47 protein-coding genes, 12 tRNA genes and 1 pseudogene (1 of these 60 running past the window's edge) are annotated in these 57,671 nt (G+C 42.0%); 50 read left to right on the plus strand and 10 right to left on the minus strand.

The window, feature by feature from the left end; genetic code table 11:
- Window positions 1–208 precede the first annotated feature (208 nt).
- The 12 genes from ABT997_RS07650 (at window position 209) to ABT997_RS07705 (ending at window position 1,249) form a co-directional block, all read left to right on the plus strand.
- A tRNA-Val gene (locus ABT997_RS07650) sits at window positions 209–281 on the plus strand.
- 8 nt (window positions 282–289) lie between these two features.
- A tRNA-Gly gene (locus tag ABT997_RS07655) sits at window positions 290–360 on the plus strand.
- Between the two features lie 33 nt (window positions 361–393).
- Window positions 394–467, plus strand: a tRNA-Ile gene (locus ABT997_RS07660).
- Between the two features lie 13 nt (window positions 468–480).
- Window positions 481–552, plus strand: a tRNA-Glu gene (locus tag ABT997_RS07665).
- 9 nt (window positions 553–561) lie between these two features.
- Window positions 562–651: transfer RNA gene (locus ABT997_RS07670), tRNA-Ser, on the plus strand.
- Between the two features lie 9 nt (window positions 652–660).
- Window positions 661–734: transfer RNA gene (locus tag ABT997_RS07675), tRNA-Met, on the plus strand.
- Between the two features lie 5 nt (window positions 735–739).
- Window positions 740–812 (plus strand) — tRNA-Phe (locus ABT997_RS07680).
- A 16-nt stretch (window positions 813–828) separates the two neighbouring features.
- Window positions 829–909, plus strand: a tRNA-Tyr gene (locus tag ABT997_RS07685).
- Between the two features lie 6 nt (window positions 910–915).
- Window positions 916–986 (plus strand) — tRNA-Trp (locus ABT997_RS07690).
- A gap of 12 nt (window positions 987–998) precedes the next feature.
- Window positions 999–1,071 (plus strand) — tRNA-His (locus ABT997_RS07695).
- A 13-nt stretch (window positions 1,072–1,084) separates the two neighbouring features.
- Window positions 1,085–1,156, plus strand: a tRNA-Gln gene (locus ABT997_RS07700).
- Window positions 1,157–1,165: 9 nt separating this feature from the next.
- Window positions 1,166–1,249, plus strand: a tRNA-Leu gene (locus ABT997_RS07705).
- Window positions 1,250–1,323: 74 nt separating this feature from the next.
- On the opposite strand, the gene ABT997_RS07710 is transcribed toward ABT997_RS07705, so the two are convergent.
- From ABT997_RS07710 to ABT997_RS07730, 5 genes are read right to left on the minus strand one after another with little or no spacing between them, the layout of a single operon-like run.
- Window positions 1,324–2,457, minus strand: coding sequence for a tyrosine-type recombinase/integrase (locus ABT997_RS07710; RefSeq protein WP_071852040.1), 1,134 nt, complete (start codon window positions 2,455–2,457; stop codon window positions 1,324–1,326).
- 3 nt (window positions 2,458–2,460) lie between these two features.
- On the minus strand, window positions 2,461–2,655 hold the full coding sequence (locus tag ABT997_RS07715) for a DUF3173 domain-containing protein (RefSeq protein ID WP_000598356.1): 195 nt from the start codon (window positions 2,653–2,655) through the stop codon (window positions 2,461–2,463).
- A 59-nt stretch (window positions 2,656–2,714) separates the two neighbouring features.
- Window positions 2,715–3,101 carry a hypothetical protein gene (locus tag ABT997_RS07720; RefSeq protein ID WP_071852043.1) on the minus strand — a complete coding sequence of 129 codons (387 nt, stop codon included), beginning with the start codon at window positions 3,099–3,101 and terminating at the stop codon, window positions 2,715–2,717.
- Between the two features lie 2 nt (window positions 3,102–3,103).
- The gene (locus ABT997_RS07725; RefSeq protein WP_071852045.1) at window positions 3,104–4,300 is read right to left on the minus strand and encodes a replication initiation factor domain-containing protein; all 1,197 of its coding nucleotides are present in this window, start codon (window positions 4,298–4,300) and stop codon (window positions 3,104–3,106) included.
- A 40-nt stretch (window positions 4,301–4,340) separates the two neighbouring features.
- A complete protein-coding gene (locus tag ABT997_RS07730) occupies window positions 4,341–4,814 on the minus strand; it encodes a hypothetical protein (RefSeq protein ID WP_350019103.1) in 474 nt (157 codons plus the stop codon).
- Window positions 4,815–5,136: 322 nt separating this feature from the next.
- Here ABT997_RS07730 and ABT997_RS07735 point away from each other — a divergent pair, with 322 nt between their 5' ends.
- The gene (locus tag ABT997_RS07735; protein WP_049518301.1) at window positions 5,137–5,583 is read left to right on the plus strand and encodes a helix-turn-helix transcriptional regulator; all 447 of its coding nucleotides are present in this window, start codon (window positions 5,137–5,139) and stop codon (window positions 5,581–5,583) included.
- A 194-nt stretch (window positions 5,584–5,777) separates the two neighbouring features.
- Window positions 5,778–6,398 carry a tetratricopeptide repeat protein gene (locus ABT997_RS07740; RefSeq protein WP_350019104.1) on the plus strand — a complete coding sequence of 207 codons (621 nt, stop codon included), beginning with the start codon at window positions 5,778–5,780 and terminating at the stop codon, window positions 6,396–6,398.
- A 640-nt stretch (window positions 6,399–7,038) separates the two neighbouring features.
- Here ABT997_RS07740 and ABT997_RS07745 read toward each other — a convergent pair.
- Together ABT997_RS07745 and ABT997_RS07750 are read right to left on the minus strand one after the other, a co-directional pair.
- On the minus strand, window positions 7,039–8,355 hold the full coding sequence (locus ABT997_RS07745; protein ID WP_350019105.1) for a beta-carotene 15,15'-monooxygenase: 1,317 nt from the start codon (window positions 8,353–8,355) through the stop codon (window positions 7,039–7,041).
- Window positions 8,356–8,372: 17 nt separating this feature from the next.
- A complete protein-coding gene (locus ABT997_RS07750) occupies window positions 8,373–9,104 on the minus strand; it encodes an ABC transporter ATP-binding protein (RefSeq protein WP_154854119.1) in 732 nt (243 codons plus the stop codon).
- 689 nt (window positions 9,105–9,793) lie between these two features.
- On the opposite strand from ABT997_RS07750, the gene ABT997_RS07755 reads away from it, so the two are divergent.
- From ABT997_RS07755 to ABT997_RS07775, 5 genes are all read left to right on the plus strand, one after another.
- Window positions 9,794–10,231, plus strand: coding sequence for a zinc-dependent MarR family transcriptional regulator (locus ABT997_RS07755; protein ID WP_006595170.1), 438 nt, complete (start codon window positions 9,794–9,796; stop codon window positions 10,229–10,231).
- The gene (locus ABT997_RS07760; RefSeq protein WP_343094230.1) at window positions 10,231–10,935 is read left to right on the plus strand and encodes a metal ABC transporter ATP-binding protein; all 705 of its coding nucleotides are present in this window, start codon (window positions 10,231–10,233) and stop codon (window positions 10,933–10,935) included. Before ABT997_RS07755 ends, ABT997_RS07760 begins: the two co-directional genes overlap by 1 nt.
- The gene (locus tag ABT997_RS07765) at window positions 10,928–11,731 is read left to right on the plus strand and encodes a metal ABC transporter permease (protein ID WP_350019106.1); all 804 of its coding nucleotides are present in this window, start codon (window positions 10,928–10,930) and stop codon (window positions 11,729–11,731) included. Before ABT997_RS07760 ends, ABT997_RS07765 begins: the two co-directional genes overlap by 8 nt.
- Before the next feature lie 8 nt (window positions 11,732–11,739).
- Window positions 11,740–13,239, plus strand: a complete 1,500-nt coding sequence (locus ABT997_RS07770; protein WP_350019107.1) for a zinc ABC transporter substrate-binding protein AdcA — start codon at window positions 11,740–11,742, stop codon at window positions 13,237–13,239.
- 113 nt (window positions 13,240–13,352) lie between these two features.
- On the plus strand, window positions 13,353–13,898 hold the full coding sequence (locus tag ABT997_RS07775; protein WP_195612400.1) for a DUF6287 domain-containing protein: 546 nt from the start codon (window positions 13,353–13,355) through the stop codon (window positions 13,896–13,898).
- A 53-nt stretch (window positions 13,899–13,951) separates the two neighbouring features.
- Here the strand turns inward: ABT997_RS07775 and ABT997_RS07780 are convergent, their stop codons facing one another.
- On the minus strand, window positions 13,952–16,030 hold the full coding sequence (locus ABT997_RS07780) for a GH92 family glycosyl hydrolase (RefSeq protein ID WP_350019108.1): 2,079 nt from the start codon (window positions 16,028–16,030) through the stop codon (window positions 13,952–13,954).
- Between the two features lie 193 nt (window positions 16,031–16,223).
- Here ABT997_RS07780 and ABT997_RS07785 point away from each other — a divergent pair, with 193 nt between their 5' ends.
- The 10 genes from ABT997_RS07785 (at window position 16,224) to ABT997_RS07830 (ending at window position 30,617) form a co-directional block, all read left to right on the plus strand.
- Window positions 16,224–17,504, plus strand: a complete 1,281-nt coding sequence (locus ABT997_RS07785; protein WP_195348394.1) for a glycoside hydrolase family 125 protein — start codon at window positions 16,224–16,226, stop codon at window positions 17,502–17,504.
- A gap of 241 nt (window positions 17,505–17,745) precedes the next feature.
- Window positions 17,746–20,391: an alpha-mannosidase gene (locus ABT997_RS07790; protein ID WP_350019109.1), complete on the plus strand. Its 2,646-nt coding sequence runs from the start codon at window positions 17,746–17,748 to the stop codon at window positions 20,389–20,391.
- Between the two features lie 84 nt (window positions 20,392–20,475).
- Window positions 20,476–21,345 (plus strand): ROK family protein, encoded by an 870-nt coding sequence (locus ABT997_RS07795; RefSeq protein ID WP_350019110.1) that lies wholly within the window; start codon window positions 20,476–20,478, stop codon window positions 21,343–21,345.
- Window positions 21,339–23,219 (plus strand): beta-N-acetylhexosaminidase, encoded by a 1,881-nt coding sequence (locus ABT997_RS07800; RefSeq protein ID WP_350019111.1) that lies wholly within the window; start codon window positions 21,339–21,341, stop codon window positions 23,217–23,219. The genes ABT997_RS07795 and ABT997_RS07800 overlap by 7 nt, the downstream gene beginning before the upstream one ends.
- A gap of 211 nt (window positions 23,220–23,430) precedes the next feature.
- Window positions 23,431–24,360, plus strand: coding sequence for an ABC transporter permease (locus tag ABT997_RS07805; RefSeq protein WP_126403651.1), 930 nt, complete (start codon window positions 23,431–23,433; stop codon window positions 24,358–24,360).
- A 13-nt stretch (window positions 24,361–24,373) separates the two neighbouring features.
- Window positions 24,374–25,306 carry a carbohydrate ABC transporter permease gene (locus tag ABT997_RS07810; protein WP_006597196.1) on the plus strand — a complete coding sequence of 311 codons (933 nt, stop codon included), beginning with the start codon at window positions 24,374–24,376 and terminating at the stop codon, window positions 25,304–25,306.
- A 63-nt stretch (window positions 25,307–25,369) separates the two neighbouring features.
- Entirely contained in the window at window positions 25,370–26,851 is a 1,482-nt protein-coding gene (locus ABT997_RS07815) for an ABC transporter substrate-binding protein (RefSeq protein ID WP_350019112.1), read from the plus strand.
- A 194-nt stretch (window positions 26,852–27,045) separates the two neighbouring features.
- Complete coding sequence (locus tag ABT997_RS07820; RefSeq protein ID WP_350019113.1) at window positions 27,046–27,657, plus strand: YesL family protein; 612 nt, start codon at window positions 27,046–27,048, stop codon at window positions 27,655–27,657.
- Window positions 27,658–27,659: 2 nt separating this feature from the next.
- Window positions 27,660–29,306: a sensor histidine kinase gene (locus tag ABT997_RS07825; RefSeq protein WP_350019114.1), complete on the plus strand. Its 1,647-nt coding sequence runs from the start codon at window positions 27,660–27,662 to the stop codon at window positions 29,304–29,306.
- A 12-nt stretch (window positions 29,307–29,318) separates the two neighbouring features.
- On the plus strand, window positions 29,319–30,617 hold the full coding sequence (locus tag ABT997_RS07830; RefSeq protein WP_195348399.1) for a response regulator transcription factor: 1,299 nt from the start codon (window positions 29,319–29,321) through the stop codon (window positions 30,615–30,617).
- 50 nt (window positions 30,618–30,667) lie between these two features.
- Here ABT997_RS07830 and ABT997_RS07835 read toward each other — a convergent pair whose 3' ends face one another.
- Both ABT997_RS07835 and tyrS read right to left on the minus strand, forming a co-directional pair.
- The gene (locus ABT997_RS07835; RefSeq protein WP_195348400.1) at window positions 30,668–31,510 is read right to left on the minus strand and encodes a methyltransferase domain-containing protein; all 843 of its coding nucleotides are present in this window, start codon (window positions 31,508–31,510) and stop codon (window positions 30,668–30,670) included.
- 56 nt (window positions 31,511–31,566) lie between these two features.
- A complete protein-coding gene (gene tyrS / locus ABT997_RS07840; protein ID WP_023022070.1) occupies window positions 31,567–32,823 on the minus strand; it encodes a tyrosine--tRNA ligase in 1,257 nt (418 codons plus the stop codon).
- A gap of 208 nt (window positions 32,824–33,031) precedes the next feature.
- On the opposite strand from tyrS, the gene pbp1b reads away from it, so the two are divergent.
- From pbp1b to ABT997_RS07945, 21 genes and pseudogenes are all read left to right on the plus strand, one after another.
- The gene (gene pbp1b, locus ABT997_RS07845) at window positions 33,032–35,482 is read left to right on the plus strand and encodes a penicillin-binding protein PBP1B (RefSeq protein WP_398575119.1); all 2,451 of its coding nucleotides are present in this window, start codon (window positions 33,032–33,034) and stop codon (window positions 35,480–35,482) included.
- 421 nt (window positions 35,483–35,903) lie between these two features.
- Window positions 35,904–39,473 (plus strand): DNA-directed RNA polymerase subunit beta, encoded by a 3,570-nt coding sequence (rpoB, locus tag ABT997_RS07850; RefSeq protein ID WP_350019115.1) that lies wholly within the window; start codon window positions 35,904–35,906, stop codon window positions 39,471–39,473.
- Window positions 39,474–39,623: 150 nt separating this feature from the next.
- Window positions 39,624–43,277: a DNA-directed RNA polymerase subunit beta' gene (gene rpoC / locus ABT997_RS07855; RefSeq protein ID WP_040802798.1), complete on the plus strand. Its 3,654-nt coding sequence runs from the start codon at window positions 39,624–39,626 to the stop codon at window positions 43,275–43,277.
- Window positions 43,278–43,658: 381 nt separating this feature from the next.
- Window positions 43,659–44,810 (plus strand): non-hydrolyzing UDP-N-acetylglucosamine 2-epimerase, encoded by a 1,152-nt coding sequence (gene wecB, locus ABT997_RS07860; protein ID WP_048717463.1) that lies wholly within the window; start codon window positions 43,659–43,661, stop codon window positions 44,808–44,810.
- Between the two features lie 2 nt (window positions 44,811–44,812).
- Entirely contained in the window at window positions 44,813–45,601 is a 789-nt protein-coding gene (locus tag ABT997_RS07865; protein WP_006595143.1) for a hypothetical protein, read from the plus strand.
- Between the two features lie 9 nt (window positions 45,602–45,610).
- The gene (locus ABT997_RS07870; RefSeq protein ID WP_006595142.1) at window positions 45,611–45,751 is read left to right on the plus strand and encodes a hypothetical protein; all 141 of its coding nucleotides are present in this window, start codon (window positions 45,611–45,613) and stop codon (window positions 45,749–45,751) included.
- Window positions 45,744–47,053: pseudogene (locus ABT997_RS07875) on the plus strand (glycosyltransferase family 2 protein). The gene ABT997_RS07870 and the pseudogene ABT997_RS07875 overlap by 8 nt, the downstream one beginning before the upstream one ends.
- An 8-nt stretch (window positions 47,054–47,061) precedes the next feature.
- A complete protein-coding gene (locus ABT997_RS07880; RefSeq protein ID WP_006595140.1) occupies window positions 47,062–48,165 on the plus strand; it encodes a family 8 glycosyl hydrolase in 1,104 nt (367 codons plus the stop codon).
- A 206-nt stretch (window positions 48,166–48,371) separates the two neighbouring features.
- Window positions 48,372–48,749 carry a DUF1033 family protein gene (locus ABT997_RS07885; RefSeq protein WP_006595139.1) on the plus strand — a complete coding sequence of 126 codons (378 nt, stop codon included), beginning with the start codon at window positions 48,372–48,374 and terminating at the stop codon, window positions 48,747–48,749.
- A gap of 106 nt (window positions 48,750–48,855) precedes the next feature.
- The gene (gene comGA / locus ABT997_RS07890; protein WP_006597118.1) at window positions 48,856–49,797 is read left to right on the plus strand and encodes a competence type IV pilus ATPase ComGA; all 942 of its coding nucleotides are present in this window, start codon (window positions 48,856–48,858) and stop codon (window positions 49,795–49,797) included.
- Window positions 49,739–50,761: a competence type IV pilus assembly protein ComGB gene (gene comGB, locus ABT997_RS07895; protein ID WP_023022075.1), complete on the plus strand. Its 1,023-nt coding sequence runs from the start codon at window positions 49,739–49,741 to the stop codon at window positions 50,759–50,761. Before comGA ends, comGB begins: the two co-directional genes overlap by 59 nt.
- Complete coding sequence (comGC, locus tag ABT997_RS07900) at window positions 50,758–51,075, plus strand: competence type IV pilus major pilin ComGC (RefSeq protein WP_023022076.1); 318 nt, start codon at window positions 50,758–50,760, stop codon at window positions 51,073–51,075. The genes comGB and comGC overlap by 4 nt, the downstream gene beginning before the upstream one ends.
- Window positions 51,044–51,469 (plus strand): competence type IV pilus minor pilin ComGD, encoded by a 426-nt coding sequence (gene comGD, locus ABT997_RS07905; protein ID WP_042507426.1) that lies wholly within the window; start codon window positions 51,044–51,046, stop codon window positions 51,467–51,469. The genes comGC and comGD overlap by 32 nt, the downstream gene beginning before the upstream one ends.
- Window positions 51,435–51,728, plus strand: a complete 294-nt coding sequence (comGE, locus tag ABT997_RS07910; protein ID WP_006595134.1) for a competence type IV pilus minor pilin ComGE — start codon at window positions 51,435–51,437, stop codon at window positions 51,726–51,728. The genes comGD and comGE overlap by 35 nt, the downstream gene beginning before the upstream one ends.
- Window positions 51,712–52,164, plus strand: a complete 453-nt coding sequence (gene comGF / locus ABT997_RS07915; RefSeq protein WP_040803180.1) for a competence type IV pilus minor pilin ComGF — start codon at window positions 51,712–51,714, stop codon at window positions 52,162–52,164. The genes comGE and comGF overlap by 17 nt, the downstream gene beginning before the upstream one ends.
- A complete protein-coding gene (comGG, locus tag ABT997_RS07920; RefSeq protein WP_006595132.1) occupies window positions 52,130–52,576 on the plus strand; it encodes a competence type IV pilus minor pilin ComGG in 447 nt (148 codons plus the stop codon). The genes comGF and comGG overlap by 35 nt, the downstream gene beginning before the upstream one ends.
- Before the next feature lie 31 nt (window positions 52,577–52,607).
- Window positions 52,608–53,561: a class I SAM-dependent methyltransferase gene (locus tag ABT997_RS07925; protein WP_023022079.1), complete on the plus strand. Its 954-nt coding sequence runs from the start codon at window positions 52,608–52,610 to the stop codon at window positions 53,559–53,561.
- Between the two features lie 48 nt (window positions 53,562–53,609).
- The gene (locus tag ABT997_RS07930) at window positions 53,610–54,806 is read left to right on the plus strand and encodes an acetate kinase (RefSeq protein ID WP_023022080.1); all 1,197 of its coding nucleotides are present in this window, start codon (window positions 53,610–53,612) and stop codon (window positions 54,804–54,806) included.
- A 151-nt stretch (window positions 54,807–54,957) separates the two neighbouring features.
- Window positions 54,958–55,632: a CPBP family intramembrane glutamic endopeptidase gene (locus tag ABT997_RS07935; RefSeq protein WP_224781595.1), complete on the plus strand. Its 675-nt coding sequence runs from the start codon at window positions 54,958–54,960 to the stop codon at window positions 55,630–55,632.
- A 159-nt stretch (window positions 55,633–55,791) separates the two neighbouring features.
- A complete protein-coding gene (gene folP / locus ABT997_RS07940) occupies window positions 55,792–56,748 on the plus strand; it encodes a dihydropteroate synthase (RefSeq protein WP_048691285.1) in 957 nt (318 codons plus the stop codon).
- Window positions 56,749–56,764: 16 nt separating this feature from the next.
- Window positions 56,765–57,671: the 5' portion of a bifunctional folylpolyglutamate synthase/dihydrofolate synthase gene (locus ABT997_RS07945; protein ID WP_006595127.1), read on the plus strand. It continues 398 nt past the right edge of the window; only the first 907 of its 1,305 coding nucleotides appear in the window; its start codon is at window positions 56,765–56,767; the stop codon falls past the right edge of the window.

The raw sequence follows: 57,671 nt of genomic DNA on the forward strand, positions 1-57,671 counted from the left end.
CCGAACACAGAAGTTAAGCCCTAGAACGCCGGAAGTAGTTGGGGGTTGCCCCCTGTGAGATATGGTAGTCGCTTAGCAAGGTTGAGTCTAGTGGAAACTAGGCTCATTTGGGAGTTTAGCTTAGTTGGAATTGAGAGGCAATCGAGATTCCAATCGGCGGATAAGAGAAACGCAGTTTCTCACCGTTGGCTGAGTTAAACGACCATTTGGGAGTTTAGCTCAGCTGGGAGAGCATCTGCCTTACAAGCAGAGGGTCAGCGGTTCGATCCCGTTAACTCCCATTTTTCAAGCGGGTGTAGTTTAGTGGTAAAACTACAGCCTTCCAAGCTGTTGTCGCGAGTTCGATTCTCGTCACCCGCTTTGAACATTTGTTCATTACCAAGTTTTTAACTTGGGCGCGTAGCTCAGGTGGTTAGAGCGCACGCCTGATAAGCGTGAGGTCGGTGGTTCGAGTCCACTCGTGCCCATTTTTAATATTATGGTCCGTTGGTCAAGGGGTTAAGACACCGCCTTTTCACGGCGGTAACACGGGTTCGAATCCCGTACGGACTATATTATATTGGAGGATTACCCAAGTCCGGCTGAAGGGAACGGTCTTGAAAACCGTCAGGCGTGTAAAAGCGTGCGTGGGTTCGAATCCCACATCCTCCTTAATATTAACGCGGGATGGAGCAGCTCGGTAGCTCGTCGGGCTCATAACCCGAAGGTCGTAGGTTCAAATCCTGCTCCCGCAATATTTGGCTCGGTAGCTCAGTTGGTAGAGCAATGGATTGAAGCTCCATGTGTCGGCGGTTCGATTCCGTCTCGCGCCATAATTTAATATTATTCGGAAGGGTAGCGAAGAGGCTAAACGCGGCGGACTGTAAATCCGCTCCTTCGGGTTCGGGGGTTCGAATCCCTCCCCTTCCATCCTTTACGGGCATAGTTTAAAGGTAGAACTAAGGTCTCCAAAACCTTCAGTGTGGGTTCAATTCCTACTGCCCGTGTATAAGAATATGGCGGGTGTGGTGAAGTGGTTAACACACCAGATTGTGGCTCTGGCATGCGTGGGTTCGATCCCCATCACTCGCCTATTTTATATTATTGGGGTATAGCCAAGCGGTAAGGCAAGGGACTTTGACTCCCTCATGCGTTGGTTCGAATCCAGCTACCCCAGTTATACTTTGCCGGCGTGGCGGAATTGGCAGACGCGCTGGACTCAAAATCCAGTGTCCGCAAGGACGTGCCGGTTCGACCCCGGCCGCCGGTATAGTATTAAAGACAAGGTTTTCGGACCTTGTCTTTTTTTCTTTGTTCTACGGAGAGTTACCAATTTTTTCCATTTTAAAATAAATCATCAAGTTTATTAGCTAATGTTTTCTGTTTACTAGGGTACAAATGAGAGTAAGTATCAATTGTTGTCGTAATAGATGCGTGTCCTAATCTTTCTTTAACAACAAGATAATCTTCCCCTTGATTTATAAGTAATGATGCATGAGAGTGTCTCAGATCATGAATTCTTATTTTCTTTAAATCTTTACTCCTTTCTAGTATTTGTTTAAACTTCTTATCAATCATATTTTTTGTGATTGTTATTGGTGTACTCTGTATTATTTGTAGTTCGTCAGTATTTTTCGTAAATTCTTCAAGTTTTTCTTTTTGTTTTACTTTCCAATCTTTTAGCATTTCTGCTAATTTCTGATTGATTGTAATATTTCTAGTTCCTGATCGTGTTTTTGTTGTATTAATGTAGCTTGTATTATTTACAAAGTATACCGTTTTGGTAACGAAAATTGTATTTGTTAAAAGATTTATATCATTCCAGTTCAATGCGAGTATTTCTCCCATTCTCATCCCAGTAAAGAAAGCAATCACGAAAAACAGGTCATAGCTTATTTCATCATCTCGAATAAGTTCTCTAAATCTCGTGAATTCTTCTATGCTCCAAAATTTGATATTAGGCTTCCTAATTGGTAATTTTCTCAGATTCTCAACAGGATTTTTATCAATAAGGGATTTTCTTATACCAGTGTCAAAAATTTTTTTAAGTAGAATTAGAACTTTATTTATTGTATTATAACTTAAAGTTTCATTTTCATTTTGTCTTTTAGGTTTTGTTTTTAGGTATTCACGAAATTCGAATATATGGTCATACGTTAATTTATTTAAATTTGTATTTTTAAAATAAGGCTTAATATGACGCTCATAATTGTTTCTTTGTGTACTTGTATAGCTTATTTTTCTGCCATTTTTCAAATCGTCTTCTTCAAGCAACTGGAATAACATATCTGTTGTTACTACAAAGTCAAATTGTTTTTCTTTTAATTCTACAACTCGAATATGTTGTTCTAGTTCTAGTGCTTCCTTCTTAGATTTTAATCCTTTTCGAATGATACGTATTCTTTTTTGTGTGACTGGGTGGAAACCATTAGAAACATCAACGGTCCATTTACCACTTTTAGTTTTACGAATAGTCATTCATTACGCTTCTTTCTGGAGTTCAATTCCTAATAGTTCTTCTGCGACACTGGCTGGAATTGTACCAATCCGTTTGTTATCGTAAATGTTAAAACCACGATTCACTAATAGTAATTTGCCGGTATGGATAATCTTTCTTGCAGTTCCTGGAGCAAATCCAAGTTCGATAAGGTCATCTTTTGTTACAGTTTTAATCATGTGATCTCCTTTTCTAATTAGATTAACTAAGGGGAGGATTAACTCCCCTTGTCTGATACTTATTTTTGTTTTACATTTACTAAATGGATAGCATCCGCCTTGTAATACATTGTCGAACTAATCATAGTAGCTTGTAAATTGTCAAATGTAACTGGTACTTCATCCATTGCTTGGATATAGTCATTATCAACTAATGCTTCTGGATTGTCTACAGAGACTTGGGTTGATTTCTTTTTGAATTGTCCATCCTTGATCGTTACATTGTATTTCCAACCAATGATTTTATCGGTATTAAAACGTCTTTCGCTACCATCTCGGTTTTTGATAATTTCTCCGTTTGCATCTGCACGGACTTCCGTTTCAAATTTTGGAATGACTTCATCCAATTCAAATTTTGTTCCAATGTTATTAAAATTCCAGTCATTTTGTGAGAGCATTTTTGCCATAGTTAATTTCTCCTTTTGATATTTTCTTTGATTGTAGGGATCAAATCCTCTCTTTTAAAGAGTATTGCCCTTTCTATTAATCCACTTGCTAAATTTGGTGGATATTCCATATTGTTGAGTGCGAGATAGTTAGATTTCTCATACTCATGCAGTAAGTTATTTTCGTATAGAAATTTATACGCTTTTAGAATAGCTCCAGAACCTTTATAGGTAAACCATTCTAATTTTTGTTCTAGTTCTGTTTTTGGTTTTGAAATAATGATAGAGACAGGTTTTGAGTGACCTAAAAACTTTTCCCAAGATCTCAAAGGTTTTGAGAAGTGACTATCACTATAGAACCTCACTTTTTCTTTGAGATATCCCTTGGTAAAGTTGAGAAGATCTATTTCTGAATGCAACCACTCTTGAATGAAGTAGTGAGCTTTTTCTTTCCTAAGTTCTAACTCAGTTCTTATCCAATTTTCTATATACCGCTTGCTGATACCGAGCTTCTCAGCTCGTTCTAAGCGCTTATCGTAAATTCTAAGTCTTTCATCATCATTGGGTTTTCTCAAATATAAGGTCTGGCCGATTGTTTCATCTCCGTAGGTATTGTAGTAGGTGCTTTTTCCATATATAAAGCGCTTTTTCTGACAAACCTTTAGAAGCTGATTAGGAGTGAAATAGGGTGTTTCATTAAAATCATCTATTGCAATATCAATTCGTCTTACTGAAAATTGATTGTAATTGTAGTAGAGGTTGTTCAGAAACTGTCTTTCGGACAGACTATTTGGATCTAATACCATATCTCTATAGAACTCGAGTGCCTGTCCTGACATGATAAGCATGTAGGACGACTCTTTCGCTCCATAGTAGATACGGATATTCCCATAATGAAGCTGGCTATCATAGTTATAGTATTTAAGGCTCCCTTTATTCTCAATAAATAGGTCATAGTTAAGAAATAGAATATCTTCAATTATTTCTCTTGGCGAAAATTCAGTCTTATCAAACTGAATTTGAATCCAGTCAAATACAGAACGTAAATGTTCATTTTTTGCCATAGATTTTGATTCAACTTTTTGCCTAATTTTGCCACCCTTAAAATCTCCGAAACCCTTGGAAATACTGAATTCTTTCGATGGTACACCTAACTTGCAGAGGGTGGTGTTACTACACACCCTATCGGTCAAAAATGGTCCGTCCGCATTTACGCTCATTTTCGGCTTTCTGCCTCATGGCTCAGCCGAAAACTCGCTATTAGCCGAACCTATTTTTTGACCTCTTGTTAACAAACCCTAGTAAGCCGGTTTGCATCGACTTTTCAATATCTTGGATTCTCTTTTTTAGGTTGGTATTCTCAATTTGTATCAGCCGTATTTCTCGCTTAAATTCCTGTTTTAAGGCGCTCAGTTCATCGTAGAGCTCATCTATTACTTGGTTTAGGGATTCTTGCTCATTGTCTTCTAGACTCCCAAATACGGCTCGTATAGCCTCTTTTAGACCTATTTCAAGTTTTAGGTTAGCTAACTTTTGAAATTGTCTAAGGTCTTCGTCTGTAAAGTCATAGGCAACTGTATAACTTAATTGGCGAGTTCTTGGATTTCTACTGATAGGAATTTTAATTTTTTTAAATTCCTTGCCACTTATATCTTTAATCAGTTGAATCCAGTTTTTAAGAGTAGAGGTAGAGTTTAGGCCAGAAATTTGATTGACTAACTCTTTATTGGTCATCTTTTTGTGAAACCTCCGAAATTTTCTTGTACAACTGAAGAGTTTTCTGTGGTATAATTGTTACATAATATGTTTTGATCTTGGAACGAACGGCACATTTGTTTCAAGATTTTTTTATTTTGTCGAATCTTACCTCCTTTACTAAATTTTTTTTAAATCGAACTACTAGTTACATACGCTTTTACCTCCTTTTATGCTATAATATTCTCAATGGAATATTTAATCTTAAAATAAATATTCCTTATGGAATAATTCTATTTTATACCGTTTAGAATATTTTGTCAAGCTAAAATATACGATTAAGAATATTTATAGGAGACTTATGTATACAGAGGATTATAAATTTTCAGATAGATTAAAAACTCTCAGAAAATCAAAAAAATTAACTCAAGTACAAATATCGGAATTAATTGGAGTTCAACAAGGGACATATTCTCGTTGGGAGAATGGAACGTTAGAGCCGGGATTAGAATTCGTTGTAAAATTAGCAAATATCTTTGGTACTACTACAGATTATTTGCTGGGACAAAAACCTTATTCAATTATCAGTAGTTTACCTCTAGAACAATTAGATCTTACCAATATTGCAAACTTTTCAAAAGATGAGTTTGATATTTTGAAACATTCAATAGCAGTTTCGGTGGCAAGAAACAAAATAAAGGCAACAGAGCTAAAAGATAGAGTTATAGAAAAAAATCAGTTGTCAGAAAAAGATGCAGAACTTTTGAATAAGATTTTTGAAGAAGTTAAAACTTATTGGGAAAATTAGAAGGATGCTAGTCTTCAAAATTTCCTCCCAAAATTTGTCTAAAACATTGACAGAATTCCATATAAAGAGGTTTATGATTATTTTAATGCAGATTGATGGTTTATTTGATTAAGTTTCAATAGGTAAAGATTAGTATATTCTTCTTAAGTGATTTTATTTTATGAAGGTTGTTTATAGTTGAAAGGGGAAAATAGATGGTTTCTAAAATTGATGTGGCTTGGGACTTGTTTCTGGAGGGAAAAACATCAGAAGCTAAAAAGTTGGTTGAACAAGATTTTTCCATTGATACCTGTACAGATTTTAGCCTTTTAAATCTGATGGGGTATTTATTATTGGCAGAAAAAGACTATGCCTCGTGTACCCGTATCTTTGAGAAATACATTTTATTAGCTCAACAAAATGAAGATAAAGAACATGAACACATTGGATTACATCAATTAGCGATGATCTACAGAGATCAGGGTGATTTTCATAAGGCTTTAAAGCTCATTGAAGATGAAGAGAAGATAATTGAAGAGCATTTTCGCAATGATAATCTAAAGAAAGCTATAAATAACTACGAACAAGGCTATGTGAGATTGAAATTAAACAATCTTGATGAAGCTCTTACATTCATGAATCTGTCACTGGAACAATCTTTAGAGACTGATGATGTGATTTCTCAGGCTTGTAGCTATAGAGGGTTAGGGGAAATTTATTTAGCCTTGGAAGATACGGAATTATCCAATAGACATTTCAAACGAGCTATAGAACTTTTCGAAAGTGTTGGAGAGTTTGAAGGGGTAAAGGAAATTGAGGAATTGATTAATGAATGATTTGACATTTAGATTTTGCTATTAATTTGCCTAAATAAAAAGTTTTAACATGCTATAAATCATGTATTTGATTAAGGGTGATAAGATGAGAGGTTGTGCTAGAAATGGAATTTCTATTTATTTTAATTATTTATATACCTTATTTCTTTTATTTAAATTGGAAGGATAAGCCTAAACAAAAAAATAAGTCCTTTTGCTATCTTTATAAGTTTTACATGATTTACTTGTGGTTTATCCTCATAATTTCCATAATGGCTATCGGTATTTTTTCCCTTGGAGTACTAGCTGTTAGAGGCGAAATACTTACGTTAGGTTTCTTTGTTTTATCTTTTTTTGGTGTAGTTCTATTTAGTGTCTATATTTTTAGTATTCTAAAAGAGATAAATGACTTAAAGCAAATAAAAGATAAAATAAATAGATAGACGTAATCTAATTTGAATTGTCTTTATATGGACTATACATCCGTATCTTGAACAGGTTACTAAAAAGGTGCTAAATTATGAAAAAAGACCCATTGTTAGTCTAAGTTGTTAGTATTTAAAAAAAGACAAGGTGTTTTATCCTTGTCTTTTTCGTTTTAGTATTGCTTTTGTTTCAATGTCAATGAGTGTGTTCTTTTTGAATCAGTAACTATTCCAATTTATCTATCTTGAAATAAATAAAATCCCTTTGTAATACTATAAAAAATAACTAACAAAGAAATAACTATAAGACTCGGTTGCCAGAAACCTGATATATCTACTAAACTACGGCCAAAAAGTTGGCCAATAAAGCTAACTAAAAGTAAAATAATTAAATTGAAAACTACTGATACTAATAAAATTAATACCGAATGTATTATTGCCTCGGCTATACGTATTTTAAAAAGTTGTAATCTTGACACTCCCAGTGTCTTTAACTGTTTAATGTCCTCAATATCTTTATTAGAAGATAAAATTGTAAGAGAAATAGAACTAGTAATAATCAGAATAATTGGAGCAGACAGATAAGCAATAAAGGAAGCTCTTGCTTCTTGTACACCGTTTGCTGTATTCATGAATGAATACATATTTTGGGTGTAAAGAATAAACCCAGAAATGAGAGTTACTCCCATGCTCATTGAAGTTTGTATACTTTTCAAATAGCTAGGATTGGATAGTAGATTCCAAAAGCCTGTATTGATTACATAATTTTCAGTTGGAAATATCCTCATTAAAAATTTTATTAGAAACATTTGAATTGATGGAGATAGTGATTGAATAATAAGGATGTGAATAATTAATAAAAATAATATTATACTTGACTTTGTTGCAATTATTTCTTTGTTTCTAATAAAACCTGCTGAAACAATAAAACCAATACATAGTAACCATAGAAATAAACGAACAGAGATGTTAATAAAACCAGTTACTGTAACTTTTCTTTTTTTCTTTTTTGTTTTTAATATTGATGATCTTTTAAGTATTCGACTTGAATAAAAGTAAGCCCCTATCCCGACAATTGTTGGGACTATAAAAACACTCAATAAAATTGATTGAATGTTGGCTGTAATAACTAAATCAGGTAACTCATCTCTTCCTAATAAATTTTGTAAAAATTTATAGTAACTATCTGCCATGAAGAACGAAAGTATTGTACCAATACTACTAACAATCACTGCCATTAAATAAAACTGTCCAGATACTAATAAAGATAGCTGAGTTCTGCTTGCGCCTAAGATAGCCCATAATTGGTAATCCTTTTTAAAGATATCTATTAGCAGTCTTATATTATTTGAAATAAGGAAAAATAAAGTAGTCCCTCCAAAAATTATTAGCATTTGAAAAAGTTGTGAAGCGTTAATATTAGCAGTCTTTATTGAACTAGCAATACCAAATAAAGATGTTCCAACAATCAGGCTAGATACAAATAGTAATGGTATTGTTCCTAACCATTGTCTTTTTGAGTACTGAAATTGGTAAATGATTAATTTTAGCATAATAAATCCTCCTCAAATTAATCTTTACTACTTTCAAGTGCTTGGTAGAGCTCATCAGCTGAAGGTTTAATAATTTGTCGAGATATTTTTCCGTCTTTTAAAATGAGTGCTCTGTCAGTTTTTGAAGCCAACTCAATATCATGAGTGACCATAAAAACACATTTTCCTTGACTCGCTAAATTACGAAGTGTTTCAAAAATAAGTTTTCTTGAGACGCTGTCCAGAGCTCCTGTTGGCTCATCAGCAAAAATAATTTTACTATCAGCTATTATTGCACGAGAAATAGCAACTTTTTGCTGTTCTCCACCTGATAAGGTAGAAACTAATGATGATAGTTCTGCTTTAAAATTCAAACTATCCAACATTTTTCTTACTTTATTGCTATCAACACTCTTTCCTGAAAGTCTCAGAGGAAGTGTAATATTTTCTAGTACAGGTAGAGCGGGTACCAGATTATAGTTTTGAAAAATAATTGCAATATCTTGCCTTCTAAATTTAGCAAGTTTCCCTTCTTTTAAAGTGTATGGATTCACACCATTGATAACAACTTCGCCACTTGTTGGTTCAGATAAACTTGATAAACAACTCAATAAAGTAGACTTTCCAGAACCACTGACACCAAGTATTGATACAAATTCTCCATAATTGACAGATAAAGAAATATCTTTCAAAATTGAGACAGTTTTATCTTGCCCTAGTAAAAATTCTTTTGAAAGATTTGTGACTTCAACAGCTAGATTATTAACCATAATAAATCCTCCTGGTCCCAGCGTCATATTTGATTTAATTATACAATAGTGGAATTCTGTTAATATCAAGTAAGTAACTTATGAAACGTATTTTTAATGGATAAAATTTCTATTTCCTCTGGATCTCGTATAAAGGTCATTAGCGAACTAAGAATTTTTTCTATTTTCATAATAGTATCATAAACAAGGTTTCTTTGAAAGCGAAATCATAACTTTATTAAGAGGTACAGCTATTCTATACAAAATTTAAACATAAAACTTAGGTATACTTAATAAATGAGAATAAAAGTTAGCTATAACGAAGATAGTAGTATATGTAAAAAGTTTTTGATACAACAGAGTTACCAAAAAGTTACTAAAATTTGGAAAATGAGTCTATTTTGCAAGATTCAAAAGTCCCAAAACCCTATTAAATCAAGGTTATAAGATTTTAAAAATGTATTCATAGAACTCAAAATCCAGTGTCCGCAAGGACGTGCCGGTTCGACCCCGGCCGCCGGTATAGTATTAAAGACAAGGTTTTCGGACCTTGTCTTTTTCTTTTATTCGTTAAATTGTTAACGTTCAGTTACTAATTTATTACTAATATTTTTGTCATTGTTTTCTGAAAACACTTTGACTATTTTCCTTTACTGTGTTATAATTAACCGGTAAAGTATTTTTTTTCGATTAATAGAGAGGATAAACGTATGAAAGTGGCTAATCAGATTGATGAGTTTTTAAATTCTATTTTACTTATTTCTGAGAATCAGCATGAAGTTTTGATTGGTTCCTGTACGAGTGGTTTTTCTTTAACCAATACGCAAGAGCATATTTTAATGTTACTTTCAAAGGACAATTATTCAAATTCTGAGCTAGCTAAATTACTAAATGTCAGTCAAGCTGCTGTGACCAAAGCAGTTAAACAATTACTTTCTTTTGGTATGCTGGAAGCTTTGAAAGATGAGAATGATGCTCGTATTGTTTTGTATCGGTTAACAGATTTAGGTCGTCCGGTTGCTGAAGAACATTCTCATCATCATGATCATACATTGGCTGTTTATAATCAAGTTTTGAGTGAATTTTCTCAAGAAGAACAAATGGTTATTTCTAAATTTCTATCGCGCTTATTGGAGGATCTTCGTTAATGCGTTATATTACTGTTAAAGATCTTTCTTTTTATTATGATCATGAGCCTGTTCTTGAAGGAGTTAATTACTACTTGGACAGTGGTGAGTTTGTGACGCTGACTGGTGAGAATGGTGCAGCCAAATCTACTTTGATTAAGGCAAGTCTTGGTATTTTGAAACCTAAGATGGGTACTGTTGAAATTTCCAAGGAGAATGTAGCTGGAAAGAAATTACGTATTGCTTATCTTCCGCAACAGATTGCTAGCTTCAATGCAGGTTTTCCCAGTTCTGTTTATGAGTTTGTTAAATCAGGTCGTTATCCTCGTAAAGGATGGTTTCGTCGCTTGAATCATCATGATGAGGAACATATTTTAGCTAGTTTAACGGCTGTTGGAATGTTAGAACATCGAGATAAACCTTTAGGAGCTCTATCAGGTGGTCAGAAGCAACGGGCTGTCATTGCAAGAATGTTTGCGTCAGATCCAGATATTTTTGTGTTAGATGAACCAACTACAGGGATGGATGCTGGTAGCAAGGATGAGTTTTATGAATTGATGCACCACAGTGCCCATCACCACGGAAAGGCTGTTTTAATGATCACGCATGATCCTGAAGAAGTGAGTCATTTTGCCGATCGCAATATCCATTTGGTGAGAAAACAAAATTCTCCATGGCGTTGCTTTAATGTCCATGAGAAAGATGGAGGTGAGGAGCATGCTTAGTTTATTTCAATATGACTTTATGCAACGGGCCTTGTTGGCGATGGTTGCCATGAGTCTCTTCTCCCCTATCTTAGGTGTATTTTTGATTTTGCGTCGTCAGAGCTTAATGAGTGATACACTGAGCCACGTCTCTCTATCAGGGGTTGCTTTTGGCCTCTTCCTTGGTTTCTCTCCAACTATTTCTACAGTCATTGTGGTCATCATAGCTGCTGTATTTCTAGAGTACTTACGAACAGTCTATAAAGATTTTATGGAAATTGGGACAGCGATTCTCATGTCGACCGGCTTAGCCTTGGCTTTGGTGATCATGAAGAGTGGCGGTAAAAGTTCCATGAGTTTGGACCAGTACCTATTTGGCTCTACCTTGACCATTACGGATGAGCAAGTGCTTGCTTTGTTTATCATTGCAGCCATTGTTTTAGTTTTAACGATTCTCTTTATTCGTCCCATGTATATCCTTACATTTGATGAGGATACAGCTTATGTAGATGGTTTACCCGTGCGTCTCATGTCTATCTTGTTTAATATTGTGACAGGGGTGGCTATTGCCTTGATGATTCCGGCTGCAGGTTCCTTGTTGGTATCTACTATTATGGTCTTACCAGCTAGTATTGCTTTAAAGCTAGGAAAGACCTTCCGTTCGGTTATGCTTCTGGCAGTGGTCATTGGTTTTGTGGGGATGGTCAGTGGTCTCATTCTTTCTTATTATCCGGATACACCGGTTAGTGCGACCATTACCCTCTTATTTGTATCCTTCTTTTTGCTCTCAAATCTTTTTGTTAAATTTAGAAAATAGGTGATCTTATGAAAAAACTTGTATGGCTCGTGTTAGCCTTTTGTAGTCTTCTTTTAGTAGCTTGTAGTGGTGGTCAAAATCAGTCAGGGAAATTGAAAGTCATGACGACTTTCTATCCTGTCTATGAATTTACTAAGCAAGTCGTTGGAGACGAGGGAGATGTGGAGCTCTTGATTGGCTCTGGTTCGGAACCCCATGATTTTGAATTGTCTGCCAAGGGTCGCGCAAAAATCCAAGAGTCAGATGTCTTTGTCTATGAGAACGAGAACATGGAAACTTGGGTGCCTCAGTTGTTGAAATCAATGGATGGCAAGAAAATAAAGGTTGTCAAAGCGACGGAGAATATGCTTCTTTTACCAGGTGGTGAAGAAGAGCATGACCATGAGGGAGGGGAAGAACACCATCATGAGTACGACCCCCATGTCTGGCTTTCTCCACAGAGAGCCATTAAAATGGTAGAAACGATTCGTGATCAACTGGTGAAACAGTACCCGGATAAAAAGGCTAGCTTTACAGCAAATGCAGATGCCTATATTGCCAAGTTGAAAAAATTGGATGACAGCTATACGAAGAGCTTATCTGCAGCTAAACAGAAAAACTTTGTCACTCAACACGCAGCTTTCCGTTATTTGGCTCTGGACTATGGCTTGAATCAAGTCTCTATCTCAGGTTTGTCACCAGATAGTGAACCGTCTGCGACTCGTTTGAGTGAATTGACAGAGTATATCAAGAAGAACGACATCAAGGTCATCTACTTTGAAGAAAATGCTTCTAAATCCTTATCGAAAACCTTATCTGCTGAAACCGGTGTGGATCTAGCTGTTTTGAATCCATTAGAGAGCTTGACAGATGAGCAGATGAAAGATGGGGAAGACTACATCTCTATCATGGGAGCCAACCTCAAATCTTTGGAGTTAACAACGACTCAAGCCGGAAAAGAAATCGCTCCAGAAGAGGAAGAAGACACCAAAACAGTAGCCAATGGCTACTTTGAGGACAGTGATATTAAGGACCGAACTCTTTCAGACTATGCGGGAGACTGGCAGTCTGTGTATCCTTATCTAAAAGATGGAACCTTGGATCAAGTCTTTGACTACAAAGCCAAATTAACTAAGTCCAAAACAGCTGAGGAGTATAAAGCCTACTACACCACAGGTTATAAAACAGATGTCGAACGGATTGTCATTACAGACAAAACCATGACCTTCTATAAGAATGGGGAAGAGAAGAAGTTCGAATACCGCTATGCTGGGAAGCATACACTAACCTATACAAAAGGGAATCGTGGAGTGCGTTATCTCTTTGAAGCAACTGATCCAAATGCGGGTGAATTCAAATATGTTCAATTCAGTGACCACCAAATTTCTCCTAATAAGGCAGCTCACTTCCACATTTTCTTCGGTGGGGAAAGTCAAGAGGCTCTTTATAAGGAATTAGAAAATTGGCCTACTTACTACCCAAGTGACTTGACAGGATTTGAAATTGCACAGGAAATGTTAGCCCATTAATCAAACAGAGAAGGAACCAGCTGGTTCCTTTTTTGATAGTAACAGAAACTTGTCAATTTGCTAGAAAAAGGATAAAATAAGGCTTATAGAATAGATTGAATGTGGGGAGATTCATGATGAAAAAGTATCGTTTGCTATTGTTGCTTTCTGCTCTATTATTTTTCCTTGGAGCCTGTGGTGATAAAAAGCAGGAGAAAGGATCTGAAAGTAAAGAAAGTACAGTTCGTCAATCGAAGGATAGCTCAGCTACTAGTGAAACAAAGAAAGCTGAGAGTTCGAGTGATAAGAAAGAGAAAACAAAGATGGATATTGAAGCAATCGCTCAAGGGGATTATAGTAGTGTAGCTGGTGTCTGGCAAGATAATAAAGGGAATAAACTCGTCTTTGATCAAAATGGTTTGGTCTCTAACGAATATGAGTCTTATGGTCTTTCCTTGACGGATTATGGAACTGTTTCAGGAGGAGTCTACGGAGGAGTTACAGGAGGATTTTTGATGGAATTCATCCCTGCAGGGCTTACGATTGATGACCAAACGGACGAAAATGGAGAAGTCATCTTCCATGATGATTCTGATGTTAATAAGGACCGTCTCTGGACCGGAACTGGGATGTACAGTTTTACGGAACAAGGTTCTTTCCTCTATAAGGTTGGGGACTAGCTAATATATGTGTAATGAAAAAGAATGAAGAGTGTCCTACTCTTCATTCTTTTTTAGATTTTAGGGAGCCAAGAAAGGTGGAAGTCTAACTTATCCGCTTTCAAGAGCTCTTGGTGGCTCACTCTGTCGATTCTTTTTCCATCAAGGGAAACATCTTGAAGAAAGTGTGCCTGTGCTGTGTGAGCTGTGCTATGGATATGCAGCCATTTTTTCTCTTGAGGGAGATAGAGGCGCAAGTGTTTGAAGAGGGGAATCCCTAGGTCATAGACTGGCTTACCTGGGCAAGTTGGATAGAGTCCTAAAACCGACCAGATATACCAAGAAGATAGACTGCCATTATCTTCATCTCCTGGATAGGCTTTGAAGGTTGGCTGGAAGGCTTCTTTGCGAATGGCTTGAATCAGTAAGCTAGCGTATTCTGGGTGTTGGCTATAGCGAAAGAGATAGGGGATGTGGAAACTCGGTTGGTTCGAAATGGCAATTTGCCCAAAAGGAGCTTGGGCCATCTCACTCATTTCGTGAATTTCGTAGCCATAGCCCGTCACTTCATAATGCGGTGCTTGGGTCGCCAGTCGGTACAAGTAGTGGGTAAAGCCTTCTTCTCCTCTAAAGAGTTGCTTGAGTCCCTCGATGTCGTGAAGGGCGCCTAAGGTTGCCTGAATGGCAGAGCACTCTGCATAGTCGCGTCCCCAACTGATCGGAGAGAAGTCTGGTCTGAAATGACCCTTCTTATCTTTGGCTCGGATATAACTTGTTTCTGGATCAAAGAGGGTTCGGTAGGAAAGGCTAGATTGGGCATATTCTTTGGCAAGATCTTCCTTGCCAAGTAGCTGAGCAGTTTGGGCGATACAAAAGTCGCTATAGGAGAAGTCGATGGTATGACTCACGCTTTCGTAATAGTCGGTGGATAGATAACCTAATTCTTTGTACTCTTTCGCTCCTCGTCGACCGTAATGACCATTTGGATCTTCCTTCCTAGCTGTATCCAGCATGGCTTCAAAAAGTTCCGTGTGAAGGTCGGGAGCCAGGCCTTTCTGAATGGCATCTGCAATGACCCCATCAATGAGTGTCCCAGGCATCATGCCTCTTTCGTCTGGCGCTAGCCATTTAGGGAGGAAGCCTGTATCCCGGTAATGGCTAAGGAAGCCTTCGAGAAATTCCTGATAGAGCTCAGGATAGACTAGGCTATAAAGAGGAAAGGTGGTCCGAAAGAGGTCCCAGAAGCCCAGACTAGTGAAGTATTTTCCTTCTTGAATGCGGTTGTGGGCGAAGTCACGATGAACTGCTTTCCCTTCAGGGGTCACTTCATAACAAGTCTGAGGAAAGAGCAGACTACGATAGAGACAGTGATCGAAAAAGGTTCGATCCTCTCCGCCCGTATCTAAAATTTCAAATCGGTCCATTAGCTCTTGCCACTTGCGACCGGCTTTTTCTTTCATCTCTTCAAAGCTAGCTTTAGGGAGGTGAGATTTGGCCAAGTCAGGGCTAATAAAGGAAGTGCCTAATCGAGCTTCTAGTATGGGGCTGTCAAACTCTAGGATCAAATCCTGCCCTAGCCAGTGAGTTCGAGTGATAGCTTGGTCAAATTCGAAATGAAGATAGAATGGAAAGTCTTGTTGGTCTGTATGATTTTGATCTAGGATGTGGAAGTGAAGATTTGTTTCTCCGCATTCTAGCTCAGTTAGTCCATTGGGACAGTGCAAGGCAAGCGCTAGTTCAGATGGCCCCCTAAAGCGAAGGAAGGCTCCATAGAGGCTTGGCGTCACCTCTGTGTGGATTTGATAGCGCTCTGAGGTGAGGGCTAAATAATGGGGCTGAAAGATAGCTTCTTGGATCCGGTAACTGCTCTGTCTAAAATAGAGGTCTTCTTGAGTCGGTATGTCTGTTAGTGGGGTGAGGAGACACCAAGAAAAATCCCCAATCCAAGGGCTCGGCTGGTGGGTCAAGCGAATGCCTTGAAAGATTGGAAGGTTGGGGTTGAAAAACCAAGCACCCTGTTCATGTGTCGTCTGTGGGAGAAAATAATTCATCCCAAAAGGAACTCCTGTGTAAGGGAGGGTGTTGCCGTTGGAATAAGCTGGGTGATTGTCTGTTCCTAAGCGGGTATCAATGCGAGTAATATCGGTCTTCATGCGGGACCTCCTGTTTCATACTAGAGTCTTCAAGCCCTTTTCTTTCTTTATTTTAGCAGAAGCTACTCAAATCGGAAAGTCTTTTTCAAAACTAGAAAAGTTTGTAGAAAAAGGGCTATAATTTGCGTATGTATTTCCCCTTTGAAATCTTTTATACTGAATAGGAAAGAATCGACAAGTGTGAGGAAAACAAATGACCTATTCAAAAGAAATCGTTAGAGAATGGTTGGATCAAGTAGCAGAACGTGCTAAGGATTACCCTGAATGGGTGGATGTCTTTGAGCGTTGCTATACAGACACTTTAGACAATACAGTTGAAATCTTAGAAGATGGCTCAACTTTTGTGTTGACAGGGGACATCCCAGCTATGTGGTTGCGTGACTCAACGGCTCAATTGAGACCTTATCTTCATGTGGCTAAAAGAGATCCTCTCTTGCGTCAAACCATTGCAGGTCTGGTTAAACGCCAGATGACTTTGATTCTCAAGGACCCCTATGCCAACTCTTTCAATATTGAGGAGAACTGGAAGGGTCATCACGAGACAGACCATACAGACCTCAATGGCTGGATTTGGGAACGTAAGTATGAAGTGGATTCGCTTTGCTACCCCTTGCAATTGGCTTACCTTCTTTGGAAGGAAACTGGTGAGACTAGCCAGTTTGATGAGACTTTTGTTACAGCGACTAAGGAGATTCTCCATCTCTGGACGGTGGAGCAAGACCACAAGAACTCACCATATCGCTTTGTTCGGGATACTGACCGTAAGGAAGATACTTTGGTAAATGACGGCTTTGGCCCTGACTTTGCTGTGACAGGCATGACCTGGTCAGCCTTTCGTCCAAGTGATGATTGTTGTCAATATAGCTACTTGATTCCGTCCAATATGTTTGCGGTCGTTGTCTTAGGTTATGTCCAAGAAATCTTTACTACATTGAATCTAGCTGATAGTGAAAGCATGATTGCTGATGCCAAACGTCTGCAGGCTGAGATTCAAGAAGGGATCGAAAATTATGCCTACACCACTAACAGTAAGGGTGAAAAGATTTATGCCTTTGAAGTGGATGGTCTAGGAAATGCTAGCATCATGGATGACCCTAACGTACCAAGTTTGTTAGCTGCTCCATATCTTGGTTACTGCGATGTGAACGATGAGGTCTATCAAGCCACTCGTCGCACCATTCTCAGCCCTGAAAATCCCTACTTCTACCAAGGAGAATACGCTAGCGGTCTCGGAAGCTCTCATACTTTCTACCGCTATATCTGGCCGATTGCCCTGTCGATCCAAGGTTTAACAGCTACAGATAAAGCCGAGAAGAAATTCTTGCTTGACCAGTTGGTTGCTTGTGATGGTGGTACGGGTGTCATGCACGAAAGCTTCCACGTAGATGATCCTACTAAATACTCGCGCGAATGGTTCTCTTGGGCCAACATGATGTTCTGCGAATTAGTCTTGGATTACTTGGATATTCGTTAATACTCTTCGAAAATCAAATTCAAACCACGTCAGCTTCGCCTTGCCGTATATATGTTACTGACTTCGTCAGTTCTATCTACAACCTCAAAGCAGTGCTTTGAGCAACCTGCGGCTAGCTTCCTAGTTTGCTCTTTGATTTTCATTGAGTATAAGGAGCACGCTTTAGCTTCACTGATTCTTGTTAGAATCACAAGTTTATATTTTAAACATTAAAAATTTAAGTTAGAATGAGGTTTTACTCATGGAAAATGTTGTTGTACATATCATCTCTCACAGCCACTGGGATCGTGAGTGGTATCTACCTTTTGAAAGCCACCGCATGCAATTGGTGGAACTGTTTGACAATCTGTTTGATCTTTTTGAAAATGATCCTGAATTCAAGAGCTTCCACTTGGATGGCCAAACGATCGTCCTTGATGACTATTTAGAAATTCGTCCTGAAAACCGTGACAAGGTGCAGCGTTATATCGACGAAGGCAAACTCAAGATTGGACCCTTCTATATCTTGCAGGATGATTACTTGATTTCCAGTGAAGCTAACGTCCGCAATACCTTGATTGGACAAGCGGAATGTGCCAAATGGGGCAAATCTACGCAGATCGGTTACTTCCCAGACACCTTTGGAAATATGGGACAAGCTCCTCAAATCCTTCAAAAGTCAGGCATTCACGTCGCAGCCTTTGGTCGCGGTGTCAAACCAATCGGATTTGACAATCAAGTCCTTGAAGATGAACAGTTTACCTCTCAATTTTCTGAGATGTACTGGCAAGGGGCTGATGGTAGCCGTGTACTCGGCATTCTTTTTGCTAACTGGTACAGTAACGGGAATGAAATTCCAGTGGATAAAGACGAAGCCTTGACTTTCTGGAAACAAAAATTGGCGGATGTCCGTGACTATGCATCGACCAACCAATGGTTGATGATGAACGGCTGTGACCACCAACCCGTTCAACGAAACTTGAGTGAAGCCATTCGCGTCGCCAATGAACTCTTCCCTGACGTGACCTTTATTCACAGTTCCTTTGATGACTACGTGCAAGCAGTAGAAAGTGCCCTTCCTGAACAATTATCAACCGTCACAGGTGAGTTGACCAGTCAGGAAACGGATGGTTGGTATACTCTTGCTAACACATCTTCTTCCCGTATTTACCTCAAACAAGCCTTTCAAGAGAACAGCAATTTGCTAGAGCAAGTGGTGGAACCTTTGACCATCATCACTGGTGGATATCACCACAAGGATCAATTGACCTATGCCTGGAAGACGCTCTTACAAAATGCACCGCACGATAGCATCTGTGGCTGCAGTATTGACGAAGTTCACCGTGAAATGGAAGTTCGTTTTGCCAAGGTCAATCAAGTCGGAAACTTCGTCAAAACCAACCTTTTGAACGAATGGAAAGAGAAACTCGCGACTCAGAAAGCCCAGAGTGAACATCTCTTTACGGTTATGAACACTGGCTTGCATGGCAAGGTGGATACCGTCAGTACGATTGTCGATGTAGCGGTTTGTCCATTTAAGGAATTGCACCCGACAGAAGGCTTCAAGAAAATGGCCGCTTTGACCTTGCCAGACTATCATGTAGAGGATTTAGATGGGCATCTTGTAGAAGCTGAGATTGAAGACTTGGGGGCAAGTTTTGGCTATACCTTACCAAAGGATAAATTCCGCCAACCCTATATTGCGCGTCAAGTGCGCGTGACGGTTCCTGTTCACCTAGCGCCTCTTTCTTGGACCACCTTCCAGCTTCTGGAAGGAAAAGCTTCCCATCATGATGGGATTTACCAAAATGGGGTTCTCGATACACCATTCGTAACCCTCAGTATTGATGATGGCTTGACCCTTTACGATAAGACGACTAACGAAGCTTACGAAGACTTCATCCAATTCGAGGATCGTGGGGATATTGGAAATGAGTATATTTACTTCCAACCAAAAGGAACCGAGCCAATCTATGCGGAGCTGAAAAGCCATGAGATCTTGGAAAACAATGCTCGTTATGCCAAAATCTTGCTCAAGCATGACTTAACCATCCCAGTCAGTGCAGATGAAAAATTGGATGCGGAGCAAAGAGGCATTATTGAGTTTATGAACCGAGAGGCAGGTCGTTCAGAAGAGGTGACAACCATCCCTCTTGAAACAGTGATGACCGTCTTTGTGGATGACCCGCAAATTCGCTTCAAGACGAGCTTTACCAATACTGCTAAGGATCACCGTATTCGTCTCTTGGTGAAGACTCATAACACTCGTCCAAGTAATGACTCGGAAAGCATCTATGAAGTTGTGACACGGCCAAATAAACCAGCAGCTTCTTGGGAAAATCCTGAAAATCCACAACACCAACAAGCCTTTGTCAGCTTGTATGATGATGTTAAAGGAGTGACAGTATCCAATAAAGGATTGCACGAATACGAAATTCTTGGAGATGACACCATGGCTGTAACCCTTCTTCGTGCTTCAGGCGAACTCGGTGACTGGGGCTATTTCCCAACACCGGAAGCTCAGTGCTTGCGTGATATCGAAGTTGAATTTGCAGTAGAATGTCACCAAGCAGGGGAACGCTTCTCAGCTTTCCGTCGTGCCAAAGCCTTCCAGGTGCCATTTACAGCTCTTCAAGTTGCAAAACAAGAGGGAAGCGTTGCAGCAACGGGTAGCCTCTTTAACCATCCGGCACTGAACTTGCCACAAGTCTGCCCAACAGCCTTTAAAGTTGCTGAAAATGAAGAAGGATACGTCCTTCGTTACTACAATATGAGTCAAGAAAATGTTCGCGTGTCTGAAAAACAACAAACCATTCTTGATTTGTTGGAACGCCCATATCCAGTTCATTCAGGACTATTGGCACCACAGGAAATTCGTACAGAATTGATCAAAAAAGAAGAAATTTAATTTCAACAAGAAAACATAAACAGAAAGGAGGAGCGAAAAAGTAAGAACCAACTGCTGATTCGCTCCTTTTTGCAGGTGAAAGTAATGACCATTGCAACGATTGATATCGGAGGGACTGGCATTAAGTTTGCTAGTCTAACTCCTGATGGAAAGATTTTAGATAAGACCAGCACCCCAACTCCAGAAACTCTGGAAGATTTGCTAGCTTGGTTGGACCAACGCTTGTCAGAACAGGACTATCGTGGGATTGCCATGAGTGTGCCAGGTGCAGTCAATCAAGAAACAGGAGTGATTGAGGGGATTAGTGCCATTCCTTATATCCATGGTTTTTCATGGTATGAGACCCTTGCTCATCACCAACTCCCTGTCCATCTAGAAAATGATGCCAACTGTGTTGGACTTAGTGAACTGCTAGCTCATCCTGAGATTGAAAATGCAGCCTGTGTCGTTATTGGCACAGGGATTGGCGGGGCTATGATTATCAATGGCAAACTTCACCGTGGTCGCCATGGCTTGGGTGGAGAGTTTGGTTACATGACAACTATCGAACCAGCAGAAAAACTCAATAACTGGTCGCTATTAGCTTCTACAGGAAGCATGGTTCGCTATGTCATCGAAAAATCTGGTCAAACTGACTGGGATGGCCGTAAGGTTTATCAAGAGGCTGCAGCAGGCAATGCCCTTTGCCAAGAAGCCATTGAGCGTATGAATCGTAATCTAGCTCAAGGACTACTCAATATTCAGTACCTGATCGACCCAGATGTCATTAGCCTAGGTGGCTCTATCAGTCAGAACCCAGATTTTATCAAAGGGGTGCAAAAAGCGGTAGACGTCTTTGTCGAAAATTATGAAGAATATACAATTGCGCCAGTCATCCAAGCTTGCACCTATCAGGCAGATGCCAATCTCTACGGTGCCCTTGTCAACTGGTTACAGGAGGAAAAGCAATGGTAAGTTTTATCGGACTTAGCCCCAAACAAGCCCAATCTATCGAAACATTAAAAAATCACATTTCTCTACCAGATGTAGAAGTGGCAGTCACCCAGTCTGATCAATCTTCTATTTCTATCAAGGGTGAGGGCGGAAACTATCAATTGACTTATCGCAAACCTCATCAGCTTTACCGTGCCTTGTCTGTTCTCGCAACAGCTTTAGAAGAAGGTGATAAGGTGGAGATTGAGGAGCAAGTGGCTTATGAAGATTTAGCCTACATGGCGGATTGTTCCCGTAATGCGGTTCTAAATGTTGCATCTGCCAAGCAGATGATTGAAGTCTTAGCTCTGATGGGTTATTCAACCTTTGAGCTCTACATGGAAGACACCTATCAGATTGAAGGGCAACCTTATTTTGGCTATTTCCGCGGGGCTTATTCAGCTGAAGAATTACAGGAAATCGAAGCCTATGCCCAGCAGTTTGACATGACTTTTGTACCTTGTATTCAGGCCTTGGCCCACTTATCAGCCTTTGTCAAATGGGGTGTCAAAGAAGTCCAGCAACTCCGTGATGTAGAGGACATTCTCCTCATCGGCGAAGAAAAAGTCTACGACTTAATCGACGGCATGTTTGCGACTTTGTCTAAACTACAAACACGCAAGGTCAATATCGGCATGGACGAAGCCCACTTGGTTGGTTTGGGACGCTATCTCATCTTAAACGGTGTTGTGGATCGTAGCCTCCTCATGTGTCAACATTTGGAGCGCGTGCTGGATATTGCAGACAAGTATGGTTTCCACTGCCAGATGTGGAGCGATATGTTCTTCAAACTCATGTCAGCAGATGGCCAGTACGACCGTGATGTGGAAATTCCAGAGGAAACACGAGTTTTTCTTGACCGCCTTAAAGACCGTGTGACCTTGGTTTACTGGGATTATTATCAGGATAGCGAAGAAAAATACAACCGTAACTTCGGTAACCACCACAAGATTAGCCAGGATATTGCCTTTGCAGGTGGTGCTTGGAAGTGGATTGGTTTCACACCACACAACCATTTCAGTCGTCTCATCGCTGTCGAAGCTAACAAAGCCTGTCGTGCTAATCAGATCAAGGAAGTCATTGTGACCGGTTGGGGAGATAATGGTGGTGAAACAGCTCAGTTCTCTATTCTGCCAAGTCTACAAATCTGGGCAGAACTCAGCTACCGCAATGATTTAAACCGATTGTCAGCTCATTTTAAGACCAATACAGGTCTATCGGTTGAGGACTTTATGCAGCTTGATTTGGCCAACCTTTTGCCAGATCTACCAGGAAATCTAAGTGGTATCAATCCCAATCGCTATGTCTTTTATCAGGATGTCCTTTGCCCAATTCTTGATAAGCACATGACTCCTGAACAGGACAAGCCTCACTTTGCCCAGGCAGCTGAGACTCTGTCTGACATTACAGAAAAAGCTGGAGTCTACGCTTATCTTTTCGAAACTCAGGCCCAGTTGAATGCTATTTTAAGTGGCAAGGTTGATGTGGGACGACGCATTCGTCAAGCCTATCAAACAGGTGATAAAGAGAGCTTGCAACAAATTGCTAGGGAAGAATTACCAAAATTAAGAAGCCAGATTGAAACCTTCCACAAGCTCTTTAGCCAGCAATGGTTGAAAGAAAACAAAGTCTTTGGTTTGGATACAGTAGATATCCGTATGGGTGGACTCTTGCAACGAATCAAGCGAGCAGAAAGCCGTATGGAGGACTATCTAGCTGGCTCTATCTCACGTATCGATGAGTTGGAAGTAGAGATTCTGCCATTTAATGACTTTTACGCAGACAAGGATTTCGCAGCTACAACAGCTAACCAGTGGCATACCATTGCGACAGCTTCGACCATTTATACGACCTAATCCAAAAGGCTGTCTTTAAAGAAAATGATGTTGAAGGAGGAGAAAGATGTCCGATGGAGACATTTCTTCTCCTTTTTTCTCCATTTTTAAGGCTATGTCATAAATTTGTAGAATTTTTTCTATAATTAGGAGTTTGAAAAAGTTTTCATAGAGTTTTATAATAAAAAATGTAAACGTTACCAAAAAATAAAATGACAAAGGGGGGAGTCAGATGAAAAAGTTTGTTAAGACCTTGAGAGAAAATCTTATTTTCTTCTTGATGGTTTTACCAGGTGCAGCGTGGTTGATTTTATTCTTCTACATACCTGTTTTGGGAAACGTTGTCGCATTTAAAGACTATCATATCACCGGAGAGGGATTTATTGATAGTGTAATGAAGAGTAAGTGGGTAGGATTTGATAACTTCAAATTTCTCTTTAGTTCTAAAGATGCTTATATCATTACAAGAAATACCGTCCTTTACAACCTAGCCTTTATTTTCTTGGGCTTGATTGTTTCTGTTGGGATTGCCATTATCTTTAGTGAGATGCGTTCCAAACGGTTGGTTAAAGTGTTTCAAACATCAATGTTGTTCCCCTATTTCTTGTCATGGGTTATCATCAGCTTCTTTACAGATGCCTTCTTAAACGTCGATAAAGGCTTGATTAACCACATCTTAACATCACTTGGGATGAAAGGAATCAACTTCTATACAGAGGTTGCCATTTGGCCAGCGCTTCTCCTCTTCTTAGGAATCTGGAAAGGCTTTGGTTATAGCAGTGTTATGTACTATGCAACCATCATGGGAATTGATCCAACCTTCTACGAAGCAGCAACAGTGGATGGAGCATCTAAGTGGCAGCGAATCCGCCACATTACCATTCCTCAGTTGTCTTCCTTGATTACGGTCTTGACTATCCTTGCCATAGGAAATATCTTCCGTGCTGACTTTGGATTGTTCTACCAAATTCCACATAACTCAGGTGCCCTTTATAGTGTGACAAACGTAATTGATGTCTATGTCTACAATGGACTTGCTAAATCAGGAGATATTGCGATGGCCGCAGCGGCTGGTCTTTACCAATCAGTTGTCGGATTGATTCTCGTTTTACTTTCTAATATTGTAGCACGTCGGATTGATAAGAATGCAGCGCTCTTCTAGAAAGGAGGATACCATGGCAAAATCAAAAATTAAAAAAGAAAAAGTTGATAATGTTGGGATCCACTCCTTTAGTAAGAAAGCAGACCTCTTCTTTAGTAGCATTGTTGGCTTGGTTGCTCTATCCTGTATCTTGCCCTTCATCTTTGTTGTCATGATTTCCTTGACCGACGAACAAAGTTTGGCGATTCACGGCTTCCAATTTTGGCCTGCTAAGTTTGGTGCAGATGGCTATCTTTTCCTTGTTCAATTTAAGGATAAGATTCTTCAAGCCCTCTTTATTACCTTGTTTGTGACGATTGTAGGGACAGCATGTAATGTCTTCATTACAACGACCTACGCCTACGCAATCTCTCGTAGAACCTTTAAGTACAGAAACTTCTTTACTGTCTTTGCCCTCTTGAGCATGCTCTTTAGTGCTGGGATGGTACCAGGTTACATCGTTACCACTCAATTGCTTCATTTAGGAGATACCGTTGGAGCCCTCATCATTCCGATGTTATTGAGTCCTTTTAACATCATCTTGATGCGGACCTTCTTCAAACGGACAATCCCAGAAGCCATTCTTGAGTCTGCTCGGATAGATGGAGCCAGTGAAACACGGATCTTCTTCCAGATCTGTTTGCCACTTTCTCTCCCAGGGATCGCGACCATCAGTCTCTTCACAGCCCTCGGCTTCTGGAATGACTGGTTCAACGCCCTCCTCTACATCAAGAGTGAAAATCTCTATCCCCTTCAATACTTGCTGATGCAAATCCAAAATAATATGGATTACATTTCTAAATCAGTCGGTGCATCTAGCCAAATCGCTGGTGCGGTCCAATCCCTTCCTAAGGAAACTGGACGGATGGCCATGGTGGTGGTGGCAACAGTTCCAATCGCTATCCTCTATCCATTCTTCCAACGTTACTTTGTAAAAGGATTGACCATCGGTGGTGTGAAAGAGTAAGCAAACCTTTCTCACCCACCCTTCATAATGTTAATAAAGAAAAATAAAAAAGGAGTTTTTCTCATGAAAAATTGGAAAAAATATGCTTTAGCTTCTGCTAGCGTTCTCGCACTTGGAGCAACTCTTGCTGCTTGTGGTAACTTGACAGGTGATAACCAAAAATCATCTAAGAGTGAAGATGGCAAAACAGTTATCAAAATGTACCAAATCGGTGACAAACCTGATAACTTGGATACCTTGTTAGAAAATGCTAACAAGATCATCGAAGAAAAAGCTGGCGTTAAATTAGACATCCAATACCTTGGTTGGGGTGACTACGACAAGAAGATGAACGTTATCATTTCATCTAATGAAAGCTACGATATTGCTTTCGCAAACAACTATGTCATCAATGCTCAAAAAGGTGCTTATGCTGACTTGACAGACTTGTACAAGAAAGAAGGAAAAGAGCTTTATGAAGCACTTGACCCAGCATACATCAAAGGGAATACTGTAAATGGCAAGATCTATGCTGTTCCAGTTGCAGCCAACGTGGCATCTTCACAAAACTTTGCCTTCAACGGACCACTTCTTGAAAAATATGGTATTGATGTTTCAAACGTCACAGACTATGCTTCTCTTGAACCAGTCTTGAAAGCGATCAAAGAAAAAGATCCAAACGTTGTTCCATTTGCAATGAACAAGAGCTACGGTGGACCTTCTGATGACTTCGATTACATTGCAGTAGATGGACTTCCATTCGTTGTCGATTTGCAAGGTGACACAACTAAGATCGTTGACCGTTACACGATTCCACGTTATGTTGAAAACTTGAAGACTCTTCATAAATACTATGAAGCAGGATACATTCCAAAAGACGTAGCTACAAGCGAAACTGGATATGACCTTTCTCAAGATACTTGGTTGGTACGTGAAGAAACAGTAGGACCTGCTGACTACGGTAACAGCTTGCTTACTCGTGTAGCAAACCGTAAGATCGAAATCAAACCATTCACTCAACTTTACAAGAAGAACAACACTACTCAAGTTGCAAACTTTGTTATCTCAAACAACTCTAAGAACAAAGAAAAAGCAATGGAAGTATTGAACCTCTTGAATACAAACCCAGAACTCTTGAACGGTCTTGTTTACGGACCAGAAGGCAAGAACTGGGAAAAAGTTGAAGGTAAAGAAAACCGTGTGAAAGTCTTGGATGGCTACAACGGAAACACTCACATGTCTGGATGGAACACAGGTAACAACTGGATTCTTTACATCAACGAAAACGTAACGGATGAGCAAATTGCACAATCTAAGAAAGACTTAGAAACTGCTAAAGAATCTCCAGCACTTGGATTCATCTTCAACACTGAAAACGTGAAATCAGAAATCACTGCCCTTACAAACACTTTGAACCAATTCACAAGTGCCATCAATACAGGTACAGTAGATCCTGAAGTTGAAATTCCTAAGATGCTTGAAAAATTGAAATCAGAAGGTGCCTACCAAAAAGTCTTGGATGAAATCCAAAAACAATACGATGAGTACCTTGCTGCTAAGAAATAAGCTAGCATTACTTGCTTAAGTCTATCAAAAGACTTTGAGGTCTTCGCACTTCAAAGTCTTTTCTGTTGATGATTTCGAAATCGAAACCATCAGAGGAAATGTGCTATAATATAGGGTATAATCATCAGTTGTACTAGGGAAACTATACTAAGTCGTAAGTTCCCCTCTACAGCATATGAACATGGAGACACATTATGGGAAGAATGATTGAATTTATTTTTACAAGGGTCTACTTAGCCATGCTGGCAACAGGGATCTTTTGGGCGCTAACCTTTTGTGGAGGCATCCTATTTGGATTTGGGCCGGCTAGTGCAACGATTATGAGTCTATATGCCGAACATGGATCTGATTACAAACAATATGCTTGGTCTGAAGCTTGGTCGCTCTATAAAGAAAATTTCCGTCGGGCCAACCAGGTTTTCTATACATTTTTTTTGATCGAAGCCATTCTTATTTATGGTATGTATCTGATGGTTCAATTGCCCCACTTGTCCCTATTTCAGATTTTTATCCTATTGGTCAATTTGATTTTCTTATTGGTGGCTCCCCTGACTTTTGCAGTCTATCTCAAGCTTCAGGTCCAGTTTGACTTGTCCTACCTTAATAGCTTGAAGTTGAGTTTTATTGGTGCTTTTCTGGATATTCGTGCAGTGACCAAGTTTCTCTTGGGGACCTTTCTTCTAGGAGTTGTTACTCATTTCGTTCCGGCTTTATTTTTCTTTGTTTTACTGGGCTTGTGGCATTTCTTTGTCAATGATATTTTTCAACCCGTCTATGAAACAATTCGCTCTAAAGTGGTTTCTTAATTATGAAAAAAATATGGTTAGCAACACTTTTGAAATTCTATGCCTATATCATGGTGGGGATCATCACGACTTTAGGTGTGACGGTATCTTTGGTCTATTGGCATAATCAGAAAGCAGAGACAGATCGAATCGCTCAGTTGATTTCCTCGCGCTTGACTGCTGAGGTAGAGGATCTTTATAAGAGATCTTCTCAATGGGGGAAGAGTCTGGTAGAGAATCCTGCCAAGCTCGAAGGAGTCTACAAGTATTTTTCAATGACGCCTTCTGAATACGAAAGCTGGCGTTTGGATAATTTTTTCTCCAATTATATTCAAGTTTCGCTGCACCGTAATATTGAAACTCTGTATTTGGAACACGATGTTATTGATCAAATTGATTTGGTGTTAAATGACTATACGACTGTGTTTGTCTCCAGTAAAAATAAAAAAGGAGGGCAACAAGTTCCTGCGGATCAATACATAGCTAGTTCACAAGCAATCCCAGTCTCCTTGACGGATGCGACGACTGGCGAAGATATTGGACTAGCCTACATTAAAGTCAATCCAGCGCTATTGGATTCTGTCGTCGACAATATTCAAGACACTATTCCAGTTGCTGTCCAAATTTATAATCCCTTGGGCAAGGTTTTTTACCACAGAGGGGATATCAACCCTAAAGATCATAGCCAGTGGATTGTGCGAGATACTGCTTACGGCTATCAAATCTGGGTTGGAATTCCGACTTCTTACACGGTTCGAACGGCCTTATTTAGTTTTACCTGGATGATTTCGGTCGCCTTAATCCTATTCTTGGTCTTGTATCTCTTGCTTCAACGAATTTTCCGTAATTACCAAAAACAAGTTTTGGATTTGGTAGATACCATGGAAGCCATCAGCCAGGGGGATTCTGAGCGACGGATCAATGTGGATACCAAAGAGCAGGAGCTCCTTTTAGTTGCAGAAACGACCAATGCCATGTTAGACAATATGGACAAGTCTATCCGTGATATCTATCAGCTACAACTGAGCCAAAAAGATGCCAATTTGAAGGCCTTGCAAGCGCAGATTAATCCGCATTTTATGTATAATACCATGGAGTTTATTCGCATGTATGCAGTTATGCAGGATCAAGAAGAATTAGCTGATATTATTTACGAATTTAGTAGTCTCCTTCGAAACAATATTTCAGAGGAGAAAGAAACGACCATAGAAAATGAGTTGGAATTTTGTAGAAAATACAGCTATCTCTGTATGGTGCGTTATCCAAAATCGATTGCTTATGGCTTTAAAATTGAACCCGGTCTAGAAGAGATGATTATTCCGAAGTTTACTCTTCAGCCACTAGTGGAAAATTACTTTGTTCATGGAGTTGATCACAAGCGCAAGGACAATGTCATTAGTATCAAAGTCCGTCATGTTGGAGGAGCTGTGGAAATTCGGGTTCAAGACAATGGGAGAGGACTGGAACCGAGCCAACTGCAACGAATTCAACAAATATTGAGTCATAGGGATCCACGAGAAGAAGTAGAAGAGAGTAAGGGGCGACAATCGATTGGGATTGTCAATGTCCACGAGCGTTTCCTTCTCTACTTTGGGGATCGTTACCACATTCAAATTACATCAGAAAAAGGAAAAGGTGTTCTCTATACGATTACCATCGAGGACACTTAAGAGGAAAAAATCGTGTATAAAGTCTTATTGGTTGACGATGAATATATGATTACTGAGGGGTTGAAAAAACTGATTCCCTTTGAAAAATGGGACATGGAGGTTGTTTACACAGCAGAGGATGCAGATCAAGCCTTGGCCTATGTTGCGGATTATCCAGTGGATATCGTGATTACAGATGTCAATATGCCAGGAAAAACTGGTCTGGAAATGATTGATCAAATGCAGTCCATGCTTCCCCATGCAGCTTATATCATTATGTCAGGTTACCAAGATTTTGCTTATGTAAAAAAAGCCTTAAACCTCCGAGTAGCAGACTATCTGTTAAAGCCTGTCAATAAGGTGGAGCTGGGGAATATCCTAGAAAAATTATCCCAAACTCTGAAAAACCCAGATCAAGCGACGGCCAATCGGCTCCTTCATGAAGATTGGTCAGAAGAAGAGTTCGAACAAGCCATCCGAGGAAGAAAACAACTCTGGATTGGAGTGGATAAGGAAAGGAAGGGCTTTGCCAGTTCATCTTATCAGGTCTTAGGAAAAAATCTTCAACTCTATCTTTCCGATGAGGATGAAGGGGCTTTCCTACAGCGCCGTTTCCAAGCACCTTATAAGGAACATTTTCAACAATTTAAAGAGCTTGTTGAACGAAGTCTGTTTTATGGGGATATCCCATTGGAGGAAGAAGATGGTGTCTTTAATTACTATGAACCCATCTACCGTGTCATCATTCAGGGGAATATCCAGCAAATTTTGGAGGAGTTAAACTGGTTAGAAGAAACTGTGAAAAGCCATACTCCAAAAGTGGCGATAGCCAAGCAACTCTTTATTCAGTTCATTATGGATGTCTTTCATTTATTTGAACACCTGCACGGTGATGACCTGACAGAAATTGTGAAAGCCGTTCATGATACACCGACTTTCGAGGATCTTGTTACCTGCGTTCGGAACCAATTGGAGAGTTTCTTTTCTCAATATCGGATGAACAATAATGTGGCGACCGTCCTAGAAGTAATTGGACGCGACTATCGGAAGGAACTGTCGCTCAAGGATATCAGCAAAGATCTCTATATCAATCCCGTTTATTTAGGGCAATTGATCAAACGTGAGACCAATTCCACCTTTGCAGAACTCTTGAATAAACAACGGATCAAAGCTGCCCAACAGTTGCTTTTATCCACAACGGAAAGTATTGAAGATATTTGCTATGAGGTCGGCTACAGCAATGTTGGTTACTTTTACAAGGTATTCCGCAAGTTGTGTGGCAAGTCTCCTAAAGCCTACCGTCAACAAATCGGCGTAGAGGAAAGTGATTAATCTGTAAACATGAAAAATACCCTCCATTGATTAAAAATGGAGGGTATTTTTTAGTTGCTTCTTCCAATCAAAATCGTAGCAGAAATCGTGACTTGAGTCAGATCGGTCCAGTCAATTTGAGCTGGATCGACATGAAAGAGGAGAGGCGTCATGCTCAGAAGAGCCTCCCGCAATGCTGGAGTCAGTTCGAACCTTTCCTGGCAATGGATGGTATTTTCAATCGTAAAATGATCAGAAAAATGTTGAATAATCTGCTCATTGGAGTAATCTACCTGGTCTAGGTGGTCCTTCACCTTTTGACGAATCTCTTGCAGATGGGTGGCAGTTGGGATGACCTTGATGAGGCGACCATCTGGGGCCAGGACCCGTTTAAATTCCTGATAATTTGCTGGCGAAAAGATATCTAGGAGGAGGTCCATGCTCTGGTCTAAAAGAGGGAGATGAGCCAGGTCTCCGACAAACCACTTGACCTTCCATTCCTGGTCGCTTTTGGCAGCCAGCTGGATCGATTCCTTCGACAAATCAAAGGCGTAAAAGGAATGGTCTGGATGGCGTTCTTGTAAGCTGCGCGAATAGTAGCCTTCCCCGCAACCAATATCTAAAATGTTGGCTGGATGGGCCAGTGGAGACAAGCATTCTGACAGGGCATTAAGGATATGGTTGTAGAAACCATTCTCTAGAACGAGTTGCCGGTTTTGGAAATTTTCCTTGTCATAGTCCTTGGAGGCCTTCACTTGTGGCGCCAAGTTCACATAGCCAAACTTAGCAAGGTCAAAGGAGTGGCGGTTGGGGCAAGCCAAGCTTTGTTGGACCAGGTCGAGGGCTTCTTGACAGATGGGACAGGCAAAAGCCGATGCAGTCTGAAATCGTTGTAATTTTGGTTTGATCGTCATGATACTTCTAGTGTACCAAAAAACCTCTGAAAGTCATAGCTTCAGAGGTCTTCTTTTTAATAAGTCAAAACAAAGTATTTTTTCTTACCGCGACGGATAACGGTCAATTCGTTTTCCAATTTATCGCTATCGCTCAAGACATAGTCAAGGTCTTGGATGCGGTCGCCATTGATGTAGATGGCACCATTTTGTACATCTTCACGAGCTTGGCGTTTGGAGTTGACCACGCCAGAAGATACAAGCAATTCTACGATGTTGAGGTTTTCGTCTGCTTGGACTTGGTAGTTTGGCACACCACGAAGGCCTTGTTTGAGTTCTTTGACAGAAAGGTTTTTGATATTTCCTGCAAAGAGTTGTTCTGTGATGTTGAGGGCTTCTTTGTAGGCTTCTTCACCGTGAACGAGGGTGACCACCTCACGCGCCAAGACTTTTTGAGCCAAGCGTTCATGTGGCGCAGCTTCAAACTGTTTGCGGATCTCTTCAATCTCATCAAGAGACAAGAAGGTAAAGATTTTCAAGAAGCGAACAGCGTCAGCGTCCATGACATTCATCCAGAATTGGTACATTTCGTATGGAGAAGTCTTTTCAGGGTTGAGCCAAACCGCATTCCCTTCAGATTTACCAAATTTCTTACCAGTCGCATCTGTAATGAGTGGAACAGTGATGACGTGACCAGTCTTGTCAGCCTTTCGACGCAACAATTCGGTACCAGCTGTCATATTTCCCCACTGGTCAGAACCACCGATTTGCAGGGTAACATTGTGGTCTTGGTTCAGAACAAAGAAGTCGTAGCCTTGCATGATTTGGTAGGCAAATTCAGTGTAAGAAATCCCTGTTTCAATCCGCTTCTTCACAGATTCCTTGCTCATCATGTAGTTGACAGTAAAGTATTTTCCGATGTCGCGAAGGAAGTCAATGAAGCTGATGCTGCCAAACCAGTCGTAGTTATTGACCATGACAGCCTTATTTTCCCCATTTTCAAAATCTAAGAAACGAGACAATTGCCCTTGGATAGAAGTGACCCAACCGTCTACAGTCTCCTTAGTTTGTAAACTGCGCTCGGCATCTTTGAAAGAAGGGTCTCCAATGAGTCCGGTCGCACCACCGACAAGCGCATAAGGTTTGTGGCCTGCCAATTGTAAGCGACGACTGGTCAAGATTGCAACAAGGTGCCCAAGGTGCAAGCTATCAGCAGTTGGATCGTAGCCAGTATAATACGATACTTGCCCTTCTTCTAGGGCTTTACGCAAAGCATCTTCGTCAGTCGTTTGGAAAATCAAACCACGTTCTTTTAGCTCATCAAAAATGTGCATCGTTCTCTCCTTTTCTAAGCTACTGGCCAGATCGATGAAAACAGTCCAGTATCTGTATGGTTTCTCTCTATTTTACCATAATGACTTGAAATAGCAATGAATGGACGAAAAAAATCCAATCGGAAGCAGTGTTCTCAACTTTAGGAATTGAAAAGAAAGAGGTCCATTTGGTATAATGGGAAGGACAAGGAGAAATAGAGTGAGTCAAATGAGAGAATTTTTTACAAAGTGCGGGAAGAAAATAAAAGACTTCTTTGCCAAAATGACGGTTGAAGTCAATGAGAAAGAAGACAAGGAGGGCTGGTCACTAGGAGATCTCCTAGCGACGGTTCTACGGACGATGAAACTCCTTTGGGATGTGCTACTGGTGTTTGCTTTGGGTGGTCTCTTGTTTGGTGCAGGGATTGCGATTGGCTATGCAGCTAGCCTCTTTAATGAGACAGAGACGCCGGATCCGACCCAATTGGTTCAACAAGTGCGAAATATTTCGAGCGTTTCAAAGATTTCCTACTCAGATGGAAGCATCATTTCTGATATTGACAGCGACTTGATTCGGATCCCTGTCCAAAAGGATGCGATTTCGGACAATGTCAAAAAGGCTGTCATTGCCACAGAAGATGAGAACTTTAATAGCCATAACGGGGTTGTTCCGAAAGCGGTGATCCGGGCTACCTTGGGTTCAGTTGCTGGAGTAGGGTCCTCTAGTGGTGGTTCAACTCTGACCCAACAGTTGATTAAACAACAAGTTGTGGGAGATGCACCGACCTTCTCACGGAAGGCTGCTGAGATTATCGATGCCCTTGCTCTGGAGCGGGTAATGGATAAGGACGAAATTTTAACAACCTACCTCAATGTCTCTCCATTTGGTCGAAACAACCGGGGACAAAATATCGCGGGAGTGGAAGCTGCAGCTCAAGGGATTTTTGGTGTTTCTGCCAAAGACTTGACTGTTCCACAGGCAGCCTTTATTGCTGGTTTGCCACAGAGCCCAATTGTCTACTCACCTTACGCTTCTGATGGCAGCCTCAAGACTCAGGAAAATCAAGCTTTAGGATTGGATCGTGCCAAGGATGTCTTGTACAATATGTATCGGACAGGTGCTATCAGCAAGGAAGAGTACGACCAATATAGTCAATATGATCTAAGCAAGGATTTCCTTCCTTCAAATGGCATCGAGAAGACACCACACGACTACTTGTATTTCCAAGCTGTTAGTGAAGCGGAAGATGCTATGTATGACTATTTAATCAAGAGGGACAATGTTTCGAGTCACGACCTAAAAAACAATTCAACGGTTAAGTCTTATCAAGAGTTAGCGAAGAAAGAATTGAGAGAGGGTGGCTATACGGTTCAGACCACTATCAACAAAGCTATTTACAATGCCATGCAAGAAGCAGTTGCCAATTATGGCGGTATCTTGGACGATGGAACGGGTACGGTAGAAGTCGGAAATGTCCTTATGGACAACCGAACAGGAGCGATTCTTGGCTTTGTTGGGGGACGGAATTTTGACGGGAATCAGAATAACCACGCTTTTGATACAGAGCGTTCTCCAGGATCTACCATTAAACCCTTGCTGGCTTATGGAATCGCCATTGACCAAGGCTTGATGGGAAGCAATAGCATTGTCTCCAATTACCCAACTAACTTTTCTAGTGGAGAGCCAATTATGCACGTGGATAACCGGGGGACTGGGATGATGGACCTCCGAGAGGCCCTTAATACCTCATGGAATATCCCAGCTTATTGGACCTATCGTACTCTCCGTGAAAAGGGTGTCGATGTCCCAGGCTATATGGAAAAAATGGGCTACGATATCGCTGAGTACGGCATTGAAAGTCTGCCAATGGGAGGCGGGATCGAAGTAAGCGTCGCCCAACATACAAATGGTTATCAAACCATTGCAAATAATGGAAATTACCAAAAACGCTACATGATTGAAAAAATCATGGATCGCAATGGGGAAGTGGTCTACCAACATGAGAGCAAGGCGACCCGCGTCTACTCAGCAGCAACTGCGACTATCATGCAGGACCTGTTAAGAGGTGTCATCAGCTCTGGTGCAACAACGACCTTTAAGAGCCGAATCAGCCAGGTCAATCCAACTCTTGCAAATGCCGATTGGATCGGGAAAACTGGAACCACCAATGAGAATGGAGATATGTGGCTCATGCTGTCTACTCCAAATCTTACCTTAGGTGGCTGGATTGGACATGACAACAATGCTTCCATGGCTCCGTTGACAGGCTACAATAATAACGCAAGTTACATGGCCTATTTAGCGAATGCCATCTACCAGGCGGATCCAGCTGCTTGGGGCGTGCAAGATCGCTTTACCTTAGATAGCAGTGTTATTTCATCGACTGTTCTCAAATCGACAGGACAACGACCTGGTCGTGTCAATGTCAATGGTCGTGATATCGATGTGTCGGGTGCGACGGTTACCAGCTATTGGGCTAAAAATGGCGCTCCACAAACGACCTACCGCTTCGCAATTGGTGGATCGGATAGTGATTATGCTAGTGCCTGGGCTGGAATTCTAGGCGGTTCAGCTAATACTTCCAATGGAAATCGCAATAGCAACCGGACAAGCAATTCGAACACGCCAAGTAGTTCGAACACGACAGCTAGTTCATCATCTAGTGGACAAAACAGATAAAAATAACGAGTTGCAATACCATAAAATCGTTTTCATGTCTAGAGAAAACCTTGTGTTTTTTATGAAAATACGATATAATAAGGACAAGTAATTTGTCGTGCGCTTTATTTGAAATATTGTCCAAATAGAAGCTTACAGCAGTTAAATCAAACTTTATAAAAGTCGATTTAGCTGCTCTTTTTGTGCCTATTTTTAGAAAAAACGGAGCTTGTCACACAAACTTAATCTTTCTAAAAATTCCAAAAAGGATGAATGATACGGAGGAGATTTCTTCTCACGTGATGTAGATCACACCCCCTTCATAACATCGTTTCGACTGGATCAGAACCATTCTGATATGGTCAGAAGCGATCTAGAAACCGGATTTTCAGAGAGGGTTTTCCCCTAGCTGGTATCCTAGTATAGAAAAGGAGTTAAAACTTTGGCAGGACATGACGTTCAATACGGGAAACATCGGACCCGTCGTAGTTTTTCAAGAATCAAAGAAGTTCTTGATTTACCAAATTTGATTGAAATCCAAACGGATTCATTTAAAGATTTTCTGGATCATGGTTTGAAAGAAGTTTTCGAAGATGTATTGCCAATTTCGAACTTCACAGACACAATGGAGTTGGAATTCGTCGGCTATGAAATCAGAGAACCAAAGTATACCTTGGAAGAAGCACGTATCCATGATGCGAGCTATTCTGCCCCAATCTTTGTAACCTTCCGCTTGGTCAACAAGGAAACAGGCGAAATCAAAACGCAAGAAGTCTTCTTTGGTGATTTCCCAATCATGACCGAGATGGGAACCTTTATCATCAATGGTGGAGAGCGGATCATCGTATCTCAGCTCGTGCGTTCACCAGGTGTCTACTTCAATGATAAGGTGGACAAGAACGGTAAGGTTGGCTATGGATCAACGGTTATTCCGAACCGTGGAGCTTGGCTAGAACTTGAAACAGACTCAAAAGATATTGCTTATACTCGTATCGACCGTACGCGTAAGATTCCATTTACGACCTTGGTTCGTGCCCTTGGTTTCTCTGGGGATGACGAGATTTTTGATATCTTTGGGGATAGCGAATTGGTTCGCAACACAGTTGAAAAAGATATCCACAAAAACCCAATGGATTCTCGCATAGATGAAGCCCTTAAAGAAATTTATGAGCGTCTTCGTCCAGGTGAGCCAAAAACAGCGGAAAGCTCTCGTAGCTTGTTGGTAGCCCGTTTCTTTGACCCACGTCGTTATGACTTGGCTCCAGTTGGTCGCTACAAGATCAATAAGAAACTCAATATCAAGAACCGTTTGTTGAACCAAACGATTGCAGAACCATTGGTAGATGCTGAAACAGGAGAAATCCTTGTAGAAGCTGGTACCGTGATGACACGCGATGTCATCGACAGCATCTCAGAACATTTGGACGGTGATTTGAACAAGATTGTCTACACTCCAAATGATTCAGCAGTATTGACAGAACCAGTTGTTCTTCAAAAATTCAAGGTTGTAGCACCTACTGATCCAGACCGTGTTGTAACAATCATCGGAAATGCAAATCCAGATGATAAAGTTCGCACTATCACTCCGGCAGATATCCTTGCTGAAATGAGCTACTTCCTTAACTTGGCTGAAGGCATCGGTCGTATCGATGATATCGACCACCTCGGAAACCGTCGTATTCGTGCCGTTGGTGAATTGCTTGCCAACCAAGTACGTCTTGGACTTTCACGTATGGAACGTAATGTTCGTGAACGTATGTCTGTTCAAGATAACGAAGTATTGACACCTCAACAAATCATTAACATCCGTCCAGTGACTGCGGCGATCAAAGAATTCTTTGGTTCTTCCCAATTGTCACAGTTCATGGACCAACACAACCCACTTTCTGAGTTGTCCCACAAACGTCGTTTGTCTGCCTTAGGGCCTGGTGGTTTGACACGTGACCGCGCTGGATATGAAGTCCGTGACGTGCACTACACTCACTATGGTCGTATGTGTCCAATCGAAACACCTGAAGGACCAAACATCGGTTTGATCAACAACTTGTCATCCTATGGACACTTGAACAAGTATGGTTTCATCCAAACGCCATACCGTAAAGTAGACCGTGAAAAAGGTGTGGTCACCAACGAAATCGTTTGGTTGACAGCTGATGAAGAAGATGAGTACATCGTAGCCCAGTCCAACTCTAAGTTGAACGAAAAAGGTGGTTTTGCTGAGCCGATCGTTATGGGACGTCACCGTGGTAACAACCAAGAGTTCCCATCTGATCAAGTCGACTACATGGACGTATCTCCAAAACAGGTAGTTGCCGTTGCGACAGCATGTATTCCTTTCTTGGAAAACGATGACTCCAACCGTGCCCTCATGGGTGCCAACATGCAACGTCAGGCTGTGCCATTGATCGATCCAAAAGCGCCTTACGTGGGTACTGGTATGGAATACCAAGCAGCCCATGACTCAGGAGCTGCAGTCATTGCGCAACATGATGGGAAGGTTACTTATGCCGATGCTGACAAGGTAGAAGTTCGTCGGGAAGATGGATCTCTTGATGTTTACCATATCCAAAAATTCCGTCGTTCAAACTCAGGTACGGCTTACAACCAACGTACCCTTGTAAAAGTTGGCGATGTCGTTGAAAAAGGCGACTTTATCGCAGACGGTCCATCGATGGAAAAAGGGGAAATGGCCCTTGGTCAAAACCCAATTGTTGCCTACATGACATGGGAAGGTTACAACTTCGAGGATGCCGTTATCATGAGCGAACGCTTGGTGAAAGAAGATGTCTATACATCTGTTCACTTGGAAGAATTCGAATCAGAAACGCGCGACACTAAGTTAGGCCCTGAAGAAATCACTCGTGAAATTCCAAACGTTGGGGAAGATGCTCTCAGAAACCTTGACGAAATGGGTATTATCCGTATCGGTGCGGAAGTAAAAGAAGGCGATATCTTAGTTGGTAAGGTAACACCGAAGGGTGAAAAAGATCTTTCTGCTGAAGAACGTCTCCTCCACGCTATCTTTGGAGATAAATCTCGTGAAGTGCGTGATACTTCTCTTCGTGTACCTCACGGTGGAGATGGTGTTGTTCGCGATGTCAAGATCTTTACGCGTGCAAACGGAGATGAATTGCAATCGGGTGTCAACATGTTGGTTCGTGTTTACATCGCACAAAAACGCAAGATCCGCGTCGGAGATAAGATGGCCGGTCGTCACGGAAACAAAGGGGTTGTATCCCGTATTGTTCCTGTGGAAGACATGCCTTACCTTCCAGATGGTACACCGGTTGATATCATGTTGAACCCACTTGGGGTGCCATCACGTATGAATATCGGTCAGGTTATGGAACTTCACCTTGGTATGGCGGCTCGTAACTTGGGTATCCACATCGCAACACCAGTCTTTGACGGAGCAAGCTCAGAAGACCTCTGGGATACCGTTCGTGAAGCTGGTATGGATAGCGATGCTAAGACCATTCTTTACGATGGCCGTACAGGTGAGCCATTTGACAACCGTGTTTCTGTCGGTGTCATGTACATGATCAAGCTTCACCACATGGTTGATGATAAACTCCACGCTCGTTCTGTCGGACCATACTCAATGGTTACCCAACAACCACTCGGAGGTAAAGCTCAGTTTGGTGGACAACGTTTCGGGGAAATGGAAGTTTGGGCCCTTGAGGCTTATGGTGCGTCTAATGTCCTTCAAGAAATCTTGACCTACAAGTCAGACGATGTCAACGGACGTTTGAAAGCTTATGAAGCGATTACCAAAGGAAAACCAATTCCAAAACCAGGTGTGCCAGAGTCCTTCCGAGTACTTGTGAAAGAATTGCAATCACTTGGATTGGATATGCGTGTCCTAGATGAAGATGACAAAGAAGTTGAACTTCGCGATCTTGACGAAGGGGAAGACGACGATGTCATCCACGTAGATGATCTAGAAAAAGCACGTGAAAAAGCAGCCAAGGAAGCTCGCGCAGCTTTTGAAGCTGAAGGGAAAGAAGAATAATTTAATATGTAGTTCAATAGGATGGAAAACCTGAGAAGGTTCTCTACCCCAAGCTTTAGGCTTGAAGGAGTGAAGGAAGTTCCTTCTCTCCTTCGCCAAAAAGCAGAAGAACATACAATCGATAATGAACATAAAGAAAGGTAAGAAATAGTGGTTGATGTAAATCGTTTTAAAAGTATGCAAATCACCCTAGCTTCTCCAAGCAAGGTCCGTTCATGGTCTTATGGAGAGGTCAAGAAACCTGAAACAATCAACTACCGTACATTGAAACCAGAACGTGAAGGTCTCTTTGATGAAGTCATCTTTGGACCGACAAAAGACTGGGAATGTGCGTGTGGAAAATACAAACGGATTCGTTACAAAGGGATCGTTTGTGACCGCTGTGGTGTGGAAGTAACACGTGCCAAGGTTCGTCGCGAACGCATGGGACACATCGAATTGAAAGCACCTGTGTCACACATCTGGTACTTCAAAGGCATCCCTTCTCGTATGGGGTTGACCTTGGACATGAGTCCTCGTGCCCTTGAAGAAGTCATCTACTTCGCAGCTTACGTGGTGATCGATCCAAAAGATACACCACTTGAGCACAAGTCCATCATGACAGAGCGTGAATACCGTGAACGCTTGCGCGAATACGGACCAGGTTCTTTTGTAGCTAAGATGGGGGCAGAAGCGATCCAAGACCTCTTGAAACAAGTGGATTTGGAAGCTGAAATTGCTGTCTTGAAGGAAGAATTGAAGACTGCAACTGGTCAAAAACGTGTGAAGGCAGTTCGCCGTTTGGATGTCTTAGATGCCTTCTACAAATCTGGCAACAAGCCAGAATGGATGGTTCTCAACATCCTTCCCGTTATTCCACCAGATCTTCGTCCGATGGTCCAATTGGATGGTGGCCGTTTTGCTGCCTCTGACTTGAATGATCTTTACCGTCGTGTGATTAACCGGAACAACCGTTTGGCACGTTTGCTTGAGTTGAATGCCCCTGGTATCATCGTGCAAAACGAAAAACGGATGCTCCAAGAAGCCGTTGATGCTTTGATCGACAACGGTCGTCGTGGTCGTCCGATCACAGGACCAGGTAGTCGTCCACTGAAATCTTTGAGCCATATGCTCAAAGGGAAACAAGGACGCTTCCGTCAAAACTTGCTCGGTAAACGGGTGGACTTCTCAGGACGTTCCGTTATCGCCGTTGGTCCAACTCTTAAGATGTACCAATGTGGTGTGCCACGTGAAATGGCCATCGAGCTCTTTAAACCATTTGTCATGCGTGAAATCGTTGCGCGTGACATCGTGCAAAACGTAAAAGCCGCTAAACGCTTGGTCGAACGTGGAGATGAGCGGATCTGGGATATCTTGGAAGAAGTGATCAAAGAACACCCAGTTCTCTTGAACCGCGCACCGACCCTTCACCGTTTGGGGATCCAAGCCTTTGAACCTGTCTTGATTGACGGGAAAGCTCTTCGCTTGCACCCACTTGTCTGTGAAGCCTACAATGCCGACTTTGACGGGGACCAAATGGCCATCCACGTACCGCTTTCAGAAGAAGCCCAAGCAGAAGCTCGTATCTTGATGCTGGCTGCTGAGCACATCTTGAATCCGAAAGACGGGAAGCCAGTCGTTACCCCATCTCAGGATATGGTATTGGGGAACTACTACCTCACTATGGAAGAAGCTGGTCGTGAAGGCGAAGGCATGGTCTTCAAAGACCGTGATGAAGCGGTCATGGCTCTTCGCAATGGTTATGTTCACTTGCATACTCGTGTCGGAATTGCAACGGATAGCTTGAACAAGCCATGGACAGAAGCGCAACAGCACAAGATTCTCTTGACAACTGTTGGTAAGATTCTCTTTAACGATATCATGCCTGCAGAACTTCCATATCTTCAAGAGCCAAATAATGCTAACTTGACAGAAGGCGTTCCAGCTAAGTACTTCTTGGAGCCTGGTCAAGATGTCAAAGCGACGATTGAGAAATTGGAATTAAATGTTCCATTCAAGAAGAAAAACCTTGGAAATATTATCGCGGAAATCTTCAAACGCTTCCGTACAACAGAAACATCTGCTTTCTTGGACCGCTTGAAAGACTTAGGTTACCACCACTCAACCCTTGCTGGTTTGACAGTGGGGATTGCCGATATTCCAGTTGTTGAAGACAAGGCTGAAATCATTGAAGAATCTCACAAACGTGTAGAACAAATCACCAAACAGTTCCGTAAAGGGATGATTACAGATGATGAGCGCTACAATGCGGTTACAGCTGAATGGCGTGCGGCCCGTGAGAAATTGGAAAAACGTCTGATTGATAACCAAGATCCGAAGAACCCAATCGTTATGATGATGGATTCTGGAGCCCGTGGTAACATCTCAAACTTCTCACAGCTTGCCGGTATGCGTGGTTTGATGGCCGCTCCAAACGGACGGATCATGGAATTGCCGATCCTTTCAAACTTCCGCGAAGGTTTGTCAGTACTCGAAATGTTCTTCTCTACTCACGGTGCTCGTAAAGGGATGACCGATACGGCCCTTAAGACAGCCGACTCAGGTTACTTGACTCGTCGTTTGGTTGACGTTGCCCAAGACGTGATCATTCGTGAAGATGACTGTGGAACTGACCGTGGACTTCTGATTACCTCTATTACAGATGGTAAAGAAATGATTGAACCATTGGAAGAACGTTTGACAGGTCGTTATACCAAGAAAACTGTTAAACACCCTGAAACAGGAGAAGTTATCGTTGGTCCAGATACCTTGATTACAGAAGATATCGCTCGCGACATCGTCAATGCTGGTGTTGAAGCAGTGACCATCCGCTCTGTCTTTACATGTAACACTCGTCATGGTGTCTGCCGTCATTGTTACGGTATCAACTTGGCGACTGGTGATGCGGTTGAGGTTGGTGAAGCAGTCGGAACCATCGCTGCCCAATCTATCGGGGAACCTGGTACACAGTTGACTATGCGTACCTTCCACACGGGTGGGGTTGCCTCAAATACTGATATCACGCAAGGTCTTCCTCGTGTCCAAGAAATCTTTGAAGCCCGCAATCCGAAAGGGGAAGCGGTCATCACTGAGGTCAAAGGGGAAGTCACAGCCATTGAAGAAGATGCTTCTACACGGACCAAGAAAGTCTTTGTACGTGGTGCGACTGGAGAGGGAGAATACGTTGTCCCTTACACAGCCCGCATGAAAGTCGAAGTGGGAGATCAAGTCTCTCGTGGTGCGGCTCTTACAGAAGGGTCTATCCAACCAAAACGTCTCCTTGCCGTTCGTGATGTCTTGTCAGTTGAAACTTACCTCCTTGCGGAAGTACAAAAAGTATACCGTAGCCAAGGGGTAGAAATCGGCGACAAACACATCGAGGTAATGGTGCGTCAAATGATCCGTAAGGTTCGTGTCATGGATCCAGGAGATACAGACCTTCTCATGGGTACTCTCATGGATATCACAGACTTTACAGATGCCAACCGTGATGTGGTTATTTCTGGTGGGGTTCCTGCGACGGCTCGTCCTGTCCTTATGGGAATCACCAAAGCCTCTCTTGAAACCAATAGTTTCTTGTCAGCGGCTTCCTTCCAGGAAACAACTCGTGTCCTCACTGACGCAGCGATTCGTGGTAAGAAAGACCATCTCCTTGGACTTAAGGAAAATGTTATCATTGGTAAGATTATTCCTGCTGGTACAGGTATGGCTCGTTACCGTAACTTGGAACCACAAGCAATCAATGAAGTTGAAATTATCGAAGAAATTCCTGTTACAGAAGAAGCAACTGAAATGGTTGAAGCAACTGTAGTGGAAGAAAATTAATCCTAAAAGAAGCTTTACTGATCTTCAGTAAGGCTTCTTTTTTATGCCTAAAAATGAATAGAAAGGCACTGATAATACCAGGTTAAAAATATGTACAAAGATGAATATATATTTGATAGAATGCATATTCAATGACTTTAAAATAAGCTTTTGAAAGATTTGAATATTAAAATAAATATGGTATAAAATCCAGCTATCTCAAGGTTTTTACGGGTTTTAAACTAATTAATATTACACATAAATTACAGATTATTAAAATTCGATTAAATGTATTACGAAAGCATTGAGATAGTTTGACTTATGAAGCAATTGAAGGTAGAATGGATGGTAAATATGTTGTTGATTTTGTTAATAAAATCACAAGGTAAAAAAGGTGAGATGATGAAAAAGATTAAAGTGATGGTTGTTTTTGGAACGCGCCCAGAAGCTATTAAAATGGCTCCCCTGGTTCTAGAGCTCCAAAAGCAAAGTGAGACCATTGAAACGATTACAGTGGTGACTGCTCAGCATCGTCAAATGCTGGATCAAGTGCTAGAGACCTTCCGCATTCAACCGGATTACGATCTAGATATTATGGGGAAAAACCAATCACTTCTAGATATCACGGCTAGAATCCTTGAAAAATTTGACCCAGTCGTGAAAGAAGTGCAACCAGATATGATTTTGGTCCATGGGGACACAACGACGACTTTTGCGGCTAGTCTGGTTGCCTTCTATAACCAAGTCCGTATCGGTCACGTAGAGGCGGGTCTCAGAACCTTCGATAAGTATTCGCCTTTCCCTGAGGAAATGAACCGTCAAATGACGGATAACTTGGCAGATCTCTATTTTGCCCCAACCAGTGAAAGCAAGGCCAATCTTCTCATGGAACATCATCCAGAGTCGTCCATTTTCATTACAGGGAATACGGCGATTGATGCCCTGCGATTAACGGTACAAGAGGATTATCACCATCAGGTCCTTGATCAGTTAGATCCGCAGAAGAAGCTGGTCTTAGTGACCATGCACCGTCGGGAAAATCAAGGCCAGCCGATGCGGGCTGTGTTTGGTGCCTTGAGAGAAATGGTGGATGCCCATCCGGAATTGGAAGTCGTTTATCCAGTCCATCTCAGTCCTGCTGTTCAAGAGGCGGCTAAGGACATCTTAGGAGAACACGACCGCATTCATTTGATTGCGCCTTTGGACGTCTTTGACTTTCATAACCTCGCTTCGAGAAGTTACTTTATTATGTCTGATTCGGGAGGAGTTCAGGAGGAGGCTCCTTCTTTAGGCAAGCCTGTCTTAGTCCTTCGGGATACGACCGAACGTCCAGAAGGTGTCAAAGCTGGAACCTTAAAATTGGTCGGAACCGATCCTGAACGCGTCAAGGAAGAAATGACGGCTCTGTTGACGGACCCAGATCTGTATCAAAAAATGGCTTCAGCTCGAAATCCATATGGAGATGGGAAGGCATCTGAGCGGATTGTTCAAGCTATTCAGCACTATTATGGCCTCGTTGACTCGGTATCTGAATTTATGGAGGGAGAGATTTAGGAATGAAAAAAAGGAATCATTTAGGAGACTGGATGCTTATTTTAGTCGGCTTTGTATTGGCCGTCCTGATATACTGTCTATTCTTTGCACGGGAAATTATTATTGAGGAAGCTCTCTTTCTTGTGTTAGCCTTGTTTGCCTCTCTTGTCTTATCCAATTTGCTGCTGACCTGGACGATTTTAATTTCAGTCGGTTTAGGAATTGTCTTTCTGGTAGCAGGAGTCGTGTATATCCCTGCAAACCAGGCACTGTTATTGCTTTTCTCTTTCCCTATTCTGATTGGAATACTATCAAAAATTCGCTACTATTTATTTAAAGAAGTTGCAAAGGTTCAAAACCAAGAAGAAGACGCTGAAGTTGCCTACCGTGGCTTGCTGGAACACATGGGTGTTCAACAGGAACAGAAATTACAAGCCCTCTTGATCCATTGGTCTCATGAGGAACTCTTCTATCAAATTCATCCTCGTGAGTACAATCGGACGCTGAACCAAATTCATTATCTGATTGGCCACCATTTGATACAAGATGAGAGACTTTATTATGTTTCAGATGGCAATTTTCTAGTACTTACGAATAGTCAGCAACGAAATTTGCAAGAATATTATCAGTTGTATTTAAAAAATCAATTGGAATCTTTGGTCTTTAAGGGAGAAGACGGTAATCAAGCGATTCAATTTCAAAAAGGATACTTGGTGGTGGATTCGACCAATCGGACGAAATTCCATAGCTACCAGGAAGCTATTAGTAACTTGAAACGTCAACTTGAAACGGATATTATTGTGGAATATTAGGAGGAACCGATGACTCTTACAAATCTATTTTTTGGGCTAGCCTTAGGGATTAGTCTATTCTTTGCGGTGTGCTTCTGTGCATTATTCATTGCCTACTTGGTCATCTACCATCGGGTAAACAAAAACTTTAAGGCGGTGGACCATGATTAGTCAAATTTTAATGATTTTCACCTTGATTTCTATCTGGTTATCTCTAGCCTGGGGCTTGGTAATCTTGATTTCAGCGGTTCAATTCTGGTTGAAACACAGTGATTTTCGAGTGGATACGAGCCCGCTTCTCTATTATCCTAAAGTAACCATTGTGGTACCTGCCCACAATGAAGATGTGGTCATTGCTCAAACTGCTAAGGCGATTTTGGATATGAATTACCCTCATGATCGTGTGGAGTTGCTTCTCTTTGCAGATAACTGCTCGGATCGTACCTATGAGGAGTGTTTGGCTGTCAAGGCCCTTCCGGAATACGCTGGACGTGACGTGACCATTATTGACCGTACCGGTACAGGTGGGAAAGCTGGAGTATTAAATGATGCCTTGAAGATGGCGACAGGAGATTATATCTGTGTCTATGATGCAGATGCTATGCCTGAGAAAAATGCTCTTTATTTCTTGGTTAAGGAAGTTCTTAAAGATCCAGAACGTCATGTGGCTTCATTTGGACGCAATAAGACGAGAAATGCTAACCAGAACTTCTTGACGCGCTGTATCAACCAAGAAATCGTCGTGACCCAACGGGTTCACCACGTCGGGATGTGGAATCTCTTCAAAATCGGACGGATTCCAGGGACCAACTTTATTATCCAAACAGAATTTGTCAAAAGTATCGGTGGTTGGAAGAATGGTGCCTTGACGGAAGATACGGATATTTCCTTCAAGATTTGCAAAGCGGAAAACTGATCGCCTTGGCTTACAACTCGGAAGCCTTCCAACAAGAGCCAGAGACCCTAAAAACCTACTACATGCAACGGAAACGTTGGGCAAAAGGGAACTACGAGGTTGTACTTTCCAACTTTAAACACTTATTCGGAAAAGGGAACTGGCGGGTAAAACTAGAGGTCTTCAACTATTCATGTATTTTCTTCTGGTTTAATGCAGCGATTGTCTTGTCAGACTTGATTTTCTTTGCCAATGTCCTTGCCATGTTTATCCATCTCTTTGCTCCGGGTGTACAGATTCCTTTTGCTTTTGACTCCGAAAATATCTACATTGCCCAATTGATGCTCTTTAACTGGGTGCTAATGATTGGTTTGTATTTGTTGCAAATCAACATTGCCATGGCTTCTCAGTTTGGTCAGGCGACGGTGAAACAGATTTGGTTGGCCCTAGCAGCCTACTTTAGCTATTCCCAACTCTTTATCATTGTTTCGATTGATTCGATTTCATCCATCATCATGGATAAATTGCTTCACCGTGAAGGAACCAAGTGGGTGAAAACGAAACGGTTTGCTGGTTAGGAGGACTTATGAGAACAAAAAAAATGAAATATTTATGGTTTGTGGTCATCCTGGCAGTCTTTTGTTTGACTCTCTTCTTGGCTCGGACAAGAAGCAAGGTGGAGATGCGGAACCGCCTCTATCGTCAATGGACGGAACACTACCTCGTGACGGATGGAAAACAGTCCTATGTTCGTACGACTAACAGTGACCAAGAAACGGTTGTCTTATCAGAAGCGCAAGGTTATGGCATGCTAATCACAGTAGAGGCTGCCAAGAAAGACCTAGCCAATCAAGAGGATTTTGACCGTCTGTATCGGTATTATCAAAACAATCGCTTAGACGATACCCAATTAATGGCTTGGAAACAAATCATCAAAAAAGGGGAGCTTTCATCTGAGCATCAAAATGCGACGGATGGTGATCTATATATAGCCTATGCCTTGATGGAGGCAGCAAAACAGTGGCCTGAAAAAGGTAAAGGCTATCAACAGCAAGCCAAGGCTATCTTGGACGATATTCTCAAGTACAACTACAATGAGACAACGGGTGTCTTGACCGTTGGGAATTGGGCCAATCAAGATTCCGAATTCTATCACTTGATGAGAACCTCTGATACCCTTCCATCCTTTTTCCAATCCTTCTATGAGTTGACTGGAAATGAACAATGGTTAAGTATTAAAGAGAAGATGTTGGCCCAGCTTGACGCTATCAGTTCACAAACTAAAACAGGCCTTCTGCCAGACTTTATGTGGGTAGATGAACAAGGAGCGCGTGTAGCGGATCCAGATACCATCGAATCCAAGTACGATGGTGCTTATTCTTACAATGCTTGTCGTCTGCCATACAACTTGGCTCAAAGCCAGGACAAGACCAGTCAAAAATTGGGCAAGAAGATGCTGGATTTCTTCATGAAGCAACGGAATATCTATGCAGGCTATGATCTGAAAGGCAATGCCCTTCATCAGTACCAAGCAGCTAGCTTCATTGCTCCGGTATCTTATGCGGCTGAAAATGGAGATGGCTATCTCAAATTGGTGCAGCAGAACAAGTTTATCTTTATGCAAGATCTATCAACAGAAAATTATTACGATGCAACCATGACAACCATGATTGCCCTTCAATTGTTCTAATGGATCATCATTTGAAAAACTGAGAACTTTAGGTTCTCAGTTTTTTCTTGTCAAAAAATAGCCTTTCTCTCCTCCATAAGGGGAGATTTTGAAAGAAAAGCATGAAAATGTTCGGAAAATTTACTTTATCTTTCTTTCATAAGCAGAATTCTTTTGTTATCAAAGGATTTTATATATAATATTGGATACAAAGGACGGAGAGAAATATGTATCAAGTAATTGAAATGTATGGGGATTATGAACCCTGGTGGTTTTTAGAAGATTGGGAGAAGGACATTGTCACTAGTCAGAGTTTTGATGACTATTATGAAGCCCTCAAATACTACAAACGCCAATGGTTACTTTTAAGAGAGCAATCTCCATTATTTAAAAGTAGAAGTGATTTAATGACGATTTTTTGGGATCCTGAGGATCAGCGCTGGTGTGAAGAGTGTGCGGAATACGTGCAACAATATCATTCAGTCGCCTTGTTAGAAAACGATCAGAAGATACCGAGAAGCAAGCGCCGTCCAGGCTACGAAAAAGAGAATGCCCACACGGCTCATCGCTCTTGTAAGCTAGACTACGAGAGCAATAATCTATAGGAAGAGAAATTCAATATGCAGTTGAGTTTCTTTTTTTTTGCTCTTTTTTCTAAATCCAGCGCTAGTTGGCCAATTAATTGCGAATTATATAGTGAAAGGAGGAAATATGGTTCAAGAAATTGCACAATCCATAATTCGAATGGCATCGAATGCCGAAGCTCAGGATATTTATTTTGTTCCTCGAGCATCAGACTATCAGCTCTTTCTAAGGGTTGGGGATGAGCGACGCTTTGTCGAGACCTATTCGCAAGAACAAATGGTAGCGGTCATCAGTCATTTTAAGTTTATGGCAGGGATGAATGTGGGGGAAAGGCGCCGGAGTCAATTGGGCTCCTGTGACTATTCTCTAGGGGATAAGGTCTTGTCCTTACGCTTGTCTACTGTGGGAGACTATAGGGGATACGAGAGTTTAGTTATTCGCCTGCTCCACAATGAGGACCGGGAGCTCCGTTTCTGGTTCGACCAACTTCAAGAGCTAGAAGAGAAGGTGAGTAAGCGGGGGCTCTACTTATTTGCGGGTCCAGTCGGATCGGGGAAGACAACACTGATGCATGCCCTGGCCAAGAAAAAATTTTCGGGGCAACAAGTCATGTCGATTGAAGATCCCGTAGAAATTAAGCAAGAAGAGATGCTGCAACTGCAGCTCAATGAAGCGATTGGCATGACTTATGATAGCTTGATTAAACTGTCTCTGCGTCATCGCCCGGATCTCCTCCTCATCGGAGAAATTCGTGACACGGAGACAGCTCGTGCAGTTATTCGGGCTAGTCTGACAGGTGTGACGGTCTTTTCTACCATCCATGCCAAGAGCATTCCTGGGGTTTATGAACGCCTACTGGAGTTGGGGGTGAGTGAGGAGGAGTTACGGATTGTCCTTCAAGGGATCTGTTACCAGCGTTTGATAAAGGGAGGAGGTGTCACTGACTTTGCCATCCAAGATTACCAAAACCACTCCAGTCAACAGTGGAACCAGCAAATGGATGCGCTTTATGAAGCGGGACATATTGAGCTGGATCAGGCGCAAGCCGAAAAAATTATCGATTGCTAAGCAAGAACATGTCATTGAACTCTTTCACAATCTCTACAGCAGTGGCTTTCATCTATCAGAGGTCATCGACTTTCTTCGGCGCAGTCAATTGGTAGAGGCAGATTTTGTCGAGAGGATGCAGGTCGGACTTGCCAACGGGAAGCCCCTGTCAGCCATTCTCTCTGATCTAGGTTTCTCCGATCAGGTAACGACTCAATTGGCACTGGCGGAGCAGCATGGAAATGTTACCTTAAGTTTAGAAAAGATCCGTAGCTACTTGGAAAATCTGACCCAGGTTCGAAAGAAACTAGTTGAGGTGGCGACCTATCCCGTGCTCTTGTTGGGATTTTTGATCTTGATTATGCTGGGGCTGAAAAATTATCTCTTGCCCCAGTTGGAGAATCAAAATGGGGCGACACGACTGATTAGTATCTTTCCCCAGTATGTTTTGTTAGGGAGTGTGTTGCTGACGATTGGAGTTTTGATGCTCCTTTTCCTAGGCCGTCGTGCCAAACGGCTGGCCCTGGTTTCATGTTTGGCTAGATTTCCTTTTCTTCGCCCCTTCTTACAGGATTATCTGACCGCTTTTTATGCTCGAGAATGGGGAAGTATGATTGCCCAAGGGTTGGAGCTGAATCAAATTTTTCCTGTGATGCAGGGGCAACGTTCCCGTCTCTTTCGAGAGATTGGACAGGATTTAGAGCGGGCATTGGCTCGTGGCAGGTCTTTTTCTGACCATATTCAGACCTATCCTTTCTTTAAACGAGAGCTGGCCCTCATGATTGAATATGGGGAAGCCAAATCCAAGCTCGGTAGTGAGCTGGAGATCTATGCAGACAAGACCTGGGCAGGCTTTTTCCATCGTTTGAACAAGGCCATGAATGTCGTTCAACCACTGGTCTTTGTCTTTGTTGCTCTTATGATTGTTTTGCTCTATGCAGCCATGTTGCTGCCGATTTATGAAAATTTGGAGGTTCCTTTATGAAATCATTGCGCACACTCAAGGTAAAAGCTTTTACTCTGATTGAAATGTTAGTTGTTTTGCTCATTATCAGCGTTCTTCTCTTGCTCTTTGTTCCGAACTTGACCAAGCAGAAAGATTCGGTAACAGATACAGGAAATCGAGCAGTCGTCAAAGTCGTGGAGAGCCAGGCTGAGCTCTATGAACTCAATCATCAGAATGAAAAAGCTAGTCTTTCTAAGCTAGTCGCAGAAGGACAAATCACTCAAAAACAAGCAGAAGCCTACCGTGCTCACTATGTGAAGAATGCAGGTGATCACCGTGCGGTTGCAGATTAAAGCTTTCACCCTTCTAGAGAGCTTACTAACTCTAGGTATCGTCAGTCTTCTATGTTGGCTGCTAGCTGGGTCAGTCCATCAAGCCTTTGGGCAGGTGGAAGAAACATTGTTTTTCTCGGAATTTGAACGGGTCTATCAGGAGACACAAAAGATGAGTATTGCAAAAGAGGAGAGAGCTCTTCTTTCCATCGACCACGGTGGGGTTCATAGTCCCTATCAAGAATTACCGCTTCCAAAAGGGGTGGAAGTGGTCAGAGAGAAGCAACTGACCTTTGATCCAGCAGGAGGCAATTCAAGCCTGACCAAGATTCAATTTCAGACAGAGAAAGAGGTGGTGACTTATCAGTTGGCAATTGGGAATGGAAAAATTAAAAAATCGACGGCTCCCCGCTAGTCTTTTGTTAGAAGGACTGATTGCCTTAGCGATGTTTGGTGTCCTCACGACCCTTGTGCTGGGAGAGCTAGGGGACTCGCGACAGCAGCGCTTAGAAGAGTTGAGACAAGGAGAAGTCTTGCGAGTCGCAAAAATGGCGATCCAGACCAGGCAGGATCAATTGAGCATCAATCAGGTCAGTGTCCAGGTGGAGAGGTCTGCCAAGTCCTTAAAGGTCTATCATGAAGGAAAGGTTGTGATTGCTGTTGAAAAGAACTAAACTGCCAGCCTTTACTTTACTGGAGGCCTTGGTTGCCCTGCTCGTCATCAGCGGTGGTTTATTGGTGTTTCAAGGATTGACAAGCCTTTTGCGTCAAGAACTCCAGTACCAAAGTCACATCAAGCAAGAGGAATGGTTGCTCTTTCAGGACCAGCTGGACATTGAATTGTCTCGTAGCCAATTTGAAGAGGTCAGAGATAACAAATTCTATCTTGTTCAGGATCAAAAACCCATAGCCATTGGACTGGCTAAGGGGGGAGATATCCGAAAGACAGATGCGACTGGCCGTGGCTATCAACCGATGATAGATGGAGTTGAATCCGCCAGGATTGAAAAAAGAGGAGATCTGGTGTCTATTCAACTGCGCTTTGAAGAAGGGTTAGAAAGGGAGGTGGTCTACCGTGTGGTGGAAAAGGATAAAAAAGAAGCAGATTGAGGCCGGGATCCTTCTTTATGCCCTTTTTATGTCGGCGGTTTTTAGTCTCTTGCTTCAGTTTTACCTGAACAGACAAGTGGCAGAGAGACGGATCCTCCTTGCTAGTCAGCACCGGATCCAGGCTTATGCGCAAGCTCAATTGGCGATTGATACTTGGGATCGGGAAGAAAAAACCATAACCTTCTCAACTGGTCGAGTCGATTTGGAAGAAAAATCGGGCTTTGCCAACGTAACGAGTCACTTACAAGATGGGGGAAGCTATCATTTCACCTTTGCTCTACCTCCTCGTGAAAAGAAAAAAACCGACAAGAAGGAAAAGGAGAAGCAGGCTCCAGATTCGGCCACAGACCACCCGACCACGACTGAGGAAGAGAAGCCTCAGGCCTTCGAAAAGCATAGCGAAAACTCTTAAAATTTGATATGATTAAGAGATGGAGGAAAGCATGAATTTCGAAAAAATTGAGAAAGCCTACGGCTACCTATTAGAGAATACCCAAACTATCCAAAATGATTTGCAGACCAACTTTTATGATGCTCTAGTTGAGCAGAATGCCATCTATCTGGATGGGCAAACAGAGTTGACTCTAGTGAAGGAAAACAACCAGCGCCTGAAGGACTTGAACTTAAACAAGGAAGAGTGGCGTCGTTCCTTCCAGTATCTTTTGATGAAGGCTGCCCAAACAGAGCCCCTACAGGCCAATCACCAATTTACGCCAGATGGGATTGGATTTCTTCTGGTCTTCCTAGTGGATCAGTTGGCGAGTTCCGATCAAGTAGATGTGCTAGAAATGGGGAGTGGAACAGGGAACTTGGCCCAAACCTTGATGAACAACTGTCAGCGTTCCTTAGATTATTTGGGCTTGGAAATTGATGATCTCTTGATTGACCTTGCGGCTAGTATGGCAGAAGTGATGAAGGCGGATGTGAATTTTGCCCAAGGTGATGCCATTCGTCCACAAGTTTTGAAAGAGAGCGATGTGATTATCAGCGATTTACCTGTCGGTTATTATCCAGATGATGCCATTGCGAGTCGTTACCAGGTCGCTTCCCCTCAGGGCCACACCTATGCCCATCATTTATTGATTGAACAATCGCTAAAATACTTAAAACCAGGTGGCGTCGCTATTTTTCTAGCTCCGAATGATCTCTTGACGAGCGAGCAGAGTCCTCTGCTGAAACAATGGATGCAGGATCATGCTCAGGTCTTGGCCATGGTGACCTTGCCAGAGAACCTCTTTCGATCAGCCAATCTAGCAAAAACCATCTTTGTTTTCCGCAAGCAAGAAGAAGCGGTGGTCCAACCATTTGTCTATCCTTTGACTGATTTGCAAGACCAGGAAGACCTCATGAAATTCCGTGAAAGTTTTCAAAACTGGAATAAAGAAAGTGAAATTTAAACAAAATTTTGCTATAATAGGAGTGAAAACGCTTAAAGAGGTAAAAAAATGACGAAAACAATTGCAATTAATGCAGGTAGTTCAAGTTTGAAATGGCAATTATACCAAATGCCAGAAGAAACAGTTTTGGCAAAAGGGCTCATCGAGAGAATTGGACTTAAAGATTCCATTTCGACAGTAAAATTTGACGGTCGAGCGGAAAAACAGGTTTTAGATATCGAGAACCACACACAAGCGGTTAAAATCCTTCTCGATGATTTGATTCGTTTCGATATTATTTCTTCCTACGATGAAATCACTGGAGTAGGGCACCGTGTCGTTGCAGGTGGCGAGTACTTCAAAGAGTCTGCTCTTGTAGATGAAGAAGTCATTCAAAAGGTTGAGGAACTTTCTTTGTTGGCCCCATTGCACAACCCTGCCAACGCTGCTGGGATCCGTGCCTTTAAAGAATTGTTACCAGATATTACCAGCGTTGTTGTATTTGATACCTCTTTCCATACAACAATGCCTGAAAAAGCTTATCGTTATCCTCTTCCAACTAAGTACTATACAGAAAACAAGGTTCGTAAATATGGGGCTCACGGGACCAGCCATGAGTATGTAGCCCACGAAGCTGCGAAGCTTCTTGGAAAACCAATCGAAGAGTTGAAATTAATCACCTGCCACATTGGGAATGGAGCTTCTATTACAGCGGTAGACAAAGGGATTTCTGTCGATACGTCTATGGGCTTCACACCACTTGGTGGCATCATGATGGGAACACGTACAGGGGATATTGACCCTGCTATTATTCCTTACTTGATGGAGCACACAGAGGACTTCAACAGTCCAGAAGATATTAGTCGTATCTTGAACCGTGAATCTGGTCTTCTAGGGGTGTCTGAGCTTTCTAGTGATATGCGCGATATCCACGAAGCCATGCGCAGTGGAAACGACAAGGCACTTTTGGCCAACGACATTTTTGTCGACCGTATTAAGAAATACATCGGTCAATACTTTGCTGTCTTGAATGGAGCAGACGCCATCATCTTTACAGCTGGTATCGGGGAAAATTCTAAAACGATCCGTGGACAAGTCATTGACGGCTTAACTTGGTTTGGTTGTGAGCTTGATCCAGAAAAGAATGTCTTTGGTGCAGAAGGCGATATTTCAACAGCGGATGCTAAAGTGAGAGTCTTGGTCATCCCAACGGACGAAGAATTAGTCATTGCACGTGATGTTGAACGCTTTAAAAACAAGGGATAAGACTTTATTCTATAAAAACAAGAGAGAAGAGGCTGACTTGAAGCGCCTCTTTTTTCTCTTGTGTGACTTCTACTTGGGCTTGCCCCAGTAGCTCATCTATGCTATACTAGAAAAATAGTTTGATAATCGAGGTAAAATAATGGAAAATTGGATGGAGAAAAAATGGGTTTCAAATGGTCTGTGGTTACTAATTGGAATACCGTTATTTATAGCGACTCAACTACCCATGATCGCTTTGATCTTGGGGATTGAAAATGCTTGGTCAAATTGGACGATCAATAGTTTGGTCCTTGGGGTCACCATGCTCCTCGTCTATTTGCTTTGGTGGTTTATGAAATGGAGTCCACTTGATTCACTAGATTTTTCACGAATCAAAGGCAGAGATATTGGGCGAAATTTCCTTTATTTTCTCCTGTTGCTGGCCAATAATGCTCTTGGGGTTAACCTTCTTCGACAGTTGGGAGAGGCGACGACAGCTAACCAAGAGACCATCCAAGGGGTGGCTTCCTTGGCCCCTCAGCTGGCAATGGGTTTGCTCATTGTTGTAGTGGCACCTTTAGGAGAAGAAATTATCTGTCGTGCTGTGATTCCCCGCTTGATCTTTAAGGGGCACGAAAAAATTGGTTATTTGGTTGGGGCTCTTGTTTTTGCCTATTTACATACACCAAGTAATCTTGGTTCCTGGATTATCTATGGGGGCATGTCCCTCATCTTGACTTGGGTTGCCTACCGCTACAAACGAGTAGAATATTCGATTTTATTGCACTTTACCATGAATGCTTTTGCCTTTCTGATAACTATTCTGGTTTCTTTTCTTCCCGCTTAAAATATGGTAGAATGATAGGACCAATGGGTTTTATTCAGAAGCTTTGGTAAGCTACCAAAGAAGCATCTAGGCGCAGATAGAGACAAACTCGGAGGTTGGAAAGATTCTAACCTCTTTTCTATGCTTGGTTGGCATTTCTGTAGAAAGATGAAGGAAGATATGTCAAAGAGTGAATGGAGACAACTAGGCAAGGATAGGACACTTCTATGTGGCATCCTCAATGTCACCCCCGACTCCTTTTCAGATGGGGGGCGTTACCAAACGGTAGATAGAGCTCTCGAGCAAGCTCGAAAGTTAATAGCAGAAGGGGCAAGCATACTGGATATTGGTGGGGAGTCCACACGTCCAGGGAGTCATTTTGTGGAAATTCAGGAAGAAATCCAGCGAGTCGTGCCCGTCATTGAAGCGATTCGAGCAGAGAGTGATATCTTGATTTCGGTTGATACTTGGAAGTCAGAGGTCGCTCGTGCAGCCCTAGCAGCTGGCGCAGACTTGGTCAATGATATCACAGGCCTGCTAGGAGATCCGCAAATGGCTGGGGTGATTGCAGAAGCTCAGGCTGGAGCCATTCTTATGTTTAATCCAGTCATGGCTCGTCCTCATCATCCAAGTTCCGTCATTTTTCCGACCTTTGGTTTTGAGCCGGCCTTTTCATCAGAGGAGTTGGCGCAGTTTGAAGGTCTCTCTATCCAAGACTGCATGTGGACCTTCTTTGCTAAGAGCCTTGAGCTAGCAGAGGAGGCGGGATTGAGTCCGGATCAACTCTTCTTAGATCCTGGGATTGGTTTTGGCTTGACCAAGCGGGAAAACCTCCAACTTTTGCAGGACTTAAAAACCATTCATGCTAAGGGGTATCCAATCTTTTTAGGAGTCTCTCGGAAGCGCTTTGTGGTTAATATTCTGGAAGAAGAGGGATTTGAGACTGACCCTGAAACGAAAGAAGGATTCTACAATCAGGATTTGGCATCCAGTCATTTGACGAGTGTGGCTGCCAGCCAAGGGGTAGAAATTGTGCGTGTGCATGATATCCCCCTCCATAAGATGGCGGTAGCTATCGGTAGTGCGATCTACCAAGCCGATCAAGCGCAGGACCTTCATTTGAAACAATATCGCTAAAGAAAAGAGAAGAGATATGACAGTAGATCTCAGTTGGTTAGCTACTTATCGTTCTTCCGAGCCCCATTTTGGCTTGGAGCGAATGGAAGCCCTGCTGGCCTTGAGGGGAAACCCACACTTAGCCTGTCCTGTAATCCATCTAGCTGGGACCAATGGAAAAGGATCGACCCTAGCCCATTTACGGTCTTTACTAGAGGCGAAAGGGTTGCGGGTTGGTGTTTTCTCCTCCCCCTATCTAGTTTCCTTTCATGAGCAAATCAGTATTAATGGGCTTCCCATCTCAGATCAGGATTTAGAAACTTATCTGTCCCTCTATCAGGACTTACTTGCAAAAAACAGTTCTGATCAGACCTTGCTGGGCTTGACCGAGTTCGAGTTGCTGACCGTCCTGGCTTTTGATTATTTTGCAGCAGAAAAGCCGGATGTGGTCATTTTGGAAGTGGGCATGGGTGGTCGTCTCGATAGTACCAATGTTTGTCAGCCTATTTTGACAGCCATCACGACGATTGGCTTGGACCATGTGGCTCTCTTAGGGCCGGATTTGGCCTCCATTGCTCAAGAGAAGGCGGGAATCATCAAGGAAAAGATTCCGGTCTTGCTAGGCCGGATGGAACTGGAAGCCCAAGAAGTCATTGTGCAGCGGGCGAACTGCTTATCGGCACCAGTAGAGCTGTTAGGTCAGGACTTTTTAGTTAGCTACCAAGAGTCACTGGCAGACGGGGAAGTTTTTGGCTATCAGAGCCAGTATCGGGAAGAAATGCAACTAAAGACAGGGCTCTTGGGACTTCATCAAGTCGACAATGCTGGACTGGCCCTGGCTCTCTGCGATACCTTCTGTCAAGAAAAGGGGCTCTCTTTCTTAAGCCGAGAAGAAATCCTCCAAGCTTGGGAAGGGGTCCAGTGGCCGGGACGCCTAGAGGTTA

It is taken from the genome of Streptococcus australis (genome assembly GCF_040226615.1).
Lineage (GTDB): Bacteria > Bacillota > Bacilli > Lactobacillales > Streptococcaceae > Streptococcus > Streptococcus australis_E.

Bases quoted from the DNA above. Each gene is read 5' to 3' on its own strand.
- ABT997_RS07710 (WP_071852040.1), bottom strand. From the start codon at position 2,457: ATGACTATTCGTAAAACTAAAAGTGGTAAATGGACCGTTGATGTTTCT.
- ABT997_RS07715 (WP_000598356.1), bottom strand. From the start codon at position 2,655: ATGATTAAAACTGTAACAAAAGATGACCTTATCGAACTTGGATTTGCT.
- ABT997_RS07720 (WP_071852043.1), bottom strand. From the start codon at position 3,101: ATGGCAAAAATGCTCTCACAAAATGACTGGAATTTTAATAACATTGGA.
- ABT997_RS07725 (WP_071852045.1), bottom strand. From the start codon at position 4,300: ATGAGCGTAAATGCGGACGGACCATTTTTGACCGATAGGGTGTGTAGT.
- ABT997_RS07730 (WP_350019103.1), bottom strand. From the start codon at position 4,814: ATGACCAATAAAGAGTTAGTCAATCAAATTTCTGGCCTAAACTCTACC.
- ABT997_RS07735 (WP_049518301.1), top strand. From the start codon at position 5,137: ATGTATACAGAGGATTATAAATTTTCAGATAGATTAAAAACTCTCAGA.
- ABT997_RS07740 (WP_350019104.1), top strand. From the start codon at position 5,778: ATGGTTTCTAAAATTGATGTGGCTTGGGACTTGTTTCTGGAGGGAAAA.
- ABT997_RS07745 (WP_350019105.1), bottom strand. From the start codon at position 8,355: ATGCTAAAATTAATCATTTACCAATTTCAGTACTCAAAAAGACAATGG.
- ABT997_RS07750 (WP_154854119.1), bottom strand. From the start codon at position 9,104: ATGGTTAATAATCTAGCTGTTGAAGTCACAAATCTTTCAAAAGAATTT.
- ABT997_RS07755 (WP_006595170.1), top strand. From the start codon at position 9,794: ATGAAAGTGGCTAATCAGATTGATGAGTTTTTAAATTCTATTTTACTT.
- ABT997_RS07760 (WP_343094230.1), top strand. From the start codon at position 10,231: ATGCGTTATATTACTGTTAAAGATCTTTCTTTTTATTATGATCATGAG.
- ABT997_RS07765 (WP_350019106.1), top strand. From the start codon at position 10,928: ATGCTTAGTTTATTTCAATATGACTTTATGCAACGGGCCTTGTTGGCG.
- ABT997_RS07770 (WP_350019107.1), top strand. From the start codon at position 11,740: ATGAAAAAACTTGTATGGCTCGTGTTAGCCTTTTGTAGTCTTCTTTTA.
- ABT997_RS07775 (WP_195612400.1), top strand. From the start codon at position 13,353: ATGATGAAAAAGTATCGTTTGCTATTGTTGCTTTCTGCTCTATTATTT.
- ABT997_RS07780 (WP_350019108.1), bottom strand. From the start codon at position 16,030: ATGAAGACCGATATTACTCGCATTGATACCCGCTTAGGAACAGACAAT.
- ABT997_RS07785 (WP_195348394.1), top strand. From the start codon at position 16,224: ATGACCTATTCAAAAGAAATCGTTAGAGAATGGTTGGATCAAGTAGCA.
- ABT997_RS07790 (WP_350019109.1), top strand. From the start codon at position 17,746: ATGGAAAATGTTGTTGTACATATCATCTCTCACAGCCACTGGGATCGT.
- ABT997_RS07795 (WP_350019110.1), top strand. From the start codon at position 20,476: ATGACCATTGCAACGATTGATATCGGAGGGACTGGCATTAAGTTTGCT.
- ABT997_RS07800 (WP_350019111.1), top strand. From the start codon at position 21,339: ATGGTAAGTTTTATCGGACTTAGCCCCAAACAAGCCCAATCTATCGAA.
- ABT997_RS07805 (WP_126403651.1), top strand. From the start codon at position 23,431: ATGAAAAAGTTTGTTAAGACCTTGAGAGAAAATCTTATTTTCTTCTTG.
- ABT997_RS07810 (WP_006597196.1), top strand. From the start codon at position 24,374: ATGGCAAAATCAAAAATTAAAAAAGAAAAAGTTGATAATGTTGGGATC.
- ABT997_RS07815 (WP_350019112.1), top strand. From the start codon at position 25,370: ATGAAAAATTGGAAAAAATATGCTTTAGCTTCTGCTAGCGTTCTCGCA.
- ABT997_RS07820 (WP_350019113.1), top strand. From the start codon at position 27,046: ATGGGAAGAATGATTGAATTTATTTTTACAAGGGTCTACTTAGCCATG.
- ABT997_RS07825 (WP_350019114.1), top strand. From the start codon at position 27,660: ATGAAAAAAATATGGTTAGCAACACTTTTGAAATTCTATGCCTATATC.
- ABT997_RS07835 (WP_195348400.1), bottom strand. From the start codon at position 31,510: ATGACGATCAAACCAAAATTACAACGATTTCAGACTGCATCGGCTTTT.
- tyrS (WP_023022070.1), bottom strand. From the start codon at position 32,823: ATGCACATTTTTGATGAGCTAAAAGAACGTGGTTTGATTTTCCAAACG.
- pbp1b (WP_398575119.1), top strand. From the start codon at position 33,032: ATGAGAGAATTTTTTACAAAGTGCGGGAAGAAAATAAAAGACTTCTTT.
- wecB (WP_048717463.1), top strand. From the start codon at position 43,659: ATGAAAAAGATTAAAGTGATGGTTGTTTTTGGAACGCGCCCAGAAGCT.
- ABT997_RS07865 (WP_006595143.1), top strand. From the start codon at position 44,813: ATGAAAAAAAGGAATCATTTAGGAGACTGGATGCTTATTTTAGTCGGC.
- ABT997_RS07870 (WP_006595142.1), top strand. From the start codon at position 45,611: ATGACTCTTACAAATCTATTTTTTGGGCTAGCCTTAGGGATTAGTCTA.
- ABT997_RS07880 (WP_006595140.1), top strand. From the start codon at position 47,062: ATGAGAACAAAAAAAATGAAATATTTATGGTTTGTGGTCATCCTGGCA.
- ABT997_RS07885 (WP_006595139.1), top strand. From the start codon at position 48,372: ATGTATCAAGTAATTGAAATGTATGGGGATTATGAACCCTGGTGGTTT.
- comGA (WP_006597118.1), top strand. From the start codon at position 48,856: ATGGTTCAAGAAATTGCACAATCCATAATTCGAATGGCATCGAATGCC.
- comGB (WP_023022075.1), top strand. From the start codon at position 49,739: ATGAAGCGGGACATATTGAGCTGGATCAGGCGCAAGCCGAAAAAATTA.
- comGC (WP_023022076.1), top strand. From the start codon at position 50,758: ATGAAATCATTGCGCACACTCAAGGTAAAAGCTTTTACTCTGATTGAA.
- comGD (WP_042507426.1), top strand. From the start codon at position 51,044: ATGCAGGTGATCACCGTGCGGTTGCAGATTAAAGCTTTCACCCTTCTA.
- comGE (WP_006595134.1), top strand. From the start codon at position 51,435: ATGGAAAAATTAAAAAATCGACGGCTCCCCGCTAGTCTTTTGTTAGAA.
- ABT997_RS07925 (WP_023022079.1), top strand. From the start codon at position 52,608: ATGAATTTCGAAAAAATTGAGAAAGCCTACGGCTACCTATTAGAGAAT.
- ABT997_RS07930 (WP_023022080.1), top strand. From the start codon at position 53,610: ATGACGAAAACAATTGCAATTAATGCAGGTAGTTCAAGTTTGAAATGG.
- ABT997_RS07935 (WP_224781595.1), top strand. From the start codon at position 54,958: ATGGAGAAAAAATGGGTTTCAAATGGTCTGTGGTTACTAATTGGAATA.
- folP (WP_048691285.1), top strand. From the start codon at position 55,792: ATGTCAAAGAGTGAATGGAGACAACTAGGCAAGGATAGGACACTTCTA.